Genomic DNA, 57,031 nt, shown 5'->3' on the forward strand with positions numbered 1-57,031 from the left:
ACGAGGCGGCGGTTCGGTGCGGGACGGCGGTTCGGTACGAGACGGCGGTTCGGTACGAGGCGGCGGTTCGGTGCGGGACGGCGGTTCGGTACGAGACGGCGGTTCGGTACGAGGCGGCGGTTCGGTGCGGGACGGCGGTTCGGTACGAGGCGGCGGTTCGGTGCGGGACGGCGGTTCGGTGCGGGGCGGCCTGGCGGGCCGGTCCGCCGCGGCCGGCGCGGATCGTCACCCCGCTCCCGGAATACGCTCCTTCACCAGCGTGTACAGCGCCACGGACACCGCCATCACACCGGCCGCCGTGAACACGCCCGGCGCCCAGCTCCCGGTGGCGTCGCGCAGGACTCCGCTGACCACCGGACTGGCCACCGCTCCGGCCTCCGCGACGAGGTTGAACAGCCCGAACAGCGCACCGCGGTTCTCCGCGCCGGACAGGTCGCCCAGGAGGCTGTGGACGATGGGCTGGAGCGCGTTGAAGAACAGGCCGGAGAAGAACAGGATCAGACCGAGCAGCAGGAGGGAGGGCCTGCCGTCCAGCAGGCTGAGCCCGAAGGCGGTCGCGAGGACCGTGTGCACGACCGCGCAGGTGACGGCGAGCGGCTTGCGGCCCTTGCCCGCGCGTACGCGGCGGTCGGCGATCCAGCCGCCCACGGGGAAGCCGATGATGCCGGCGCCGGCGTTGAAAGCGGCCGTCAGGGCCGCCGCGCCCAGGCTGCTGTGGGCGCTCTCCTTGACGATCTGGACCGACCAGAAGGAGAAGAACCACAGGTTCCACATGACCGCCACGAACGCGACGCAGACCAGCCACACATTGCGGTTGAGCAGCGCCGCGGACCGTCCTTCGCGCACGATGCCGCGTACGACGACCGCGAGCATTCCCGCGAACAGGACCCCGGAGCCCACCGCGGTCAGCCAGTCGGGCCAGCCGAAGGCGTCGGCGCACAGGAAGAGCACCACGATGACCGCGGCCGTCGGCAGGGAGTAGCCGATCAGCCGCACCGTGGGCGGCCCGAGCCGCAGCGGGCGGTCCCCGCGGCCCCGGAAGAACACCCAGGTGGCGGCGGCGATCAGCAGCGAGACGACGCCGAAGACGTACAGCGGCATGCTCCAGGCCCGGCCGCCCAGGCCGAGCGAGCCGCCCCAGTCGATCAGGTGCGGGGTGGCGAGGACGCCGACGGTCAGTCCGATCGACAGCCCGGACAGGACGATGCCGAGCCCCGCCGTACGCCGGGCCGGCGGGGTGTGGGCGATCACCAGGACCCGGTCGTTGGAGTAGAAGACCCCCTCCCCCAGGCCGGTGAGGACCCGCGCCACGACGAAGGCGACGAGACCGCCCGCGAGCCCGGACACCAAGGTCATCAGCCCGGCCCACAGCAGGGACACCACCAGCATCTCGCGGTGGCCGTAGCGGTCGCCGAGACGGCCGCCCGCGTACTGGGTCAGCATGTAGCCGGTGAAGAACATGGAGCCGATCAGTCCGCCCAGCGTGGCGGGATGCGCCGCGTCCCCGATGAAGCCGGCCCTGCTGTCGATCATCCAGGAGACGACCGGTCCGGTGACCGTGCGGTCGGCGTAGCTGATCAGCCATCCGGCGAGCAGGAAGGCCCACAGGTGGGTGTGGCGCCCGGAGAAGACCGGAGGGGTGCCGCCCGAAAAGGACGCGGACCCGGACCCGGACCCGAGCCCGGGCCCGGGCTCGGCGACCCCGGGGGCTGCGGCTGCTTCCTTCATACGTCCCCCTCGACGTGAAGGCTCCCGGCGGGACCGGGCGCTGTGCGGATGACCTGGGCAAAGCCCCGTAGAAAGCGCTTGCCAACATGGCAGCGACATCCGGCCAAGTCAACCGTTGACTTTCCGCCGCACAGGCCCTACAGCGTGAGCGGCCGGCGAACCCCAGGGGACGGGCGGAAGCCCGTGGGACTCACGAAGTCCTCGTCGCCGTACGGTTCGCGGCGCGCTCCCCCGCCAGTACGCTCCTGTCGGCGGCGCCGCCCGGGTCGCCGCCCGCCCGCGCGCCGGTCCCGGCACACCCGGAGTCCGGCCCACCGCACCGCCCCCGCGAAGGCCGCATCACACTCTCATCCGGAGGACCGTGTGACACGCACCCACCGCTCGCTCGCCCGCCGCGTCCTGACCGCCGCCGCGCTCACCGCCACGCTCACGCTGGGTTCCGCCTGGCCCGGGGCCGCCGCACCTCGGCAGGCGGCGCCGCCCGTGCCGCTGCGGGTGGCCACGTACAACATCCACGCCGGGGCGGGCGAGGACGGCGTCTTCGACCTCGGCCGCACCGCGCGGGCGATCCGGGACCTGCACGCGGATGTGATCGGCCTTCAGGAGGTCGACGTGCACTGGGGCGCCCGGAGCGGATACGCCGACGAGGCGCGTGACCTCGCCCGGCGGCTGCACATGCGGGTGTTCTTCGCGCCGATCTACGATCTGCCCGCCGAGCCGCCGCAGACGCGGCGGCGGCAGTTCGGTGTCGCGGTGCTGAGCCGCTACCCGGTGGTGAGCGCGGAGAACCACGAGATCACCCGGCTGTCCACCCAGTCGACCGACCCGGTGCCGCAACCCGCGCCGGGCTTCGCCGAGGTCGCGGTACGGGCCCGGGGCACCGTGGTGCACGTGTACACGACCCATCTGGACTACCGCGCCGATCCGTCGGTTCGCCGCGCCCAGGTCGACGACATGCTGGCCGTGCTGGACGCGGAGCGCGGACCGAAGGTCCTCGTCGGCGACTTCAACGCCGAACCCGGCGCGCCCGAGCTGGCGAGGCTGTGGGGGCCGCTGGCCGACGCCGCGCCCGACGGCGGCGGGACCTATCCGGCGGCCGCACCGGTGCGCCGCATCGACGTCGTGGCGCTCTCCCGCGGGATCGCGGTCACCGGGGTCCGGGAGGCCGTCACGACGGCCTCGGACCACCGGCCCGTCGTCGCCGATCTCACCGTGCGGCGACCGCGCTCCTGACCGGCCGCGCCCCGCCCCCGCCCCCGCCCCCGCGTCTCAGGAAGGGGAGCTGGAGTCGAGGTGGGCGAAGACGACCACGTTGGACTCGTAGTCCTGGCTGGTGCGGTTGAAGTTGCCGCCGCAGGTGATCAGGCGCAACTCCGGCGTCGGGGTGTCCGCGTAGACCTCGTCGTCGGGGAAGTTCGCCTTGCTGAAGGTGTCCACGGCGTCGACCTCGAAGTGTGCGACGATGCCGTCCTCGCGGGTGATGTCCACGCTGTCGCCGGTGCTGAGCGACTCCAGCCCGGCGAAGACGGCGGGCCCCGTCGTGGTGTCGACGTGGCCGGCCACGATCGACGCTCCGCGCTCGCCGGGCGAGGCTCCGTCCTGGAACCACCCGACGAGGTTGGTGTCGTCGGCCGGCGGCGGGCTCAGGTGTCCGGTCGGGTCCAGGGACAGCTTGGTGAACGGCGCGTCCACGGAGATCTCCGGGATGGAGATCCGTTCGGGGGCCGATCGGGGCAGCGCTCCGTCGTCGGCCTCGGTGGACGTGGACGGCGCGGGCTGCGCGCTACGGGTCGCCCGGGGGGCCGCCGCCGTGGGGCGGCCCGCCTGCCGGGGGCTGGTCACCGGGGCGGTGCCCAGGGATTGGTGGATGAGCACCAGTCCGAGGCCGACCGCAGCCGCGGGCCACAGCAGGCGCAGCCGGCCGCGGCGAGGCGCGTTCCCGGTCCCGGACCGTTCCGTCTGCGGCGGACGCTGGAAAGCCATGGACGGTGCCTTTCGTCAAGAGGTGGTGCGGACCCCGCTCGGCGGGGTGGGGCGCCGCCGCCGCGGCCCGCGCGTTCCTCCCGGGGAGGGACGCTAGGCCGCGGCAGCGCACCGACGGTGGACTGGGGCCGGTTCAGGCCACGGACGTGCCCGACACCTTGCGGCGTCGCAGCATGTAGGCACCCGCTCCGACGCCGCCGAGCACGAGAGCGGCTCCCAGCCCCATGGTGTCCTTGGACTGGGCCAGACCGCCGCCACCGGCGTGGACACCACCGTGCGGCTTGTCCCCACCACGGTCACCACCACGGTCACCACCGCGGTCACCGCCACGGTCCTCGCCGCCACGGTCACCACCACGGTCTTCGCCACCGCGGTCGCCGCCGCGGTCCTCGCCACCACGGTCGCCCTTCGACGAGCGGTCACCGTTGTCACCGCGGTCGCCGGAGTCGCCGCTGTCGCCCACGCTCGCCAGGGCCAGCGCACCGCCACCGGCGTGGACACCACCGTGCGGCTTGTCCCCACCACGGTCACCACCACGGTCACCACCGCGGTCGCCACCGCGGTCACCGCCGCGGTCCTCGCCACCGCGGTCGCCGCCGCGGTCCTCGCCACCGCGGTCGCCCTTCGACGAGCGGTCACCGTTGTCACCGCGGTCGCCGGAGTCGCCGCTGTCGCCCATGCTCGCCAGGGCCAGCGCACCGCCACCGGCGTGGACACCACCGTGCGGCTTGTCCCCACCACGGTCACCACCACGGTCACCACCGCGGTCACCGCCACGGTCGCCGCCGCGGTCCTCGCCACCACGGTCACCACCACGGTCCTCGCCACCACGGTCGCCCTTCGACGAGCGGTCACCGTCGCTGCCCTGGTCGTCGGAGTCGTCTCCGGTGAGCGTGCCCTGGACGACGGTGGCCTGCGCGGGGGCGAGCGCGTGCATGCTCACGGCACCGGCGCCGGGAGCGGAGAAGGCAGCGGCGGAGGCGATCGCCGCTGTTACGAACAGAGTGCGGGAAATACGCATGGTGATCCTTCCGTCACGACTGCGAGAGCCGGCACGATGCCCGCTCTTCGGGATCGCAGGTGCGACGTGATCACTGTCAGCGGGATAGGCGGTACGCACCATCGGAGCGCTGCATTCGGACTAGTGACGCCCCTTCGGCACACCCGTGCGAGGGAACCCACGGCGCGCCGAGGTGAGACCGGATCACCTGACGGTCTCCCACCACGGCGGCCGGCGGGTCACGGTTTGCGGGCGAGACCCCCGTGCTCGCCGATCGGCTGCGGGGCGGGATCGGAGGGTTCGGGCCGCCAGAAAGTGACCGGGACGATCCCGGGATCCACGAGTTCCAGGCCGTCGAAGTACGCCGTGATCTGCTCGACGGTGCGCAGGATGTACGGAACGGCACCGCTCTCGTTGTAGGAGTCCTGGGCCTGTTCGAAGACCGGGTCGATGCCCCGCGAACCGTCGTTGACGGACAGGTAGCTGCCGGAGGGGAGGGCGTCCATCAGCCGGGTGACGAGGGAGCGCGCCTGCTCGTGGTCGGGGACGTGTCCCAGGATGTTGCTGAGGATCAGGGCGGTGGGACGGGTGAGGTCGAGGGTCTGGGCCGCGGCCGTCAGGATGCGGTCCGTGTCCAGCACGTCGGCGTCGATGTAGGCGGTCGCCCCCTCCGCCGTGGAGTACAGGAGGGCACGGGCGTGCGCCAGGATCATCGGGTCGTTGTCGACGTAGACGATCCGTGCCTCGGGGGCGATCCGCTGGGCGACCTGGTGGGTGTTGTCGGCCGTGGGCAGGCCGGTGCCCACGTCGAGGAACTGCCGGATGCCCGCCTCGGCGACCAGGTGGGTGATGTTGCGGCGCAGGAACGCGCGGCTGCTGCGGGCGATGGTGACGATGCCGGGGAAGACGGCGGTGTAGGCGTCGCCGGCCTCCTCGTCGACGGGGTAGTTGTCCTTGCCACCCAGCCAGTAGTTCCAGATCCGGGCCGAGTGCGGCACCGAGGTGTCGATCCTCGGATGCGCCGCGGGCCCGGGGGTGTTCGCGGGGTGGGTCATGGATACCGTCCGTCCCTGTCCGGTCGAGCATGGAGTGTCCGCTGCACAAGATACGTGCCAACCTCCGCGCTGCGCACACCAGTTCACCGGCGCGTCGGCGCCGCTCCGCCGGTCGCTCCGCCGGTCGCTCCGCCGGTCGCTCCGCCGGTCGCTCCGGCGCTCCCGCCGCCGGTCGCTCCTTCCGTTGCCCGGCGGCCCGCGGGGAGAGGAGGGCGGCCGCTGGGCGAGTGTGCCGCGTACCCTTCTCGGGTGTCAGCCTCCCGTCTGCGCCGCGTCGCCGTCCTGGTGCTCGACGGCGCGAAACCGCTCGACGTCGGGATCCCCGCCCAGGTGTTCACGACGCGCGCGAGCATGCCGTACGAGGTACGTGTGTGCGGCGCGGCCCCCGGCCTGGTGACCGGTGGTGACGGGCTGTCGTACCACGTCGCCCACGGGCTGGAGGCGCTCGCGTGGGCCGACGTCGTCTTCCTCCCCGGCCACCGGTTCCCGGACCGCGACGCCCCGCCCCCGGCGGTCGTCGACGCGCTCGTCGCCGCCCATCGCCGGGGCACCCGGCTGGCCGCCATCTCCACGGGTGCCTTCACGCTCGCCGCCACGGGCCTGCTCGACGGCAGGCGGGCCACCACGCACTGGCACTACACGCGGGCGCTCGCGGCGAAGCACCCGCTCGTCCGGGTCGACGAGAACGTCCTGTTCGTCGACGAGGGCTGCGTCCTGACGTCGGCCGGGGCCGCCTCCGGCATCGACCTGTGCCTGCACATGCTGCGCGGCGACCTCGGGGTGGCCGCGTCGAACCACGCGGCCCGGAGGCTGGTCGCGGCGCCGTACCGCAGCGGCGGCCAGGCGCAGTACGTGCCGCGCAGCGTGCCCGAGCCGCTCGGCGAGCGGTTCGCCGCCACCCGCGAGTGGGCGCTGCACCGGCTGGGCGAACCACTCACCCTGGACGCGCTCGCCCGGCACGCGGCGGTGTCGCCCCGCACCTTCTCCCGCCGCTTCGCCGAGGACACGGGGTACACGCCGATGCAGTGGGTCATGCGCGCCCGTGTCGACCTGGCCCGGGAGCTGCTGGAGCGGTCGGGGCTGAGTGTCGAGCAGATCGCCGCCGACGTGGGTCTCGGCACCGGCGCGAACCTGCGGCTGCACTTCCAGCGGGTCCTCGGCACCACACCGAGCGAGTACCGGCGCACCTTCGCCCGGGGCGAGTGAACGGAAGGGGCGGGCACACCTCCGCCCGGGCGACGACCGTCCGTCGGCTGACCGGCTGACCGGCTGACCCGACCGACCGACCGGCTGACGGACTGACCGGCTCACCGGCTCACCGGCTCACCGGCTCACCGGCTCACTGGCTCACTGGCTCACTGGCTCACTGGCTCACTGGCACGATCCTTGCGAACCGTGGCGCTCGCGCCGCTGTCCCGGCCGGGCGCCACCGGCGAACCTGGTGGCGAACGGAAGGAACGCCACTCATGACTCGCATCGCCGTCAACGGATTCGGCCGCATCGGACGCAACGTGCTGCGCGCGCTGCTCGAACGCGACAGCGCCCTGGAGGTCGTCGCCGTCAACGACCTCACCGAACCCGCCACGCTCGCCCGCCTGCTCGCCTACGACACGACGGCCGGCCGGCTCGGCCGCCCGGTGTCGGTGGACGGGGACACCCTCGTCGTCGACGGCCGCCGCATCAAGGTGCTCGCCGAGCGGGAACCGTCGCGGCTGCCGTGGGCGGAGCTGGGCGTCGACGTCGCACTGGAGGCGACCGGCCGGTTCACCTCGGCCGGGGCGGCCCGCGCCCACCTCGACGCCGGAGCGCGCAGGGTGCTCGTCAGCGCGCCGTCGGACGGCGCCGACGTCACGCTCGCCTTCGGCGTGAACACCGGCGCGTACGACCCGCAGGCGCACACGATCGTCTCGAACGCCTCCTGCACGACCAACGCGCTGGCGCCGCTGGCGTCCGTGCTCGACGAACTCGCCGGTGTCGAGCACGGTTTCATGACGACGGTGCACGCCTACACGCAGGAGCAGAACCTCCAGGACGGCCCGCACCGTGACCCCCGCCGGGCCCGCGCCGCCGCCGTCAACATCGTGCCGACCACGACGGGCGCGGCGAAGGCGATCGGGCTGGTGCTGCCGAACCTCGACGGGAAGCTGTCGGGCGACTCGATCCGCGTGCCGGTCCCGGTGGGCTCGATCGTCGAGCTGAACACGACCGTCACCCGCGACGTGAGCCGTGACGAGGTGCTGGCGGCGTACCGTGCCGCCGCCCGGGGGCCGCTCGCCGGGATCCTGGAGTACTCGCAGGACCCGCTCGTGTCGTCCGACATCACGGGCAACCCGGCCTCGGCGGTGTTCGACTCGGCCCTCACCCGCGTCGACGGACGGCACGTCAAGGTCGTCGCCTGGTACGACAACGAGTGGGGCTTCTCCAACCGGGTGATCGACACGCTGGAACTGCTCGGCGGCCACTGAGCGCGGGCAGGCGCACCGGCAACGGCCCGGCCCCGCAGCGCGCGGGACCGGGCCGTGAGCCACGCCCGCCCTCCGTCGGGGGCGGGGCGCGGGTGCCGGGCTCAGAGGTTGATCATGTGCCCCGCGATGCCTTCGACGGCCTCCTTCATCGCCTCCGACAGCGTCGGGTGGGCGAAGACGTTGCGGGCGACCTCGTCGGCGGTCAGGTCCCACATCTGGGCGAGCGTCAGCGCGGGCAGCAGTTCGGTCACTTCGGGGCCGATCATGTGGGCGCCCACGATCTCGTTGTGCCGGGCGTCCGCCACGATCTTGACGAAGCCGACACCCTCGCCCATGCCGCGGGCCTTGCCGTTGGCGGAGAAGGGGAACTGCGCGACCTTGACGTCGTAGCCCAGCTCCCTGGCCTGCGCCTCCGAGTAGCCGAACGACGCGATCTGGGGCTGGCAGAAGGTCGCCCGCGGGATCATCGCGAAGTCGATCTCCTGCGTCTCGGCCCCGGCGATCGTCTCGGCGGCCACCACGCCCATGGCCTCGGCGGTGTGCGCGAGCATGAGCTTGCCGGTCACGTCGCCGATGGCGTAGACGCCCTGCACGTTGGTGCGTCCGCGGGCGTCGACCGCGATCGCGCCGCGCTCGGTGAGCTGGACGCCGGTCGCCTCGAGCCCGTAGCCCTCGACCCTGGGCGCGAAGCCGAACGCGGCGAGCATCCGGTCGGCCTCCAGCACGCGTGCTTCGCCGCCGGCGGCGGGGCTGACGGTGACGCGGACGCCCGAGCCGGTGTCCTCGACGGAGTCGACCTTCGTGGAGAGCAGGACGTCGACGCCCAGCTTGCGGTAGTGCTTCAGCAGTTCCTTGGAGACGTCGGCGTCCTCGGTGGGCACCATGCGGTCGAGGAACTCCACGATGGTCACCTCGACGCCGAAGTTCCGCAGCACGTAGGCGAACTCGACGCCGATCGCGCCGGAGCCGCCGATGATGACGGAGCGCGGCAGATCCTCGTCCAGGATCTGCTCCTCGTAGGTGACGACGTTGGCGCTGCGGCTCATGCCGGGCAACATCCTGACCTGCGCGCCGGTGGCGATGACGAGGTTGTCGCAGCTGTACGACGCCGTGGCGCCGTCGGCGCCCCTGACGTCCACCGACTTCGGGCCGGTGAGGGTACCCCACCCGTCGATCTCGGTGATCTTGTTCTTCTTCATCAGGTAGTGCACGCCCTTGGCGCTGGCCTCGGCCACGGAGCGGCTGCGCCGGTGGGTGACGCCGAAGTCCATGGTGGCGTCACCGCTGATGCCGAAGGTCTTCTTCTCCTGGGTGAGGATGTGGGCGATCTCGGCGTTCCGGAGCAGGGCCTTGGACGGGATGCAGCCCACGTTCAGGCAGACACCGCCCCAGTACTTCTCTTCGACGACCGCCACTGACTTGCCGAGCTGGGCTGCGCGAATGGCGGCGACGTATCCGCCGGGGCCTGCGCCGAGGACGAGGACATCAAAGTGCGTCATGCCGTCAGCGTAGTACCCCGGTAGGGCCGCCTGATCTTACGCCGGGCGTCCGCCCCGGCCGGTGCCCGGCCGCGGGGCGTCGCCGAGGGCGAGGGCCACCTGAGAGGCCGCCAGGGGCCCGGCTCACAGGGCGTGTTCCGGCAGGAGCGCCGCGCGGACACCGCCGGCTCCGAAGGCGTAGGTCTGCCACGAGGTGAGGAACGCGCCGAAGCCGTCGTCGTCGAGGAGATGCACGGACGTCTTCATCGGACCGGCCGTCAACGCGAAGCAGATGGCCGTGGCCGGGCGGAGGCAGGCGGCGCGGAGCCTGCCGGGCCGTCTGGGCGCCCCCGCGGCGGCCAGGGGGACGACGACGGACAGCTGTGTGGGCGCGACCCGCCTCCGGGAGGACACGGCAATACGGCAGCCGCTCCACCGAATTGGGCAATTGCAATGGCATCGGCCGTTTCTGATACAAGGCAGATCCCGCGCCTCCGATTTGCCTTTTCTTTGCATGGGGACATGGTTTCCCGACCTCACAGGACGGTGATGATCGCAGCAGTGCGCGACACGTCGGAAACGATGACCTCGGAGGCCGCGGGGTGACGTCGGGAAGTCTGGACCGGGTCGCGGGAGGCTCACCACGAGCAGACCGCACGGTTCGCCCCTTCGACCCCGAATCGGTGCTCGCGCCCTTGGTGCGGGAGCGCAACGCTGCTGGCCAGGTGTGGCGGATCGCCCGCGACGACCTGTGGTGCCGGGTGTCGCCCGCCGACGGGGACCTGCCGGACCAGGGCTGGAAACTCCATGTCTCCGCCACTCCGCTGTCCGCCGCGGAAATTCTGGAGAAAGTCGCCGTGGTCCTGCTGCGGCATGGCCTCGATTTCAAGGTGGCGGCTTCCGCGGAGCGCGTGCGGGAATTGGTTTCCCGGCAATACGACCGGGCTTCCGCAGGGAAATTCATCACCGTCTGTCCGCACAGTGCGGAGCGCCTTCCCGCCGTGGCGGCCGAGCTGCACACCGCGACGGCGGGGCTGCCGGGTCCCAGGATCCTGTCGGACCGCCCCTTCCGTCCGGGCAGCCTGGTGCACTACCGGTACGGAGGGTTCCGGCCGGTGCCGGTCCTCGGTGACAACGGTGTCTACCGGCCGACCCTGGTGAACGCCGAGGGCAGGCGCGTCCCCGACGTCCGGGACCCCTGGTACACGCCGCCCGCGGGGGTGACCGACCCCTTCGAGGCGGCCCGCACGGCCGCCGGGCAGACGGGTGCCGCCCCGTCCGCGCAGGCGCGGCGGTCCCCCGGGACCGTCGTCATCGGTGGCCGCTTCGTGGTGCGCGCCGCCCTGCGGCTCAGCACCAAGGGCGGTGTCTTCCGGGCGACGGACCGGCACACGGACGCTCCGGTCGTCGTCAAGCAGGGCAGGGCGCACGTCGACGCCACCGCGCTGGGCACCGACGTACGCGATCTGCTGCGCAACGAAGGAGAGATGCTCGACCGGCTCGCGCCGCTCGGCCTCACCCCCGCGAAGATCGCCTTCCTCACCGAGGACGACCACGTGTTCCTCGTGCAGGAGCAGCTGGACGGCGTCCCGCTCAGACTGTGGAACCTGCGGGCGCGGACGCGGGGCGGGGCGCCGTCGTCGCGGACGGTGCTGGATCTGGCCCGGCAGCTGACGGACGTGCTCGTCCGTGTCCACGCGCAGGGCGTGGTCCTGCGTGACCTGTCCCCTGACAACGTTTTCGTCGCCCCGGACGGCCGACTCCGCCTCTCGACCTCGAACTGGCCGCGTGCGCCGGCGCACCCGCCCCCGGCGGCGGCACCCTCGGCTACGGCGCACCGGAACAGCTGGCTCCCGGCCCCGGCCGCTGCACCCTGCCCGATCCGTCGGCCGACCTGTACTCGCTGGGTGCCGTGCTCTTCCTCCTGGCGACGGGGACGGAGCCGCTGCTGGCCGCCGAACTGCCGGCCGGGCGGCCGGCCCGGCGCCGCCTGGAGGGCCGCCTCGCCGCGCCGGCACCGCACAGCCCGGCCGTGCGCCGCCTCACGCCCCTCGTCCTCGGCCTGCTGCACGACGACCCGCGCCACCGCTGGCCCCTGGAGCGCGCGCGGGCCTTCCTCGCCGGCGACCGCGCGGTCGCCGGTGACCGCGCCGACCGCCCCGGCGGCGCCGCGGGGCCCGGCCGCGCCGCCGGGGCCGTACGCGCCCCGCACGGCCCGGCCGCCGTCCCCGGTGCGGACGCGGAGCGCCTGCTCCGCGACGGCCTGCGCCACCTCCTGGACACCCTGCTCCCCGACGACCCCGAACGGCTGTGGCCCGCCGACGGTTTCGCCGCCACCACCGACCCCTGCAACGTGTACTACGGATCGGCCGGCACGCTCGGGGTACTCACCCGGGCGGCGCGGACGCGGCCCGGGGACGGGCGGCTGCGCGAGGCGGTGCGCACCGTGGCCACCTGGACGCTGGAGCGTGCCGAGCGCGAACCGAGACTGCTGCCCGGCCTGTACTTCGGCCGCTCCGGCACCGCCTGGGCCCTGCTGGACGCCGGGCTGCTGCTCGCGGATCCCGCGCTCGTGGCCGCCGCCCGCCAGATGGCACGGCGGGTCCCGGTCACCGGTCCCGTCCCGGACGTCGTCCACGGGACGGCCGGGGCCGGGCTGGCCCAGGCGTACTTCCTCGCCCGCACCGGCGACGAACGCTTCCGGGACCGCATCGCGCGCTGCGCCGAGGGGATCCTCGCGGCAGCTCAGACGGACGAGCGGGCGCGTCCGCGCTGGACGGTGCCCTCCGAGGACGGACCCGCGGCCCGGCCCGTGGTCCACCACGGTTCGCGCACGGCGCGGCGGGCATCGGCACGTTCCTCGTCGAGGCTGCCCGGGCCACCTCGGACGCCCGGTGTCTGGCCACCGCGGTACGGGTCGGGGAGGCGTTGGCCGAGGCCGCCGTCGAGGACGGGGACGCGCTGCGCTGGACCGCGGGGCCTGACGACACCGTGCCCCTGACCAACTGGTGCAGCGGATCGTCCGGCGTCGGCACGTTCCTGCTGCGGCTGTGGCAGGTCACCGGCGACCCCGCTCACCTGCGGACGGCGCGCGGCGCGGCCGAGGCCGTGCACGCCGACCGCCGGCTGCTGCCGCCCGCCGACTGCCACGGCGTGGCGGGCAACGCGCACCTGCTGCTGGACCTCGCGCACGCCACGGGCGAGAGCAGTCACCACCAGCGCGCGCACGACGCCGTCGAGGCGGTCCTGAGCCGCACGGCGCTGCGCCACGGACTCCTCCTGCCCGCCGACGACACCCTGCGCGAGGTGAGCACCGGTCACCACACCGGGCTCGGCGGAGTCGTCGGCTTCCTGCTGCGGCTGCTGCACGGCGGCCCGCGCCCCTGGCTGCCGGACACCCCTCCGGCCGCCCCGTCGACCGCGGTGCGCGCGCCACAGCGCGGACCGTGTGACGTCCCGCTCCCGACCGGGGAGTCCGGGACCCTCACGAAAGGAGATCGGACATGACCGACGACCTCGACGAGCTGCAGCGCATGACCCCGGAGATCGCCGCGGAGGAGGACACCCCGTGCATCCCCCGGGCCGCGGCCCAGGTGCCCACCTTCACGACGGTCTGCTGAGCGGTCCCCGAGGGCGGCACTGACCTGGCGGCCCGTACCGGCCACAGCCGGACGCTGTGGGTAGCGTCCGGCCACGGCCGGCACGGGCCGCTGTGGCGTCCGCGGGTGGCGAGGGGCGACGGGACGGCCGGCCACGGCGGGGCGGACGGCGCCGGTCGCCGGCCCGCACGCCGGTCGTCGGCCCCGCACGCCGGGCCCCGGGGCTGGAACGGCCGCACACCGTTCGCCGGGCCCGCACGCCGGGCCCCCGGGCCCGGAGCGGCCCCACGCCTCCCCCGAGCCCGCACGCCCGGGGGCGGCCTCACACGCCGGGAGCGGCCCGCACGGTGATTCCGTTGCGCTCCAGCAGTGCCGCCGTGACGCCGTCCCCGGGCACCGCACTTCCGGTGAACGTGCCGTCGTACACCGTGCCCCGTCCGCACGACGGGCTGCGCGGCATCAGGAGCGCCTGCGTGCAGCCGCCGCGCAAGGCGGCCGCGAGCGCGCGCCCGGCCCCGGCCACGAACTGCTCCGTCACGTCCCGCCCGGTGTCCTCCACCACCCTCGCGGTGCCGTCGAGCACATCGTGCCCGTCGCCGCCCACCAGCTCCGCCGGCCGGCGCGGGGTCGTGAGCCCGCCCGCGACCTCGGGACAGAAGGGGACGACGGCACGGCCGGCCACCGCCTCCTGGGACGCCGGCGACGCCTTGTCCCGCCCGTCGAACCGGCAGGGCACCCCGCGCAGACACGCACTGACCAGAATCGCTTCCATGGCCGTCACCCTAGTGACCGCGGTGACACCGGTGCGGGGGAGTGCTCAGACGACGATGACCCGGCGCCCGCGCGCGTGCCCGGCCCGGCTGTCGCGGTGGGCGTCGGCGGCCTCGGCGAGCGTGTAGGTCTTCTCGACCGGGATGTGGAGCCGGCCCCGCGCGATGAGGTCGACGGCCTCGGTGAGCGCGTCCGGCATGCTGCCGGCCACTCCGGAGAACCGGACACCGAGGTCCGGCGCGCCGAGGTCGGCGATGGAGACCACCTTCCGCGGGTCCCCGGTCAGCTCCACGAGTTCGCGGATGACGCCCGAGCCGGCCAGGTCGAGCGCCGCGTCGACGCGGCCGAGCCGCCGCACCCGCTCGACCCAGCCGTCGCCGTAGGTCGTGGCGAGCGCGCCGAGGTCCCGCAGATAGTCCTGGTTGGCGGCGCCGGCCGTGCCGATCACCGTGATGCCGCGGTCGCGGGCGATCTGCAGCACGGCCGACCCCACTCCCCCGGACGCGCCGCTGACCAGCAGCGTCTGCCCGGGCCGCACACCGACCTGGCCGATGATGCGCAGCGCGGTCTCCACCACCGAGGGGTAACCGGCCGCCTCCTCGAACGTCAGGCCCTCGGGTACCGGGGCCCAGGCCCACAGCACGGCGGACTCGGCGTAGGTGCTCGACCCTTCGCCGAACACGCGGTCGCCGACCTCGACGCCTTCCACGCCCTCGCCGACCTCCTCGACCACGCCGGCGGCGTCCTGCCCGACCCCGGAGGGCAACTCGACCGGATGGGCGCCGAGGATCTGGCCTTCCCGGATCCGCCAGTCGACGGGGTTCACGCCCGCCGCCCGTACGGCGATGCGTATCCGGCCGGGGCCCGGGCGGGGCTCCTCGGCGTCGATGAGGTGCAGGACTTCGGGGCCGCCGAACTCGGCGAAGCTCACTTTCTTCATGCGACCGACCGTAGCACTAACCGTTAGGTTTCCAAAACGGTTAGTGTTTTGCAGCTGGTAGCATCAGCCCATGACCGTGCCGACCGGACGCCGTGAGCGCAAGAAGGCCGCGACGCGCCAGAAGATCGCGGACACCGCCCTGCGGCTCTTCCTGGAACGCGGGTACGACGCGGTGGGCATCCGTGACGTGGCCGCCGAGGCCGACGTGGCCGTCACCACGCTGTTCTCCCACTTCGCCTCGAAAGAGGCCCTGGTGTTCGAGCAGGACCCCGGCTTCGAGCAACGCCTCACCCAGGCGGTCACCGGCCGGGCGGCGGACGAACCGCTCGTCCCCGCGCTGCGCCGCGAGGTCCTGGCCCTGGTGCGGCACTGCACGGCGGACGGCGCCGCCCCCATCTGGCGCATGATCGACTCCTCGCCCTCCCTGCGGGAGTACGAGGAGTCGATGAGGCTGCGCCACGCGGACTCGCTGGGCAGGGCCGTCGCCGCCGATCTCGGCCTGCCCGAGGGCGCGACGGCCTGCCGGACGATCGCGCGGTTCGCGATCGACGCCTACGCCCTGGCCCGTGAGGCGGCCGACCCGGAGGCCGCGGTGGACGAGATCTTCCGGATGATCGAGGCGGCCTGGGAGGTCGGCCGCCCTTCCTGACGCGCCGCCGCCCGTGCTCAGCCCACCGGCGGCCCCGCTGCCCTCGCCGTACCGACCGGGGACACACGGTTCCGTGGAATAGTGGAAAGTGGGAGCCGGGCCCCCGGTCCCTGGCGAACGATCGCGGTCGGACCCCCGGCTCCGCGACGGCCGCAGGGTGGTGCCTATGCGCGATGACTCCGCTGCGAGCGGTGTTCCGGACGGGGAGGGCCCGCCCTCCCCGGACGACCGGCGGGGTCTTGAGGAGCTGGGCGTGTGCCTGGCGGGAGCGGTGTCCGCGCTCGGCGCGTACGGCGGCGGTGTGTACCTGCTCGATCCGGCCGGGGACGCCCTCGTGCTCGCCGTGTACACCGGGCTGCCACCGCAGTTCGCCGGTCCTTGGCGCCGGATCCGCCTGGACGCCCCGGTCGGTGTGGCCGAAGCGGCGCGCGAACGCAAGCTGGTGTGGGTGGCCGGCGCGCAGGAACTGGCCCGCCGCTACCCGCGCACGGCGCTGATCCTGCCGTACCGGCTGGCGTTCGCCTGTCTGCCCCTCCTCGCGGACCGGCAGGCGCACGGCGCGCTCTTCGTGAACTGGGCCGGCTCGCGCCCGCAGCGGCTGGACGCCGGCGAGCGCGACCGGCTGGAGGCCGCAGCCACCGCGCTCGGCCGCGTCCTCGCGCACGCCGTGGGCACCGGGCAGCCCATCCGGCCCGCGGCGGAGCCCCTGGTCCTGCCGGGCACCGCGCCCGCCCCGGGACAGCTCATGGAAGGCTCGGCGCTGGCCCGCCTGCCGGAGGGGGTGTGCGTGCTCGGCGTGGACGGCCGCGTCGCCCTCGCCACGCAGGCCGCCGCCGCGCTGCTGGACTCCCCCGCGGACGAGCTGACGGGGCAGGAGCTGTGGCGGGCGCTGCCCTGGCTGGACCACCCGGTCTACGAGGAGCGCTACCGCGCGGCGGCGATGAGCCGGCAGCCGACCGCGTTCACGGTGCTGCGCCCCCCGGACCGCTGGCTTTGCTTCCAGTTGTACCCGGACGCCTCCGGCATCACGGTGCGCATCACCGACTCCGCCCCCGAGCCCCACCCGCCCCGTCAGCCCGGCCGGGCGGGACCGCAGGCACCCGCGCGCCTGGAGGGCGTGTACCACGTGCTGCACCTGGTCGGCGCCCTCGCCAACGCCACGGGGGTACGGGACGTGGTGCGTCTCGTCGCCGACGAGATGCTGCCCGTCTTCGGCGCCGCCCGCGCGGTGCTCCTGGCCCTGGAGGGGGACGGCCGGCTGCGGGTGATCGGCGCGCACGGCTACCCGCCGGACGTGCTGGGGAGCATCGACCGCCCCCCTGCGGGCGCCGAGACCCCCGGCACCCGGGCCCTGGCGACGGGGGCGCCGCTCTTCCTGGAGAGCCGCCGGGAGATGGCCCGTCTCTACCCGCGGCACGCCGCGCTCGGCCACGGCTCCGCCTGGGCGGTCCTGCCGCTGCTCGTCCCCGAGCACGACGTCGGCGCGTGCGTCCTGTCCTACGACCGGCCCCGCCGCTTCGTCCCCGAGGAACGCGCCACGCTCACCGCCCTGGCCGGGCTCATCGCCCAGGCGCTGGCGCGGGCGCGCCGCTACGACAACGCCAGCGGCCTCGCCCGCGACCTCCAGGACGCCCTCCTGCCCCGGCGGCTGCCGCACATCCACGGCCTGGAGGCCGCCGTCCGGTACCTGCCCGCGGCCGAGGGCATGAGCGTGGGCGGTGACTTCTACGACCTGATCCCCCTCGGCCACCACCGGGCCGCCGCCGTCATCGGCGACATCCAGGGACACAACGGGCCTGCCGCCGCCCTCATGGGCCAGATCCGCACCGCGGTCCGCGCCCACGCCTCCAGCGGCGCCGATCCCCGCCGGGTCCTCGGCCTCACCAACCGCCTGCTCACCGCGCTCGACACCGACCTCCTGGCCAGCGCGGTCTACCTCCGTCTCGACCCGCGCCGCCACCGCCTCCTCCTCGCCCGCGCCGGGCACCCCCACCCGCTGCTGCGCCACCCCGACGGCCGGGTCGAGGTGCTGGACCTGCCGGGCGGGCTCCTGCTCGGCATCGACCCGCGGGCCGCCTACCCGCACGTGCGGCTGTGCCTGCCCGAGGGGGCCGTCCTCGCCCTCTACACCGACGGCCTCACCGAACTGCCAGGTACCGATCCCGACCGGGCCCTCGCCCGCCTCGTGGACCGTTTCACCGCCGCCGGACCGCCGGACACCCCGCTCGAGGAGATCGCCGGCACGCTGACGGTGGGCCACCCCGCCGGGGCCGACGACACCACCCTCCTCCTGCTCCGGGCCACGCACCGGGCCCTCGGCCCGCAGCCCCGGGCGGCGGAGGACCACCGGCGCGCCGCGCGGGAGCGGCCGGACGCCGCGGTCGACGGCTGAGGGTCCGCCGCGCACGCCCGGGGACGTGCGGGTGTGCGCCTCACGGTGACCGGTGGCCACGTCTGCACCGCGGAGCCTGAGCGGGCCGCGGCACTTCTTCCGCGCCGGGACCGCTCCCGGAGCGGAAGCTCTATGTTGACGCCATGTATGCGACACGGCTGTCCGGCCATGTGCGTGCCCCTCGTGCGGCGGTGTACGCGGCGCTCGTCGACCCGGAGGCGATCGCGCGATGGCGGGTGCCCGCCGGCATGAGCGGTCACGTGCACGAGTTCGATGCCCGCGAGGGCGGGCGGTTCCGCGTCTCGCTCACCTACGACACGCCCGCGGGCGACGGGAAGTCGGCGCCGCGCACCGACACCTACCACGGCCGCTTCGCCCGGCTCGTACCGGACGAGCGGGTGGTCGAGGTGCTGGAGTTCGAGACCGAGGACCCCGCGCTGCGCGGCCCGATGACGATGACCACCACGCTCACCGACGCGGACGGCGGCACCGACGTCCTGATCGTGCACGAGGGCATCCCCGACGCCGTGCCCGCCCCCGACAACGAGAGGGGCACCCGCATGGCGCTGGCGAACCTCGCCCGGCTCGTCGAGGGGGCACAGCCTCCCGAGCGGGCCCGGCGGTAGCGCGCGGCGGCACGCGTCACCGGATGCCAGGCACCCCCTGCCCCGCACGGGCGGCCTCGCGCCGGCGGCCTGGCCCGCGCGGCCTGGTGCGCGCTTCTTGTGCGGGCTGCCGTGTGCGGGCCGCCATGCGCGGGTTGCCTGGTCCTGCGGCGACCAGGAGCGCGGGGGCACTGGCCGGGCCGGAGCCCCGGCGGCACGGTGAGGGGGGTGGAAGCCGTGGAGGCGTCCACCGCCCCACCCCCCCCATGTACAGGAGCCGTCATGAGCAAGCTCGCACTGGTCACCGGGGCTACCTCGGGCATCGGCAGGACGTTCGCCCGGCGTCTGGCGGGCGACGGTCACGACGTGATCGCCGTCGGCCGGCGCGCCGACCGCCTGGAGGAACTGGCCGCCGAGTTCCCCGGTGTCCAGGTCCGTCGCGTGGTCGCCGACCTGTCCACCGACGACGGCGTGGACACGGTCGCGGCCCTGTGCGCCGACGAGCCGTTGTCGATGCTCGTCAACAACGCCGGTGTGGCCCACTACATGCCGCTCGCGGACCTGCCCGCCGGCAAGGCGCGCGAACTGGTGCACGTCAAGGTGGTGGCCCCGACGATGCTGACGCGCGCCGCGGTCCCGGGGATGCTCGCCCGTAAGGCGGGCGCGGTCGTGAACGTGGCCGGCATGATCGCGTTCAGCGGTCCCGCCCCGGCGGCACAGATGCCGCGCCGTGCGGTCTACGCCGGGGCCCTCGCCCACCTGGTCACGATGTCCCAGGTGCTGCACGCCGAGCTGAGCGGCACGGGGGTGCGGGTCCAGGTCCTGTGCCCCGGCGTGGTGGCGACGGAGTTCCACGAGCGGCAGGGCATGGATCTCGGCGCGGTGCCCCGGATGTCCGCCGAGGACGTGGTCACCGCGGGTCTGCGCGGTCTGGAACTCGGCGAGGTGGTCTGCGCCCCCGGCGTCGAGGACGGTCGGCTGCTGCGTACGGTGTTCGAAGCCGAACTCGCCGCGTTCGGCGCGCAGAGCCCCCGGCTCGCCGAACGCTACCGGCCCAGCTGAGCCGCGCGTCTCGCGCGGGGCGGACCGGCGGGCGGGGCGGGGGCCGCCCTGACGGCCGGGCCGGCCGGTGACGAGCGCTGTGCGCGAGCGAGGCCGGGGGCCGGGAGAGCGTCGTCTCAGCCGGCCGTCGGCAGGCGGACCTCGAAGCGGCAGCCGCCCGGCACGTTACGGACCGTGGCCCGTCCCCGGTGGGCCTCCACGATGCCGCGGACGATGGCCAGGCCCAGGCCCGCGCCGGCCGGCGGGGTGCGGGCGTCGGTGCCGCGCCAGCCGGTGTCGAAGACGCGGGGCAGGTCCTCCGGCGGGATGCCGCCGCAGCCGTCGGTCACCGACAGGACGACGCTGTCCGCCTCCCGCCGGGCCGCGACGGCCACGGTGCCGTCCGCGGGTGTCCGGCGGATGGCGTTGACGAGCAGGTTGGCCAGGACACGGGACATCTCGCGGCCGTCGACCTCCACCGGCACCGGCTCGACCCCCTCCCCCACCAGCCGTACCCGGTGCTCCCTGGCCAGCGCGCCGGCGCCCGCGATGGCGTCGCCGACGAGGTCGTAGACGGAGATGCGGGTCCGGGTCAGGGCGAGGACGCCGGCCTGGATGCGGGAGAGTTCGAAGAGGTCGCCGACCATGCCGCTCATGCGCTCGACCTCGGCGCGGATGCGGGCGTGGTAGACGCGGGGATCGTCGGCCACGCCGTCCTCCAGGGCCTCGGCCATCGCCTGCAGACCGGCCAGCGGGGTGCGCAGGTCGTGGGAGATCCAGGCGACCAGTTCCCGGCGGGAGGCCTCCAGCGCGCGCTCCCGCTCCCGGGAGGCGGCCAGGCGGGCGCTCGTGGCGGACAACTCGCGGCTGAGTTCGGCCAGTTCGGCCACGGGCGGCTCGGCGGGCGGGGTGAAGCCGCCGCCGTCGCCGAGGGCGCGGGCGGCCTCGGCCAGGGCGCGGCTGCCCTTGACGACGCCCCGGCCGAGGACGAGCGCCACCGCCAGCGAGACGACCGCCGCCATGGCACACACCACGGTGACGACCCACAGGTCGTGGTCGGACAGGAGCATCGCCGAGGACACCAGCAGGGTCCCCGCGAACATCGCCGTCACGGTGACGGCCGCGACCACGGCCAGCGACAGCGCGACCGAGCGGTGGCGCAGCATTCTCAGGACCACCGCGCCCGCCAGTCCGGCCGCCGCCGCGCCGATGGCCGCGTACAGGGCGATCAGCAGCATGTCACCGGCCATCAGGTGCTCCTTCCCCGTCCGCGGCGGGCGCCGCCGGGGGGTCGAAGCGGTAGCCCACGCCCCACACCGTGCTGATCAGCCGGGGGCGGGCCGGGTCGTCCTCGATCTTCTCGCGCAGCCGCCGCACGTGGACGGTGACGGTCGACAGGTCTCCGAACTCCCAGCCCCACACCTGACGCATGAGTTCTTCCCGGCCCGCCGCGCGGCCGGGATGGCGCAGGAAGTACTCCAGGAGGTCGAACTCCCTCGCGGTGAGGGAGAGTTCGCGTCCGTCGCGGGTGGCGCGCCGCGCGGTGCGGTCCAGTGCGAGCGGGCCGGCGCCCAGCCCGTCCCCGGCCGGTCCGGGGCCCGCCGCCGCTGTCCCGGCGCGGCGCAGGACGGATGCCACGCGCAGGACCAGCTCGCGCGGGCTGAAGGGTTTGGTGACGTAGTCGTCGGCGCCGACCTCCAGGCCGAGGATCCGGTCCTCCTCGTCGCCCCGCGCGGTCAGCATGATCACGGGGAGCGGGCCGTGCCGGCGCAGGCGGCGGCAGACCTCCAGCCCGTCCATGCCGGGCAGCATGAGGTCGAGGACCACGAGGTCGGGCGGGTGGGTGGCGGCCCGTGCCACGGCGGCGGGGCCGTCGGCGGCCACGTCGACCGCGAAGCCGGCCCGGTCGAGGTACCCGGCGACGACCTCGGACACGGTCGGGTCGTCGTCCACGACGAGTACGCGTCTCACACCAGCGAGTCTCGCACCGGCGGCGCGGTCGGGGAGCGGGCGGGACACGGGCGGGGCGGGACGTCAGCGATCCGTAAGATCACGCCCCGGAGGCCCTCGGGTTGCTCCGCCGCGGGTCGGATCCGCGCGGCCCCATCCTCGACCACATCCTCGGCCTCGGCCTCGGCCCGGGAGGAGTCGCTGTTGTGGTGCACGGCCACCCGGGCGCCCTCGGCCCCCAGGGGCGCGCCGATGAGCCCGCCGAGGTTGCGGGACGCGCCGCCCACGAAGGCGACCTCGCCGTCGAGCGTCGTGTCCGGGGTGTCGACCGTGAGACTGCCTCCTCTCGTGCACGTCGCACAGAGCACGGCGCACCGTCCCTCCGGGTACCGCACCGTGGGCCACCGGGAACGCGGACGCCGCCCGCGCCCCGGGGAGCGCCCGGTCCCGCGTCCCGCGTGGTCGGAGTGGGCCGGGGGTGCGACGCTGGGGGGGACAGCTGTCCGAGGGGGCCAGAAGTCGACCGGGGAGCGCCGATGGGACGGGACGTCCCGGCGACGGTCTTCACCCGCGAGGACCGCCGCCGGTACCGCGGCAAGATGCAGGACTGTCTCGACGCGTTCGCGCAGATGCTGCGCGAGTCACGGTTCGAGTCCGGGCGTCCCCAGGTGGGGCTGGAGATCGAGCTGAACCTCGTCGACGACCGGGCGGAGCCGACGATGCGCAACGTCGACGTGCTGGAGGCGATCGCGGATCCCGCCTGGGCCACCGAACTGGGCCGGTTCAACCTGGAGACCAACATCCCGCCCCGGGCGCTGACGGCGGGCGGCCCCGACGCGTGGGAGTCCGAGATCCGGGCCGCGCTCAATCACGCGGACCGGCGTGCCAGGTCGGTCGGCGCGCACCTGATCATGGTCGGCATCCTGCCCACGCTGCGGCAGGAGGACGTGGGCCAGGCGGCGCTCTCGGAGAACCCGCGCTACCGGTTGCTCAACGACCAGGTCTTCGCGGCGCGGGGCGAGGATCTGCACATCGAGGTGGACGGCGTCGACCGGCTGCGCACGTACGCGGACACGATCACCCCGGAGGCCGCCTGCACCAGCACCCAGTTCCATCTCCAGGTCTCACCGGAGGAGTTCGCCGGCTACTGGAACGCGGCGCAGGCGGTCGCGGGGGTCCAGGTCGCGCTCGCGGCGAACTCGCCGTTCCTGTTCGGCAGGGAACTGTGGCACGAGACCCGGATCCCGCTGTTCGAGCAGGCCACCGACACCCGCCCGCAGGAGATCAAGGTGCAGGGGGTGCGGCCGCGGGTCTGGTTCGGGGAGCGGTGGATCAACAGCGTCTTCGACCTCTTCGAGGAGAACCTCCGCTACTTCCCGGCGCTGCTGCCGCTCTGCGACGAACAGGACCCCGCCGAGACGCTGGACCGCGGCGACATCCCCGAACTGGCCGAACTGACCCTGCACAACGGCACCATCTACCGCTGGAACCGTCCGGTCTACGCCGTCGCCCAGGACAAGCCGCACCTGCGGGTGGAGAACCGTGTGCTGCCCGCGGGCCCGACCGTCGCCGACACCCTCGCCAACGGGGCGTTCTACTACGGGATCACCCGGGCCCTGGTGGAGGAGGACCGGCCGGTGTGGTCGCGGATGTCCTTCTCGGCCGCCGAGGACAACCTCCACACGGCGGCACGGCACGGTATCGAAGCCCGGCTGTACTGGCCCGGGACGGGCGAGGTCCCGGTGCCCGAACTCGTCCTGCGGCGACTGCTGCCGATGGCCCACGAGGGACTGGAACTCTCCGGGATGGACGAGGCCTGGCGGGAGCCACTGCTCGGCATCATCGAGCAGCGGTGCGTGACCGGCCGCAACGGTGCGGTGTGGCAGAAGGAGATGTTCCACCGCCTCGACGCCGCCGGCCGCGCCGGCCGTCATGAGTCGCTGCGCCGGATGACGCAGTTGTACATCGACTACATGCACCTCAACGCTCCGGCGCACACCTGGCCGGTGGACTGACCCGAACGGCACGGGCCGCCCCCGGCTCGGGGCCGTGGGCCGGTCGGCTGCTCAGGTCCCCTCCCGAAGGCTCGCCTCCCTCGCCCGGTCCACCTCGGCCATGTGCTCCTCGGCCCAGGTCCGGACCGCGGCGAGCACGCTCTCCAGGGACAGGCCGAGCGGCGTGAGCCGGTAGTGCACGCCGGGCGGGACGGACGGCTCGACCCGGCGCGCGACCAGACCGTCGCACGCCAGGTTGCGCAGGGTGACCGACAGCATCTTCTGCGAGACCCCCGGCATCCGGCGTTGCAGCTCGCCGAAGCGCACCTCGCCGGGGTGCTCCCGCGCCAGCACCTTGACCGCCATCGACGTCCACTTCGTCCCGATACGGTCGAGCAGGGCGCGGGTCGGGCACTGCGGGTCGAACAGGTCGCCGCGCCCGGGGGCGGGGGCGGGGACGTCCGTGGCCTGGGAGGTCACCTGGAACTCACCACCTGAGGGAGAAGTGCGGTCTTGGCCGGTCCAGGTTAGTTCCCTACGGTTTCCTTGTCACCATCGGTTACTCAAGGGAGCACAACATGGGTGCGACGGAAACGACGAACGCGATCAACCCGGCGGACACGACGGATGCGACGAGCATCGCCGACGCCGCACGCACCGGCCCCGACGTCACAGGCACCACCGTCGACGCCACGGGCACCGTCGTCGACGTCGAGGTGCGCCGGGTCGCGGTGGGCGGTGTCGAGCTGAACGTGGCGCTCGCCGGGCGGGGGCCGGCCGTCCTGCTGCTGCACGGCTTCCCGCACACCTGGCGGCTGTGGACCGACGTCCTCGCCGAACTCGCCGGCCGGTACCGGGTCATCGCCCCGGACCTCCGCGGCTTCGGGGACAGCGACCGGCCGGCGGACGGATACGACGCGGGCACCCTGGCGGCCGACGCCGAGAGCCTGCTGGCGGCCCTCGGCGTGACCTCGGCGGCGGTGGTGGGCATCGACGCCGGCACCCCGCCCGCCTTCCTGCTGGCCATGCGCCGGCCCGGCCTGGTGCGGCGGGTCGTGCTGATGGAGTCGTTGCTGGGAAGCCTGCCCGGCGCCGGGGACTTCCTGGCCGGCGGCCCGCCCTGGTGGTTCGGCTTCCACGGTGAAGCGGGGCTCGCGGAGCGCGTCCTTTCCGGGAACGAGGCGCCGTACGTGGAGTGGTTCCTCGATCGCGGCACGCTCGGGCGCGGCGTGCGCAAGGACGTCCGCGACGCGATCGTCGCCGCCTACGCGAGGCCGGGGGCACTGCGCGGGGCGCTCGGCCCCTACCGGGCGCTGCCGGAGAGCGACCGGCAGATCCGCGCGGCCGCGGCCGCGGCCCGGCTGACGGTGCCCGCCCTCACGATCGGCGCCCACCCGGTGGGCCGCGCGCTCGAACACCAGCTGCGGCCCCACGCCGACCGGCTGACCGGGCACGTCCTGGAGGACTGCGGCCACATCATCCCGCTCGACCGTCCCGCCGCCCTGCTGGAGTTGCTGCTGCCCTTCCTCGCCGCCGACCGCTGAGCGTGCCGCCCCGCCCGGCCGCGCCGATCCTCAGCCGGTGCCGGGGCCGCCGGGCGCCGGCGCGGTGATCCGCTTCTCGAACCAGTGGTGGGCGTACGGCTCGTCGTTGAAGGCGGCCACCTCCTCGAAGCCGCAGGAGTGGTACAGCGACCGCGCGGCGATCAGCGCCTTGTTGGTGTCCAGGCGAAGCAGGTCGCAGCCGTGCCGGGCGGCCCGCGCCTCCAGTTCGGCCAGGAAGCGGCGGCCGAGGCCGAGCCCGCGGGCCTGCGGGGCGACCCACATGCGTTTGATCTCCGCCGGGGCGCCGGGCGGCAGCTTCAGGCCCGCGCAGCCCACGGGTTCGCCGTGCAGCCGGGCGACGAGGAACAGGCCCCGGGGCGGCAGGAGTTCGCCCGCGTCGGGCAGCAGGCTCCGCGCCGGGTCGAAGCCGGTGTCGAAGCGCTCCTGCAACTCGGTGAAGTAGGACCGCAGGCAGTACTGGGCGTCGGGATGGTCTGGGGCGACCGTGTCCAGCGTGACGGTCGCCGCGGTCAGCAGCCGCTCGACCTCGGCCATCGCGGTGACCAGCCGGGCGCGCTGGGCGTCGTTGAGCGGGGCGAGGAGCGAGCCGGCCAGGTCGTCGCTGCGGGCGTCGAGCAGGGCGCGCTCGGCACGGCCCCGGCCGGTGAGCCGGACAGTGCGCACCCGCCGGTCGCGGGGCTGCGGCTCCACGGTCACCAGCCCGTCGGCCTCCAGGGAGCGCAGGAGCCGGCTGACGTACCCGGAGTCGAGCCCCAGGCGCTCGCGCAGCCGTCGTACGTCCTGGCCCTGCTCGCCGATCTCCCAGAGCAGTCTGGCCTCGCCGACTGGGCGGTCGCGCCCCAGGTAGTGGTCGTGGAGCACGCCCACGCGTCCGGTCACCGTGCGGTTGAAGCGCCGCACCCGCTCGATCTGTCCCGCGTCCATCCTCTGACTCTAGTCAGAGGATGGACGCGGGGCCAGCGGGGTGGGTCCCGTCACTCGCCCGGAGCGAGGGTGCGCGCGACGACACCGGCCGCCTCGGCGACGAGGGCGTTGTCCACGGCCGCGTCCTTCGCGGACTTCGAGGTGAGGACCGTCAGCACGACGGGGGTGCCGCGGGTCGTCCAGGCGACGCCGATGTCGTTGGCGGACGCGTAGTCCCCGGTGCCCGTCTTGTCGGCGACGACCCAGCCCTCCGGCAGCCCCTTGCGGAAGCGTTCGGCGCTGGTGGTGTTGCCCTTCAGCCAGGTGATGAGCTGTTCACGGTCACCGCCGGTCAGCGCCCGCCCCAGGGTCAGCCGCTCCAGGCTCGCCGCGAGCGCCCCGGGCGTGGTCGTGTCACGCGGGTCGCCCGGCACCGCGGTGTTCAGATCGGTCTCCCAGCGGTCGAGGCCGGTCACCCGGTCGTCGAGGGAGCGGAAGAAGCGGGTGAGGCCGGCCGGTCCGCCCAGCTCGCGCAGCAGCAGGTTGCCCGCTGCGTTGTCGCTGTACTGGATCGCCGCCGCGCACAGCTCGCCCACGGTCATGCCGCTGTCGACGTGCTTCTCGGTGATCGGGGAGTTCGGCAGGATGTCCGCCGGGGGGTAGTGCACGACCTTGTCCAGGGGCGCGCAGCGGCCGTGGTCGCGCAGGACGGCCGCGGCGGCGAAGACCTTGAACGTCGAACACATCGCGAACCGCTCCCCCGCCCGGTAGGAGAGGGTCTGCCCGGTGCGGGCGTTGCGGGCCTGGACGCCGAGCCGGGCATCGTACATTCGTTCGAGTCTACCCAGTTCGTCCGCAGCGCGACGCGATCCGGCCGCCGCCCCGGCCGGTACGGCCTTCGCCGACGCGGGTGTCCCGGCCGCCGCCTTCGCCGGGGCGGCCGTCACGGCGGGGGCGAGCACGGCCGTGGAGAGGGCGAGGCCGGCCTTGAAGAGGCCGCGCCGCCGCAGGGGGCTGTCACTGGTCATGTACAGAGATCTCCCGTTCGTCCGTTTCGCTGTCGTCGCCGGCCGCCGGAGCCGCCGGAGCCGGAGCCGCCGACGGGGACCAGCGAATCAGCGGGAGGGCGCTCATGTCCAAGAGTGAACATTGATGGTCACATTACTTATTGATATGAAAGGGCCATGGATCTGCTCGCGCACCTGGAGGCCTACGTCGCGACCGTCGACGAGGCGAGCTTCTCCCGTGCCGCCGACCGGCTCGGGATCGCCCAGCCCCTCCTCAGCCGTCGCATCAAGACGCTGGAGGAGCACTTCGGCGGCCTCCTGTTCGACCGTTCGCGGCGCCAGGTGGCGACCACGGAGTTCGGGGTCCTGCTGCTGCCGTACGCCCAGGACGTGCTGGAGCGGACCGAGCGGCTGCGGCGGGCCGCGCGCTCGGCCCGGCAGTCGGCCGTGCGCATGGTGGGGATGCCCGCCGACTGCGGGCCCGCGGCCCTGGCGCGCGTGATCCGCGCGGGCGCCGAGCACGGCGTGACGCTCGGGGTGCAGGAACTGCCGCCGGAGCGGCGGGAGGCGGGTCTGGCCGACGGATCACTGGCGTACGCGCTGGTGCGGGTGGCCCCGGAGAACGCCCCGCTGCGGGTGCCGCTCGGTGTGGGCAGCGCGCCCGCACCGCAGCCGCGGGAAGCGTCGGAGGCACGGGACCCGGCGGCTGCACCGGCCGGAGCGCCGGGCAGCCGCGCGCCCGGTGCCCGCCCGGTCCACCTGGAGGACCTGCGGCCCCGCCGGGGGCGCGGCGCCGCGCCCCCGCGGACCGCGCTCCCGCTGCTCACCGTGGCGGAGGACCAGGTTCCGTTCGCGGCGGACCGGCTCGGCCGCGCCGTGGCACGGGCCGGACTGCCGGAAGGCCTGCTGCGCCCGGCGGGGCCGACGGCGACCGCGCTCGCGGAGACCCTGGCCGGGCGGGTGCGGCTGCTGTGCACCGAACCGTTCGCGCGGCTGCACGGCGTCGCCTGGGCGCCACTGCACGACGCCTCGCTGCACCGGGGGTACGCCCCGCACGCGAGCGAGCGGCAGCCGGTGGCGCGGCCGGTGCCCCGCTGGCTGGTGACCGTACTGGCCTCCGGGACCGGTGCCGCGGCGCCCGGACCGGCGGCGGCGCGGTCCGCGGGCGGGGACGGCGACACGGACGCGGTGGCGCGGCTGGCGGCGCACGGGTGAGCGCGGGCCCGCCGTACCGTCCGGCGCACTTCGTCGGTGACGGTGCGCTCCTCGATGTCGCCGAGGCGATCGCGGCGCACTGGGCGGCGCTCGGGATGCGCGGCTCCTTCCTCGCCCGTGACCTCGGCACGGGCGCGCAGCTCGGCTTCGACGCCCGGACGCCCGTGCCGCTCGCCTCGGTCGTCAAGGTCCCGTTCGCCCTGGTGGTGCTGGACCGGATCGCGGCCGGTGACCTCGACGCCGACCGGCCGGTGACGGTCGACCCGGCCACCAGCAGCGTCGGGCCCACGGGGCTGTCGGCGTTCCGGCACCCGGCCACCGTGGCCGTCGGCGACCTGCTGCACCTGATGCTGTCGGTCAGCGACAACGCCGCCGCGGACGCGCTCTTCGGCCTGGTCCCGGCGGCGGACGTCGACGCCCGGCTGCGTGCCTGGGACTGCGGCGACCTGCGGGTGCGGCACCGGATGAACCGGATGTACGAGTGCGCCGCCGGAGCGGCCGGGAACGACTTCTCCCTCGCCCTGGAGCTGGCCGTCCGGGACGAGCGCTCGGGCCGGCACACCCTGGAGATGCTGGATCCGGCGCGCGCCAACGCCGGGAGCGCCACAGCGCTCGTCGACCTGCTGCACCGCGTGTGGCACGACGAGATCTCCCGGCCCGCGGCGACCGCGGAGCTGCGCCGGCTGATGGGGGCGCAGCTCTTCACCCAGCGGCTCGCGAGCGAGCTGCGCGCCGACGCGCTGCGGGTGAGCGGCAAGACCGGCACGTTCTTGCACCTGCGGCACGAGATCGGTGTGGTGGAGGCCGACTCCGGGCACCGGGTGGCGATAGCCGCCCTCACCCGCTCCGACCGGCGGGCCGGACTGGCCCCGGACATCGACCTCGCCATCGGGACCGCCGCGCGCGACGCTTTCGAGGCGCTGCGGCACTGAGAGCGGGGGGTGCGGCACGGAGTGCGGGGGTGCGGCACCGAGAGCGGCGCCGGCGCCATGGGAGCGAGCGGGCCGGCGCCATGGGAGCGAGCGGGCCGGCGCCATGGGAGCGAGCGGGTCAGCTTCGATCAAAGACTCGCTTTGAGGTTCTCAAAGTACAAGTGTTAACGTTCCTGTCATGAAGACAGCAGCCGCGCACCGCGCCGACGCCTCCCCGGGCGTCCGCCGCGCCGTCACGGGCGTACCGCTCGTGGCGCGCCTGCACGTCGATCTCTGCCGCTGCATGTCCGCGGCCTGTCGCGCCTGAGCGCGAACTTCCCGATGCGGCGGCGCCGTTGACACTTCTTCACGGTCGCTGCTTCCTGTACGTACGTCCCCGCTCGTCCCGCCCCGCGCGTTCCTACTGGAGTGTGTCCGTGTCCGCGAACACCGCTGAACCCAAGCCCGCGAAGTCCGGCTTCCGGATACCCGTCCCCTTCTGGGCCCAGGTGCTGCTCGGCCTCGCCGTCGGCCTGGTACTCGGCTTCGTCGCCCGTACCTACGACGTGTCCTGGCTCGCCACCACCCTCGACAAGGTGGGCGGCATCTTCATCCAGCTGCTGAAGCTGGCCGTGGCCCCGCTGGTCTTCTTCGCGATCATGGTGTCCATCACCAACCTGCGCAAGGTCAACAACGCGGCCCGGCTGGCCGGCCGCACCCTGCTCTGGTTCATGATCACCTCGCTGATCGCGGTGGTGATCGGCCTCGTGATCGGCCTGGTCTCCAACCCCGGCTCCGGCTCGGACCTCACCGCGGCCGACGGCGCCAAGCCCGACCACGCGGGCAGCTGGCTCGACTTCCTGACCGGGATCATCCCGACCGACGTCGTCACCCCGTTCACCGAACTGAACGTCCTGCAGATCGTCTTCATGGCGGTCGTCGCCGGTGTCGCGGTCCTGAAGATCGGCCCGAAGGCCCAGCCGATCCTCACCCTGTCCGAGTCCATCCTCGAACTGCTGCAGAAGGCCCTGTGGTGGGTGATCCTGCTCGCCCCGATCGGCTCCGCGGGCCTCATCGGCCGCGCCATCGTGCAGTACGGCTGGAACCTGCTCGGCAACTACGCCACCTTCACCGTGGACATCTACGTCGGTTGCGCCCTGGTCCTGTTCGGCGTGTACCCGCTGCTGCTCGCCACCGTGGCCAAGCTCAACCCGCTGCAGTTCTTCAAGGGCGCCTGGCCGGCGATCCAGCTGGCGTTCGTCTCCCGCTCCTCGGTCGGCACCATGCCGGTCACCCAGCAGTCGGCGATCCGCCTCGGCGTCCCCAAGGACTACGCCTCCTTCGCCGTGCCGTTCGGCGCGACGACCAAGATGGACGGCTGCGCGGCGATCTACCCGGCCATCTCCGCGATCTTCGTGGCGCAGATCTTCGACGTGCACATGGGGGTCAAGGAGTACCTGCTCATCGCCTTCGTCTCGGTGATCGGCTCGGCGGCCACCGCCGGTCTGACCGGTGCGACGGTCATGCTGACACTCACCCTGTCCACCCTCGGCCTGCCGATGGAGGGCGTGGGCCTGCTGCTCGCGATCGACCCGATCCTGGACATGATGCGCACCGCGACCAACGTGGCGGGCCAGGCACTCATCCCGGTCCTCGTCGCCGCCCGCGAGAAGATCCTCGACCACACGAAGTACGACCACGCGACGGCCTCCCCGGTCGACGAGGTGGAGAGCGTCTACAGCGAGCCGCAGCAGCCCGCGCCGGTGGCCGGCTGACGCCCCGCCGCCGCCCCGCCGCCCCGCCGCCCGCCCCGGGCACCCGTCCCCTCGGCCCCGCCGGATCCTTCCGGCGGGGCCGAGGTCTTTCGGCGGGGCTGAGGTCTTTCGGCGGGGCTGAGGTCTTCCCGGCGGGCCGAGGCCTTTCGCGTCCGGCGGCGCCTTGCACCTGCGGGCCCCGCCCGGCAGGCACGCCTCAGCGGGCCTTGGCCCCGGCGGCTTCCTGCCGTCCCCACGGCTCCATGACGCCGACCAAGCGGTGCAGGCAGCGCAGCGCGAGACCGGCGGGTGAGTCGGGACCCTGCGTGCCGGCCTCGGTGCCCGCCCAGGTCTCCAGCGCGATACGGATCGCGTCGGTGGCGGCGGCCGCCGCCAGCCGCACCTCGAGTGACCTGGCGTCCTGCCCCACGAGCCGGGCGAGCACCGGGAGGAGCCGCTCCTCGGACTCCTGGTTGACGCGGTACCAGACCGCCCGCAGCGCCGGATCGTCCGCCGCGGCGCGCAGCAGCCCGCGGGTGCGCAGCAGCGCCTGCACCGCTTCGTCGTCCGGTGTGGCGAGAGCCTGGGAGACCGCGTTCTCAAGTGCCTGCGGGAGGGGGGTGCCGGGCTCGGCGGCCTCCAGCAGGGACCGCCAGCGGTCGGCGCCGTCGGCGAGCAGCGGGCTGACGGCGTCCTGCTTGGAGCGGAAGTACCGGTAGAAGGTGCGCAGCGCGACCCCCGCCCGCCGGGCGATCTCCTCGGCCGTCGTGCCGTCGGGGCCCCTCGTGGCGAAGAGTTCGGCCGCCGCGTGGGCGATGTCGAGCTGGGTGGCGGCCTTGCGGCGCTCTGTCAGGGTCGCGGACGGCTTCGTGCTCACCCGCCGAAGCCTACGCCTCCGAAGCGATGTCCGGCACGGTACGACGATGTGGCAAAACGTGTCATCGAGGCGTACCGTGACGGCATCGGGAGCGCCGGGCGCGAGAAGACCCGGCGCCGCATGGCCCCGTCGGCGACCGCCGGGGCCGGGTTGGAGACACGCACATGAACCGCTATGAAGGCCGTCGCGCACTGATCACCGGCGGCGGCTCGGGCATCGGCCAGGCCACCGTGCTGCGCATCCTGTCGGAGGGCGGCACCGTCGTGGCCGCCGACGTCAGCGAGCGGGGTCTGCGGGACACCGTCGCGAAGGCCGGTGCCGCGGCGGACCGGCTCACCCCGCTCGTGGTCGACATCGCCGACGAGACCTCGGTACGCGAGGGGGCCGCCTCGGCCCTCACCGCGCTCGGCGGCTTGGACGTCCTGGTCAACGCGGCCGGGATCCTGCGCTCCTCGCACACCCACGAGACGAGCCTGGAGGCCTTCACCCGCGTCCTCCAGGTCAACCTGGTCGGCACCTTCCTGGTGATCCGCGAGTGCATACCGGCGCTGCTGGAGGGGCGGGACGCGGCGGTCGTCAACTTCAGCTCGACCTCCGCGATGTTCGCGCACCCCTACATGGCGGCGTACGCGGCGAGCAAGGGCGGCATCCAGTCCATGACGCACGCGCTGGCCGCCGAGTACGCGGGGCGCGGCATCCGGTTCACGGCCGTGCAGCCGGGTTCCATCTCCTCCGGCATGACGGACGGCAGCGGCGCCAGCGGGCAGAGCGCGGGCCCGGGGCTGCCCGAGGACGCCGACATGAGCCTGTTCGTGAAGCTCGCCCCGGCGCTCGGCCAGGGCTTCGCGGGCCCCGAGACGGTGGCGTCCGTGGTCGCGATGCTCGCCAGCGAGGACGGCCGGTTCATCACCGGCACCGAGGTCCGCATCGACGGCGGCACCCACTTCTGACGGGCCGCCGGCCGTCCGCGCGGGCGCCCGCCCGCCAGGATCACACCCCAAGGAGCACATCATGCACGACCTCACCGGCAGGACCGTCGTCGTCACCGGCGCGGCCCGCGGCCTGGGCGCCGAGGCGGCACGTCAGGCGGTCGCCGCCGGCGCCCGCGTCGTCATCACCGACGTACTGGAGAGCGAGGGCGAGGCCACCGCCGCCGAACTCGGCCCGCACGCCCGCTTCCTGCGGCACGACGTCACCTCGGAGCAGGACTGGCGCGCGGTCGCCGACTTCGCCGTCGCGGAGTTCGGCGGCCTGCACGGACTCGTCAACAACGCCGGCATCTCGACCGGGCAGCTGCTGGAGTCCGAGTCCGTCGAGCACTTCCGCAAGGTGCTCGACATCAACCTCACCGGTGTCTTCATCGGCATGCGGAGCGTGATCCCCGCGATGAAGGAGGCCGGCGGCGGTTCCATCGTCAACGTCTCCTCGGCGGCGGGCCTGATGGGTCTCGCCCTGACCGCCGGTTACGGCGCCTCCAAGTGGGGCGTGCGGGGGCTGACGAAGATCGGCGCGGTGGAACTGGGCACCGCCCGGATCCGGGTCAACTCGGTGCACCCCGGGATGACGTACACCCCGATGACCGCGTCCGTCGGTATCGAGCGCGGCGAGGGCAAGTACCCGAACACCCCCATGGGACGGGTCGGTGAGCCGCACGAGATCGCGAGCGCCGTCGTGTACCTGCTCTCGGACGCCGCGTCGTACGTCACGGGCGCCGAACTCGCCGTGGACGGCGGCTGGACCACCGGGCCGACGGTGAAGTACGTCATGGGCCAGTGAGCGCGCACCGGACCGGCCCGCACCGACCGGCCCTCCCGCTGTGCGGAACGGCGGACGCGGGCACGGGCCGCCCGTAGGGTGAACCGTCACTTGTGTCCGCTCCGAGGGGAACTGATGGTGCGCAATACAAGGATCGTCCGCTACGCCGCCGCCTGCGCGTCGGCCCTGATGCTCTGCGCCGGACTCGCCCCGGCGGCCTTCGCCGACGGCGGCCCGGCCGGTCCGAACCCCGTCGCGGCCGGGCTCGACGCCTACTGGACACCGGCCAGGATGGCGGCGGCCCTGCCCGGCGACACCGCCAAGGGCGCCGGGGCCGGGCCGGCCGCCTCCGCCGCCCCGCCCGCGGTGGACGGGCCCCGGCCCGGCGAGTACATCCCGCCCAGCAGAAGCTTCACCGGCATACCGCAGGCGGGCACCTTCTTCTGGACGGACGCCGGCGGCACCGGACGCACCTGCAGCGGCTCCGTGGTGCGCAGCCCCGGCCGCTCGCTCGTGCTCAGCGCCGGGCACTGCCTGAAGGGTTACGCCGGCACGTCGCCGAAGCGGCACCTGGCCTTCGTGCCGCAGTACCACGACGGGCTGAAGCCGTTCGGTGTCTTCCCGGTCCGCGTCGGAGGGGTCTACGTCCCGCAGCAGTACTACGACCTGGGCTCCCGTGCCGGGGCCGAGTACGACGTGGCCCTCGCCGTCACCGAGCCGGACCAGGACGGGACACCGCTCCAGGACGCCGTCGGCGGAATCCGGCTGCTCACCGGTACCGGGTACGTCCACGCGCCCGTACGGATGATCGGCTACCCGGCGGGCGCCGCCGAGCCGCTGGAGTGCTGGAGCTGGACCACGCCGTGGGCCAGTGACGACCCGGCGGAGCCCGGGACGTTCCCGCGCATCGCCTGCGACGCCTTCGTCGGCGGGACGAGCGGCGGGCCGATGCTGGTGCCGTGGTTCGGCGGCTGGGCGGTGGTCGGGGTGATCGGCGGCTACCACACCGGCGGCAACACCTCGCAGGTCTCCTACAGCGCCTACTTCGGGACCGCCGTGAGCGCGCTCTACCGGGCCGCGGTCACCGGCGCCCCGCCGGCCGGCCCGGCGTCCTGAGCCGCTCCCGCGTCCGGGAGGCCGTCAGCCTCCCGGGCGCGGGGCGCCGAGGTCCGCGGTGAGCCGGCGTTTGAGGACCTTGCCGCTGGGGCCCAGCGGGAGCGCGCCGGCGAACTCGACGCGCCTCGGGTACTTGTAGGCGGCGATCCGCTCCCTGCTCCAGGCGATGATCTCCTCGGCCAGACGGCCGTCCGGGGCGCGCCCCGGGCGCGGCACCACCACGGCGCACACCTCCTGGCCCAGGCGGGCGTCCGGGACGCCGACCACCGCGCACTGGGCCACCGCCGGGTGGGTGGCGAGCAGTTCCTCCACCTCCCGCGGGTAGACGTTGTAACCGCCGCGCACGATCAGGTCCTTCGTACGGTCGACGACGGTCAGACGGCCGTCCGCGTCCAGGACGCCCAGGTCGCCGGTGCGCAGCCAGCCGTCGACCAGCGCGGCCCCGGTCGCCCCGGGGTCGTCGAGGTAGCCCGCCATGACGTTGTGGCCGCGGACCACGATCTCGCCCCTCTGCCCCGCCGGAAGCACCTCGACGCGGTCCGCCGTGCCGGGCCGGGCGATCCGCACCTCGACCCCCCTGATCGGGTGCCCCACGGTGCCGGGCCGCCGGGGCAGGCCCGGCTGGTTGTAGGCGACGCACGGGGAGGCCTCGGTCAGGCCGTAGCCCTCGTAGACCGGGCAGCCGAAGGCGGCTTCGAAGTCCGCCAGGACCTGGACGGGCAGGGCCGAGCCGCCGGAGTACGCCCGGTCGGGGCGGGGCCGCGCCGGGCTGTCGCGTACGGCCTGGAGCAGCGCGACGTACATCGTCGGCACCCCCATGAGCACGGTGCACCGCTCGGCGGTCATCAGCGCGAGCGCTCCTTCCGCGCTGAAGCGCCGCATCAGCACGAGGGTCGCCCCGGCGCGGAAGCACGTGCCCATGGCACAGACCTGTCCGAAGGTGTGGAAGAGCGGCAGGGCGCCGAGCACCACGTCCTCGGGGCGCATGGCGAACGGTGCGAGCATCGTCGTGTCGATGTTCATCACCAGGTTGAAGTGGCTGATCATGACGCCCTTGGGGCGGCCCGTGGTGCCCGAGGTGTAGAGGACGACCGCGATGTCGCCCGGGGCGCGCGGCACGGCGGCGTCCAGCGGCGGCGTGCCGGCGGCGAGCACGTCCAGGGCCAAAGGGCCCGCGGGGGCCGGGCCGGGGGCCGCCACGGTCAGCAGCGGGACCCGCGCCGCCGTCGCCGCCTGTTCGCCCTCGGCCAGCAGGGCACCCTCGCAGACCAGGGCCCGTGCGCCCGAGTGCCGCAGGATGTAGGTGATCTCCGCCGTCTTCAGCAGGGCGTTCACCGGGACCACGGTGGCGCCGGCGGCGAGCGCCCCGTAATAGGCCTTCGGGAACTCGGCGGTGTTGGACAGCAGCAGCGCCAGGCGGTCGCCGGGGCCGACGCCCTGCCGGCGCAGCGCCGCCGCGTACCGCAGGGCGTCCTGCCACAGTGCGCCGTAGGGGACGCGCGCGCCGTCGGCCACCAGAGCGGTGGCGTCGGGGCGCAGCCGCGCGGTGTCCGCGAGGACGTGGGCCGCCGACAGGGTCGCACCGCCCGTCATCGCCGCCCGTCCGTCGCGGCGGGGCTCCGCGGACAGCTGACCGTCCCGGTGGGGCGGCAAGGGAATTGAGGAAGCCGGGAAAAAGAATCTTCACCTGCGCCGGCGGCTTCACATTCGGTCATCTGCACTCCGCTTCGAGCGATTTCGAGAGCGTGCAACGCGCACTGTGCAAGCACCGCAGCGCATCCTACGATGGCCCGCGCCGGTTGGGAAGCGACAGGGAGTGGGCCCCGACATGTCCGAGTACATGGATTTCTTCGCTCGTCTCGCCGAGGAAACGGCCGAACGGAAAAGGGAGTTCCTCCAGCTCGGCCGTGTCGCCGGCCGATTCCCCGCCGCGGACACCGCGCACCATGGCGAAATCGCCGTCTGGTGCAGCAACGACTACTTGGGTATGGGGCAGCACCCGAAGGTTCTCGCCGCGATGAAGGACGCCGTCGACGAATACGGTGCGGGTTCCGGGGGTTCGCGCAACATAGGCGGCACGAACCACTGCCACGTGGCCCTGGAGGAGGAACTCGCCGCGCTGCACGGAAAGGAGGACGCGGTGCTGTTCACCTCCGGTTATTCGGCCAACGAGGGGGCGCTGTCGGTGCTCGCGGGACGCATCGACGACTGCGCCGTCTTCTCCGACCAGTTGAACCACGCGTCGATCATCGACGGGTTGCGGCACAGCGGCGCCGAGAAATTCATCTACCGCCACAACGACTGCGCGCACCTGGAGGAACTGCTGGCCTCCGTGGACGCCGGTCGGCCGAAACTCGTCGTCACGGAGTCGGTGCATTCGATGCGCGGGGACATCGCCCCGCTGGCCCGGATCGCCGACCTCGCCCGGCGGTACGACGCGGTGACCTTCCTGGACGAGGTGCACGCCGTCGGCATGTACGGCCCCCAGGGCGCGGGCATCGCCGCGCGGGAGGGCATCGCCTCCTCCTTCACACTGGTGATGGGCACGCTCGCCAAGGGGTTCGGCATGACGGGCGGCTACGTGGCCGGGCCCACGGTGCTCATGGACGCGGTCCGCGCCTTCGCGCGCTCGTTCATCTTCACCACCGCGCTGCCTCCCGCGGTCGCCGCGGGCGCCCTCGCCGCGGTGCGCCACCTGCGGGGCTCCGAACAGGAGAGGGAGCGGCTGGCCGTCAACGCCCGTCTGCTGCACGGGTTGTTGCGCGAGCGTGGCATCCCGTTCCTGTCCGACCGGACCCACATCGTGTCCGTGCTGGTGGGCGAGGACCGCCTGTGCAAGCGGATGTCCGCCCGGCTGCTGGAGCGGTACGGCATCTACGTGCAGGCCGTGAACGCGCCCAGTGTCCCGGCCGGTGAGGAGATCCTGCGGGTCGCGCCGTCCGCGGTGCACGAACCCGCCGCCGTGCGGGAGTTCGCCGCCGCCCTGGACGCCGTCTGGTCCGAGCTGGAGGCGCCGCGCGGGAGCCTGCCGCGCGAGGTCGCCCGGCTGCGGTGAAGCAGCACCGTCCCGGCCCCGGCTGACGGACGGCACCACCGGCCGCATGCGGTCGCTCACCCCTCACCGGTGGGTGCGCTCACACCGGCGGGTCTTCTCTCACCGACGGATGTCCCCGCTCCGGTCGGTGCTCTCTTCCGGGATGTCCTCTCACCGGTCGGTGCTCTCTTCCGGGCTGCCCTCTCACCGGTCGGTGCCGCTGTCGCCCCCCGTCCAGATCCGCCGCATCTCCCGCGACGCGGCGAGCACCTCCTCCAGGGTTCCGGCCGCGTCCACCCGCCCGTCCTTGAGGACGACCACCCGGGCCGCCGCGCGCAGCAGCGCGGGCCGGTGCGTCACCGCGAGGACGGTGGCGCGCCGGGCCAGCAGCCGTTGCCACAGCAGGCGTTCGGTGTCGGGGTCGAGGGCACTGGAGACGTCGTCGAGGATCAGGAGCTCGGGGCGCCGGGCCAGCATCCGGGCGACGGCGACCCGTTGCAGCTGGCCGCCGGACAGCCGCAGCCCGCGCGGCCCCACGACGGTGTCCGCGCCGTCCCGCATGGCGGCCAGGTCGGGGCCGAGCACCGCCGTGTGCACGGCACCGGTGAGGACGGCGGCGTCGTCGTCCGCGCCGATCAGCACGTTCTCGCGGACCGAGCCGCTGAACAGCCGGGGCGCCTGCGGGGTGTACCCGCAGCGCGGGGCGACGAGGAAGGCGCAGGGGTCGCGCACCGGTTCGCCGTTCCACAGCACGCTGCCGTGCTCGCACGGCACGAGTCCCAGCACGGCCCGCAGCAGCGTGGTCTTGCCCGCGCCGACACCGCCGGTCACCACGGTCACGCCGTGGCGTACGACGCTCAGGTCGACGTCGTGGACGCCGTGTCCGGTGCCGGCGTACCGGGCGGTCAGTCCGCGTACGGTCAGCTCCCGCAGCGGGGGGCCGCCGCCCGGTCGGTCGCCCGGGCCGTCCGGGCCGTCGGGTCCGGCGTCGTCGGGCGGCTCGGGTCCGGCGCCGTCGGGCGGCTCGGGCGGGTGGGCGCCGAGGAACCCGGCGATCCGGGCGAGCGCCACGGAGACCCTCTGCAGGCGGACGGAGAGGATGCCGATCGAGGCCAGGGCTTCGGCCAGGATCTGCAGGTAGAACATGAACAGGGCCAGGTCGCCGACGCTGAAAGCGCCGTGGCGGGCCCGCCCGGAGGTGAGCAGCAGCACCACGCCGACGCCGACCGGTGCCGCGTTGGCGATCACCGTGCGCTGCACCCCGGCGAAGAGTTCCTCGCGCACGGCGGCCCGGGCGCGCGCGTCGTCGAGCCGGGCGATGTGCGCGCTCACGTGGTCCTCGGCGGCCGCGGCCTGGACGGCGCGGACGTTGCCGACCGCCTCCCGCAGCGCGCCGGCCACCCGGGCCGAGGCGGTGCGCGTGGTGCGCCGGTAGCGCAGGAACCGGCCGTGCACGGCGCCCGTGACCGCCGTGATCAGGACGAGCAGGACCAGCAGCGCGCTGGTGACGACGGCGTCGATGCGCATCATGAGCGTGACGGAGGCGATGACGAACAGCCAGTGCGCGAGGTTGGTGGGGGCCCAGGCGACGAAGAAGCCGGTCTCGTCGACGTCCTCGCCGACCGCGCGCAGCGTCTCCCCGGGCGTGCTCACCGTGGTTCCCGGCCGGCGCAGCGCGGTGCCCAGCAGCGCGTGGCGCAACCGGGCGGTGGTGCGGTACTGCACCCGCGGCTCCAGCCGGTTGATCATCACGCCGAACTGCAGGCACAGCCGTGCCGTCTCGACCGCGGCGACCCAGGCGATGAGCAGCCAGACCCCGTCGCCGCGGTCGAAGCCGTCGAACAGGCGCTGGAAGAGCAGTCCGACGGCGAGGGTCCCGGCCCGCAGCAGCACCCACAGGGCGGTCAGCGTCCAGTAGGCCGTGGCCGAACCGCGCAGGGCCGTCGTGAGCCGTCCGACGGTGGCCCGTGCTCCGTCGGCCGGGCCCGCGCCGCCGGTGTCCTGTGCGCCGGGTGCCGGTGGAGTGGTCTTCACGTGGTCCCCCGGCCGGTGTGCAGCAGTCCGTGGAAGCGGGAGGTCGGGTCGGCGGCCAGGGTGGTGCGGTGCCCGTCCTCGACGACCGCGCCCTCGTCGAGGACGAGGATGCGGTCGACGTGGCTCAGGGCGTGCGGCCGGTGCTGGACGACGACGGCCGTGCGGTCCGCGAGGAGGCGTTCCAGCGCGGGCAGCAGGAGCGCTTCGGTGTGCGGGTCGAGCCGCGCCGTGGGCTCGTCCATGAGCACCAGTGCGGGGTCGCGCAGGAACACCCGGGCGAGGGCGAGCAGTTGTTCCTCCCCGGCGGACATGCCGCGCCCGCCGGCGCCGAGCACGGTGTCGAGTCCGTCGGGCAGGGCGCGGCGCCAGTCGGTGAGCCCGGCCTCGTCCAGCGCGGCGCACAGCCGGTCGTCGTCGACGGCGGGGTCGTAGAAGGTCAGGTTCTCCCGGAGGGTGGCGTGGAAGACCTGGACCTCCTGGGTGACCAGGGCGACCCGGCGGCGCAGCGACCCGGGGTCGAGGGCGCGCACGTCCTGTCCGCCGACCCGCGCGGTGCCGTGCTCGGGGTGGTGGAGTGCGAACAGCAGCCGCAGGACGGTGGACTTGCCGCTTCCGGTGCGGCCGACGACGCCGAGCCGTTCCCCGGGCTCCAGCCGGAAGGACACCTCCCGCAGCACGGGCTCGCCGGGCTCGTAGGAGAAGGTCACGCGGTCGAGGGCGGCGGTGAGCGGTCCTGGGGGCAGGCGGCGTCCGGTGCCGGGGCGTGCGGTGTCCTGGGTGGGCAGCAGCTCCCGCAGCCGCCGTACGCAGACCGCCGCTTCCTCCAGGTCCTGGAAGCGGGTCGTGATCGCGAGCAGGGGGCGGCGCAGCAGCATGGCGTAGGAGAGGGCGGCGAACGCCGTGCCGGTGGTGAGGCGGCCCTGGGAGTGCAGCCACACGCTGACGGCGAGGGCGAGGACGACGCTCGCGGTGGACAGGCCCTGCACGGTGGCGGGCCAGCGCACCGAGACGCGCGCCGCCCGGCGGGCCCGCCGGTACAGCTCGTCCTGGCGCGCCGTCAGGGCGGCGAGGGTCGCGTCGCGGGCGCCGTTGACGCGCAGGTCCTCGGCGGCGGCCAGCCGCTCCTCCAGGAAGCCGAGCAGGTCGGCGGAGGCCTGGCGGCGGGCGGCGACGAAGGGCATGGCGCGGCCGGCCAGGCGCCGCAGCAGGACGAGGGTGCCCGCGGCGAGCGGGGCGAAGACCAGGGCGAGGCGCCAGTCGAGCAGGAAGAGGGCGGCGAGGATGCCGACGGCCAGCAGGGCCTGCGCGGCGACTTCGAGGAGCAGTGCGGACATCACGGCGGCGAGGCGGGTGACGTCGCCGTCGATGCGGTCGACGAGTTCGCCTGGCGGGTGGCTCTGGTAGAAGCGTGCGCAGCGGCGCAGGCTGTGGTCGACCAGGTCGGCCCTGAGCCGGTTGGTGCCGCGCCAGGCGAGCCTGGAGGCGACGGCGTCGGTGGTGATGGTCGCCGCGAGCAGGCCGAGGGCGGCGGCCAGGTACCACAGGGCGACGCCGAGCAGGGCGGCGGAGGGCCGCTGCGAGAGCGTGTCGTCGACGAACCGGCGCAGCAGGTAGGGGGCGGCGAGCTGGAGTGCGATGCCGAGCGGCACGAGCACCGCCAGCAGTGCGACGGCCGGCCGTTCGCCGCGCAGATAGCGGATCAGCAGGGACAGCTGCCGTAACGGACTGGCCGTCAACGCGTTCCTCCCCCTTCGCCGGGCGGCGGAAAGCCCCAGGATAAAGTCCGGCCCGCTCGGGGGGAATCGTGCGGGACCCGGGGAAATGCGGACCGTTGCTGCGGTTTCGGCGCGCTGCTAGACTCCACGGGTCTTCTGGGCCGATTGATCGCGTTCGACAGCGGAGTGGGCCGACTGTTTTCGGCCACAATTCCTTGGCCCTGTTTTCTTCCGGGTGCGTCCGAGGGACCGTGGTCCCGGCCGTCCGGCGCCCGGGGCCGGCACCAGCACAGAGCACCGCCTTGAACATTCGGGTTCGTTCGACGCAAGGGGGATTCTCATGTCGGGTGACGCGCGGGACGAGGACGGCGCGGCCGGGAAAGAGCCCGGCGGGTCCACCGGGAAATCATCCGCTCAGACCGGGAAAGTGGTGGTCACGGGGGCGGCCGGTTTCATCGGGTCGCACCTCGTGGAATCCCTCAGGCGCGGCGGCGCGCACGTCGTGGGGATTGATCGTAAAGCGTCCTGGACGGAGCGTGAGATCCAGCCGTCCGCGACGATGGGATCATTACGCGCCATCCGCGGTGACCTCGCCTTCTCGGATCTTGCGGAATGTCTGGAAGACGCCTCCGTGGTCTTCCACTTGGCCGCGTTACCGGGCGTCCGGCCGTCCTGGACGCAATTCCCCGAGTATCTGCACTGCAACGTGCTGGCCACCCAGCGCCTGATGGACGCGTGTGTGCGCGCCGGGGTCCCCCGCGTGGTCATGGCCTCGTCGTCGAGCGTGTACGGCGGCGCGGAGGGACGGATGAGCGAGGACGACCTGCCGCGGCCCCTGTCGCCCTACGGCGTCACCAAACTGGCCGCGGAACGGCTGGCGCTCGCCTTCGCCGCCCGCCGGGACGCCGCGCTCACGGTCAGCGCCCTGCGTTTCTTCACCGTGTACGGCCCGGGGCAGCGCCCCGACATGTTCATCTCCCGGGTCATCGGCGCCGCCCTGCAGGGCAGGCCCATCGAGGTGTACGGCGACGGCACGCAGGTACGCGACTTCGTGCACGTCTTCGACATCGTGCGCGCGCTGACCCTCGCGGCCGGCGCCCCGGGGCGGGGCAGCACCGTCCTGAACGTGGGCACGGGCAGCGCCTCCTCGGTCAACGAAATCCTCGCCCTCACCGGCGAGCTGACCGGCGTGCGGCCCGACGTGCGGTACGGGGCGGCGCGCATCGGCGACGTGCGCTGCACCACCGCGGACGTGTCCCGGGCCGAGCGGCGGCTCGGGTTCACCGCGCGCACGCCGCTGCGGGCCGGGCTCGCCACCCAGGTCGAGTGGGCCAGGCGGACGCTGACGGCGTCGCCGCACGCCCCGACGACCGACGGCGGACGCATCGGGATGACGCCCACCGACCGGGCGTAGCCGGCATGTGCGGCTTCGTGGGATTCAGCGACGCGGACGGCGGCCGGGCGCCGGCCCCGGACACCGCCCGGCGGATGCTCGCCGCCGTGGCGCACCGCGGGCCCGACGGGTCCAGCTGGTGCCACCACCGGGGCGTGACCTTCGCGCACTGCGCGCTGACCTTCGTCGACCCTGACCGGGCCCGCCAGCCGCTGCGTTCCGCCGGCGGGGCGACCGTGCTGGTCCTCAACGGGGAGATCTACAACCACGCCGAGCTGCGCCGCGAACTGCGCGCCGAGGGCGTGCGGTTGCGCACCGGCAGCGACACCGAGGTGCTCGTCGAGCTGTACGAGCGCCGCGGCATGGCGGTGCTGGAGCGGCTGCGCGGCATGTACGCGTTCGCGCTGCACGACGCGCGCACGGCGACCACCGTGCTGGCCCGCGACCCGATGGGCAAGAAGCCGCTGTACTACACCCGCGTCCCGGACGGTCTCGCCTTCGCCTCCGAACTGACCGCGCTGCTGCGCCACCCCGGCACCCCGCGCACCCCCGACCCGGCGGCGCTGGCCCGCTACCTGACGCTCCAGGCGTTCTGCGCGCCCGGCTCGGCGGTGGCCGGCGTGCACAAGGTGCGCCCCGGCCACTACGTGACGTTCAGCGGCGGCGCGCTCACCGAGGTGGAGTTCTGGCGGCCCCGGCTGGATCCCGGGCCACGGGTGCCCCTGCGGCAGGCCGCCGCCCGGTTCGAGGAGCTGTTCCGCGCGGCCGTGGCCCGCCGGGTCCGCAGCACCGAACGGCGCCTGGGCGTGCTGCTCAGCGGCGGGCTGGACTCCAGCGCGGTGGCCGCCGTGGCCCAGCAGCTCTCCCCGGGCCGGCCGGTGCCGACCTTCAGCGCGGGCTTCGCCGACCGGGACTTCGACGAGAGCGGGCACGCCCGCGCGGTCGCCCGCCACCTGGGCACCGAGCACCACACGGTCCGCATCACGGGCCGCGACCTCGCCGACGTGGTGGAGGCCGAGTACGCCGCGGCCGACGAGCCGCTGGCCGACCCGTCGCTGCTGCCGACCCGCATCGTCTGCCGGGCCGCCCGGCAGCAGGTGCGCGGGGTGCTCAGCGGGGACGGCGCCGACGAACTGCTCCTGGGCTACCGGTACTTCCAGGCCGAGCGGGCCATCGAGACGCTGCTGCGGCTGATGCCGACGCACCGGCTGGAGTCGCTGCTGCGCGCACTCGTGCGGGCGCTGCCCGCACGTTCGGGCAACCTGCCCCTCTCCGCGGCGCTGCGGCTGCTGGCCCGGGGCCTGCGGGCGGCGCCCGAGCACCGCTTCTACCTCTCCACGGCCCCCTTCCAGCCGGGCGAACTGACCGCCCTGCTCCATCCGGACGCCCGCGCCGCCGCCCTGTCCGGGCCCGGCCCGTTCGCGGAGATCTCCCGGCTGCTCGACGGGCAGGACGGCCTCACCGGCGTGCAGCGCAGCCAGCTCGCCGTCTTCGCGCACTTCCTGCGCGACGTCATCCTCACCAAGACCGACCGCGGCGGCATGCGCGGCGCCCTGGAGGTGCGCTCGCCCTTCCTCGACCTGGACCTGGTCGAGTACGTCAACTCCCTGCCCACGGCGCTGAAACTGCGCCGCCTGACCGGCAAGCACCTGCTGCGCCGGGTGGCGGCGGACTGGTTGCCGAAGGACATCGTCCACCGCACCAAACTGGGCTTCCGCGCCCCGCTGGCGGCCCTGCTGCGCGAGGAGCTGCGCCCGCTGCTCCTGGACACCCTCGCGCCGTCCGCGCTGCGCCGCGACGGGCTGTTCGACGCGCAGGCCGTGCGCCGGCTGACCGACGACCACCTCCGCGGCGGGCACGACACCTCGCGCAAGCTGTGGGCCCTGCTGGCCTACCAGCTCTGGTACCGCAACCTGACCTCCTCCTCCCCCGCTCACCTCGCCCTCCCCGAGGAGACCCACCGTGCTCCCTGACCGCCCGACCATCCAGGTGCTGTCCCCCCGGACGTGGGGGGAGTTCGGCAACTACCTCGCCGCGACCCGCTTCTCCCGCGCGCTGCGCACCTCCGTCGAGGCGGAGGTCACGCTGCTGGAGGCGGAACCGATCCTGCCCTGGCTGGGCGAGGCCGGCGCCGAGATCCGCACCATCTCCCTGACCAGCCCGGACGCGGCGACCCGCACCAGGCGCTACATGGGTCTCATGGGCCGGCTCCAGGAGCGGTTCCCGGCCGGTTTCGAGGCCGCCCCCACGCCCGCGCAGCGCGCCGCGCTCGCCCCGCTCGCCGCGCACCTGTCCACGACAGCGCCGGACGTCGTGGTCGGCACCAAGGGTTTCGTGGCACGGCTGTGCGTGGCCGCCGTACGGCTGGCCGGGGTCCGCACCCGGGTGGTCAGCCACGTCACCAACCCGGGCCTGCTCCAACTCCCCCTGCACCGCAGCCCGTACCCGGACCTCACCCTCGTCGGCTTCGACTGGGCCCGCGACCACCTGCTGGCCGAGTGCGGCGGCGATCCCGCGCGGGTGCGGGTGGTCGGCCCGCTGGTCGCCCAGCACGATCTGCGCTCCTTCATGACCAGCGGGTCCGCCCAGCCCGCCGAGGAGGCGCAGGGCCCCTGGGGAGGCGACGACGACCCCGGCCGGCCGCGCCTGATCGTGTTCTGCAACCGGGGCGGCGACGTCTACCTGGACCTGGTGCGGCACATCGCGGACACCCACCCGGACACCGACCTGGTCTTCGTCGGGTACGACGACCCGGAGCTGGCCCAGCGCGCCGCCGCCGGGGCCGCCCGCCTCGCGCACTGGCGCTTCCACAGCCGCCTGACCCAGGCCCAGTACTTCGAGTACATCGACCGCGCCGCCCGCGCCCCGCACGGCCTGCTCCTCTCCAAGGCGGGGCCCAACACCACGCTGGAGGCGGCGTACTTCGGCATCCCGGTGCTGATGCTGGAGTCGGGGCTGCCGATGGAGCGGTGGGTGCCGGGGCTGATCCACGAGCACGGTCTGGGCCGGGCCTGCGCCGGCCCGGAGGAACTGCTGCGCACCGTCGACGACTGGCTCACCCGTCCCGCGACGATCGAGACGCACAAGAAGGCCGCCGTCTCCTTCGCGGAGTCCGTGCTCGACCAGGACGCGGTCACCGCCCGCATCGGGGCCGCGGTCCGGCCCCTGCTGGAGGCCAGGTGAGGCCCCGGCTGCGGCTGGTCGCGGGCCCCGACGGCGTCCGTGCCGAGGGCGACGAGGAGGTGCGGCTCGGGCACGTGCTGCGCGGCGACCCGCTCGCCGACGGGCCGCCGCCCGAGGGCGTCTTCGCCGCCTGGAGCTGGGACGGCGAACGCCTGCGCGCCCGCAACGACCGGTACGGCATGCACCCGCTGTACTACCGCGCCGACGGCGCCCGCCTCGCCCTCTCCCCCGACCCGCTCGCCCTGCTCGGCCCCGGCGAGAGCGCCGCGCTCGACCACGACGCGCTGGCCGTCTTCGTCCGCCTCGGCTTCTTCCTGGGCGAGGACACGCCCTTCGCCGCCGTCCGCGCGCTGCCCCCCGCCGCCACCCTGACCTGGTCGCGCGCGGGCCTGCGTCTGCGGTCGGCGGCGCCCGCCCCGGCCGGGCCCGCCGCCATGAGCCGGGCGGAGGCCGTGGACGGGTTCGTCGACCTCTTCCGCGCCGCCGTGGCCCGGCGGCTGCCCCACCGGCCCTACGCCCTCCCGCTGAGCGGCGGCCGCGACTCCCGGCACATCCTGCTGGAACTGTGCCGCCAGGGTGCCGCTCCCCGGCTGTGCGTGAGCGGCGCCAAGTTCCCGCCCGACCCCGGCGCCGACGCCGAGGTCGCCGCCGCGCTCGCCGCACGGCTCGGCCTGGCCCACCGCACCCTGCCCCGGCCGCGCTCGCAGTTCCGGGCCGAACTCGCCGCGAACCCGGCCCAGGGCATGGGCACCCTCGACGGCGCCTGGACGCTGCCGCTGCAGGCGTGGCTGCGTCGCCACGGCGGCCTGTCCTACGACGGGCTCGGCGGGGGCGAGCTGGCGCAGAACCCGAGCATCGACCTCATCCGGCGCACCCCCTACGACCCGGCCGCGCTGCCCCGGCTGGCCGACCGGCTGCTGACGGCCGGACGCACCGGCGCACACGTCGAGCACCTGCTCGGGCCGCGCACCGCACGGCTGTGGAGCCGGGAGCGCGCCCGCGACCGGCTCGTGACCGAACTCGCCCGGCACGCGCCGGCCGCCCTCCCGCTCGGCTCGTTCTTCTTCCACAACCGCACCCGGCGCTCCATCGCCCTGGCCCCCTTCGCGCTGGGCGGCGACCGGCTCGTGGTCCACACGCCGTACCTCGACCACGCGCTGGTCGACCACCTGTCCTCGGTGCCCTCCCGTCACCTCCTGGACGGCACGCTGCACGACGAGGCGCTGCGCCGCGCCTACCCGGCCCACGCCCACCTCGGTTTCGCCGCCGCCGTGCCGCAGCGGCACGGCGCCGTCCTGGTCGCGCACCGGCTGGCGTATCTCGTGCGGCTGCTGACCCACGCGGCGTGCGCCGAACCGCACTGGTGGCGCGGCGGCGACCGGGTCCTGCCGCGGCTGCTGGCCGCGGGCCGCGGGCCCGGCGCCGCCAGACGGGTCAGCCGCCTGCAGCCGCTCGCCCTGTACCTGCTCCAGCTGGAGTCCCTCGCAAGCGGACGCACTTCCTGAGCGGCCTCACCGGCCCCCGGCACCGGCCGGTCGGGCACGACCCCCGAAGGAGGGGACAGCATGCGGAAGACACTGCCCGTCATCAGCACCGGTCCGGCGACGGGGTCGGGCGGCTGCTCGACCGTCGCCGCGGCACCGGCCAGGCCGGGACTGCCCCGGTGGCGCCGGCGCACCCTGCGCATCGCCCTGGTCCGCCACCACGACCTGTGCCTGAACACCCGCCAGATCACGCAGATCCAGAAACGCGCCGGGGTCCTGCCGCACCTCGGGCTCGGCTACATCCACACCGCGCTGAAGACGGCCGGATTCCACAACGTCATCCAGATCGACACCCCCGCCCTGGGCCTGGACGCCGAGGGGTTGCGCCGCCTGCTCGCCGACTTCGGACCCGACCTGGTCGGCGTCAGCACCACCACCCCCGGACTGCCCGGCGCCGTCGAAGCCTGCGAGGTGGCCAAGAGCACCGGCGCCAAGGTGATCCTCGGCGGCCCGCACACCGAGGTCTACGCCCACGAGAACCTGCACCACGAGTGCATCGACTACGTCGGTGTCGGAGAGGGCATCACGATCATGCCGGAGCTGGCGGAGGCCCTGGAGCAGGGCGCGAAGCCCGAGGGCATCCGCGGCCTGGTCTCCCGCGACCACGACGGCGGCGCGGCGCCCATGGTGAACCTGGAGGAGGTCGGCTGGCCCGAGCGCGGCGGCCTGCCCATGGACCGCTACTACTCGATCATGGCGCCCCGGCCGTTCGCCACGATGATCTCCAGCCGCGGCTGCCCCTTCAAGTGCAGCTTCTGCTTCAAACAGGCCGTCGACAAGAAGTCGATGTACCGCAGCCCCGAGGACGTCGTCGGCGAGATGACCGAACTGAAGGACCGCTGGGGGGTGAAGGAGATCATGTTCTACGACGACGTGTTCACCCTGCACCGCGGTCGGGTCCGGGAGATCTGCGCGCTGATCGGCGAGCGGGGCCTGAAGGTGCGCTGGGAGGCGCCCACCCGGGTCGACCTGGTGCCCGAGCCGCTGCTGAAGGCGATGGCCGGGGCGGGCTGCGTACGGCTGCGGTTCGGCATCGAGCACGGCGATCCCGAGATCCTGCGCCGGATGCGCAAGGAGAGCGACATCGAGAAGATCGAGAAGGCCGTCACCTCGGCGCACGAGGCCGGCATCAAGGGCTTCGGCTACTTCATCGTGGGCTGGCTCGACGAGAGCCGGGAGCAGTTCCGGCGCACCGTCGACCTGGCCTGCCGGATACCGCTGGACTACGCGAGCTTCTACACGGCGACCCCGCTGCCCGGGACACCGCTGCACACCGAGTCGGTGGAGGCCGGACGGATCCCCGCCGACTACTGGGACCGGTTCGTGCGGGGCGAGTTCGACAGCCGGATCGGCTATCTCGTCCCGGACGCCCAGCACCGGGCCCAGGCCGCCTACCGGGCGTTCTTCCTGCGCCGCGGCATGGTCAAGCCGCTGCTGAGCCACATGGCCGCGACCGGCCAGTGGCGCAACACGCTGGACGGCCTGCGCAGCCTCGCCCGTTCGACCTCCAACACCGACCGTGACTTCTGAGGCGGCCCGCCCGGACACCCGGCCGCGTCCGGGCCCGCCCCCGAGACTCAACGAGCCCCTGCCCGCCCGCGCCCGGGCCCGCCGCGACGAGCCGTGGTGGCTGCGCCACCTGCGCCGCGGCATGGCCCGCGGCTACCGGCCGCCCGCGTCCTGGACCGTCCCCGTGCGGCACGTCCTGCCGCGGACGGGGGGAACGGCCGGCACCCCGGACGGGACGGACGGGACGGGGGAGACGGACGGGACGGACGGGACCGGGGCGGGCGCTCGGGGCGCCGCCGCGGTGCTGAGCGCCGGTGTGCGGCCCGCGCTGGCGCTGGTCGCCCCGACCTGTGTCTCGCGCGGGACGCTCCAGGAGCAGGAGGACCGGCTCGACGCCCTCCTCGACCAGCTCGCCGCGACAAAGGCGGCGCACCCCGAGACGCCGGTCGCGCTCTTCCTCGGCATGCAGTGGGCCGACGCCGGGGAGGAACGCGAGGCGCTGCGGCGGCTGCGGGAGCTGGTGGCGCGGGCCCGGGCCCGGCAGCCGCGGCTGCCGGTGTGCGGTCTGTCACTGCCCGGCCCGGGCAAGCCCCGCACCCTGAACGCCGCCATCGAGGTGGCCGAACTCCTCGGCTGCGTGGGCGTGGCCTGGGTCGACGACGACGTGACACCCGCCGACGGGTGCCTGGCCCGGATGGTCCGCGACTTCCTGGCGGCCGGCTGCCGGGGCGCGGTGGGCGCCACGAAGGTCCCGCACACCAAGCAGTACGCCACCTCGCGGCTGCTGGCCCGGGCCAAGGCCGTCGCGGCGCCCGCGGTGAACTACCCGCACGGCTGCTGCATCCTGGTGGCCACGGACGTCGTGTCCGGCGGCATGCCGGGCCGGTACGTCTCCGACGACGGGTACGTCTGCTTCCGCCTCCTCGATGCGCGCCTGCCCGACCCGCTGGCCCACCTGCGGCTCGTGCCGGACGCCCGCTGCCACTACTTCGTCGCCGGTCCCGCGGGCGAGACCCGCCGCAGGATCCGCCGGCTGCTGCTCAACCACCTCGTCGACCTCGCCGACTGGCCGCTGCCCGCGGCCCGTTACTACTTCCGGCACGTCCTCTTCTCCGGCCTGTGGCCGCTGACCGGCTTCGACGGCTCCCGGGGCGTGCGCCACGGCGCCCGGAAGGCGGCGATCAAATGGCTGTACTTCGCCTGGTTCGCGAGCGTGGGCGCCGAGCTGTACCTGCGCGGGCTGGCCGGCCGGCCGCTGCGCCGCATCGAGTGGGCCCCTTACTCGGCGGTCCGCACCCCCTCCCCTGCTGACCAGGAGCGCCGATGAAGGTACTGTCCCTGCACTCCGCCGGTCACGACACCGGCGTCGGCTACTTCGAGGACGGCCGGCTCGCGTTCGCCGTCGAGACCGAACGGCTCACCCGCGTCAAGCACGACCACCGCAGCGACATCGCCCTGCGGCACGTGCTGTCCCAGCCGGGGGTGGACGCCGACGGGATCGACCTGGTGGCGGTGAGCACCCCGGTGCGCAGCGCGCTGCTGAAGATCCCCGACCTGGACGAGGCGATGCGGCGCATCGGGGCGGGCGCGCCGCACCACCGCACGGTGTGCGACCTGCTCGGGCGGCGGGTGGAGTGCGTCGTCGTCACCCACGAGGTGTCGCACGCCGCGCTGGCCGCGCACTACGCCGGCCACGAGGACGGCACCCTGGTCCTGGTCAACGAGGGCCGCGGCCAGCTCACCCGCAGTTCCCTGTTCCGGGTCGAGGGCGCCGCGCTGACCTGGGTCGCCAAGGATCCGCTGCCCTGGTACGGCAACGGCTTCGGCTGGACGGCGATCGGCCACCTGCTGGGGTTCGGCAAGAGCCCGAGCGTGGCCGGCAAGGTGATGGCGCTGGGCGGCTACGGCCGTCCGGATCCCGCCGTCCGGGAGCAGTTGGAGGCCGTCGACCCCCGGGTGATGCACGACCTGGGCCTGGCCGAGGAGGTGCGGGCCCGGCTCGCCGAACGTCCCGAGTTCGCCCCGGAGTTCGAGACGGCGGCCCATGTCGTGGCCACCTTCCAGGAGTTGTTCACGCAGGCCGTGCACGCGGTCCTGGACCGGTACGCCACCCGTACCGGCGCGGGAGTCGGGCCGCTCGCCCTGGGCGGCGGCTGCGCCCTGAACATCGTCGCCAACTCGGCGCTGCGCGGGGCCTTCGGCCGGGACATCGCCATCCCGCCCGCCTGCGGCGACGCGGGCCATCTCGCGGGTGCCGGCGTCTACGCCCTGACGTACGTCCTCGGGCAGCCGCCGGCCCCGATCGACGTCTACGGCAACGGCGCCGGCGAGGCCCCGGCCGACGTCCTGGCCGCCCTCGAGCAGGCGGGACTGACGGCCCGGCCGTACGACGCGGCCGAGGTGGTCCGGGTGCTGGCCGACGGCGGTGTGGTGGCCTACGTGGAGGGCGCCGCCGAACTGGGGCCGCGCGCCCTCGGACACCGCTCCCTGCTGGGCAGCCCGGCCGTGCCCGGCATGCGCAAGCGGATGAGCGAGGAGCTCAAGCGGCGCGAGTGGTACCGGCCGCTGGGGGCGGTGATGCGCGAGGAGCGCTTCGCCGAGCTGTACCCGGGCGACCACCCCTCGCCGTACATGCTCTTCGAGTACCTGCTGCCCGAGGGCACCGCGCCCGAGGCCCGGCACGTCAACGGCACCTGCCGCATCCAGACCCTGGACCCCGGCCGGCACCGCCTGCACGGGCTGCTCGCCGACTTCGAGGCGGCCACCGGCGTGCCGGCCCTGATCAACACCTCTCTGAACGGTCCCGGCCGGGCCATCGCGCACACGGCGCGCCACGTCCTGGAGGACTTCGCGGACAGCGACGTCGACCTGTACGTCTTCGACGACGTGACGGCCCACCGGAAGGGGACCCGGTAGGCCGTCGCCGTGCGCCCTCGCGCGCGGGGGCCGGTCAGGGCGCCGCGTGCAGGGGGAGCAGCCGGTCCAGGACGTCGGCGGTGTACAGCTGTGTCACCGGCTCCAGACCGAGGGCGGCCGGCTGCTCCCGCACCGCGTCCAGGGCGTCGGCCCGCAGCCGCCGCAGCAGAGCGGCGACGTCCTCGGCGGGTACGGCGCCGGTGCGCACCAAGTGGCCGAGGTTGCCCGCGCGTTCGCCGTGGCGGTCGTAGTCGGTGAGGTCGTCGGCGATGGTGATGATCGTCCCGAACGCCTCGGCGAAGCGGCGCGCGGGCCCCACGGATCCGCTGGCCCGGCCGCAGAGGGCGGCCAGTGCGCCGTAGCAGCCCAGGAAGGCCGCTCCGTAGGTGCTGGCGCCGTCCCGCCACTCGTCGAGGGTGCGGGCGCGGTGGCTCTTGACGCGGATCTGACCGGTGCAGACGGTGGTGAAGTCGTCCTCCAGGACGTCGGTGACGTCCCGGGCGTCCTCCGCGAGCGCGCACATCTCCCGCAGGGCCGTCAGGTGCAGGTGCAGGCAGAGGCAGGCCAGTTCGACGCGGTCGAGTCCGGTGTCGTCGTCCATGAGGTCGTCGAGGAGTTTCATGGCGACGATGTCCAGGGCGAGGGCGCGGGCGACCCGGGCGCGCAGCGGCGGGTCGGTGATCCACTCGGTCAGGAAGTGCGGCACACGCAGGTAGAGCCGCAACGCCGCGGTGTGCTCCACGAGTCGGGCCGATCCGCCGTTGAGGGCGACGAAGCCGGCCACGTGGTCCCGGTTGGCGGCCTCGGTGGCGAGCATCGCGGCGGTGTACGTCTCGGGCAGGGCCCCGGTCACCGTGCCGCCCCCGCCATCTCGGTCAGGGTCGAGCGCCAGTCCAGGTGTTCCAGCGCCCCGGCGAAGCCCACGTAGTCGGCGCCGGCCTCCAGGTAGGCGTCGACGTGGTCGCGGCGGCGCACGTTGCCGCTGACGAAGAGGATCTGGCCGGGGTCGAGCCGGTCCCGGAAGTGGCGCACGACCTCGGCCGGCACCCGGGCGTAGCGCGAGTACAGGTAGACCATGTGGAAGCCGAAGCTGCGGGTGACCGCGATGTGCCGGTCGATCTGCTCGGTGCCGGCGGTGGCGACCGGCACGGTGCCGAGCAGGTCTCCCGTCTTGTGGTCCTCGCCGAAGGTGAGGGCGACGGTGAGCAGCAGTTCGGGCCAGCGCTCGCGGTCCGCACGGGCGGGCAGCGCGGCGACGGTCTCCAGGTAGCTCTTCCAGACGTAGTAGTCGTCGCGGGAGCCGAGCAGCGCGGGCAGCATCACGGCGTCGGCGCCGCGGGCCAGCGGGAACCCGGCGCCCTTGCGGGGCGGGAAGTGCAGCAGGACCGGGAGGTTGCTGACCTCCTTGATCGCCGCGATGTAGGGGTTCATACGGGTCTCGAAGGACTCGTAGTCGGTGCTGGCGAGGATGATGGCCGGGAAGCCGAGGTCGTCGAGGACCTTCGCCTTCTCCACGGCCTCCTCCTGCGGCACCTTGAACGGGTCGATGATGTGGACCGGTCCGCGGGCGTGACCGCGCAGCCGGGTGAGGACGTCCCCCGGGCCGAGCAGTGCCGGCTGCGTGCGGGCGGTGTCGTTCGGGACCGGGTGTGGTGTCGGGCGCACCGGCCTTACCCCCTTGTCGTCCGGTCGTGCGTCTGTCGTGCGTCTGTCGTACGTCCTGGGCGTGCGGCCTCGTACGCCCAGGACGCCTGGCGCACGTGCCGTCGTACGTGCTGTCCTACGTGCTTTCGTGGTGGGTCCGTGTCGTCACGCGTGGGGCGCGTGGTCCGCCCGTGCGGCCGCCGACGGCGCGAGCACGGCCGCGGCTCTGGCCAGTGCGGCGACGACGGACGCGGTGGTGTAGAGGGCGTTGCCGTCCAGGACCAGCGAGCCGAGCGCGGCCTTGCCGCGCCGCCCGCGCTCCCAGTGCGGCCTGGCGTCCGGGTCCCGTTCCAGGGGCCCGGGCACACGGCACCAGGCGGAGGGCCGCCAACTTCCGTCCGCCCGCTGGGAGTCGGTGAGGTAGGCCACCGCCCGGCGGGCGGCGTCGGCGCTCGGGTCGGCGGCCGCGGCCACGGCGGCGCGCAGCGCGAAGGCGGTGGCGAAGGCCGACCCGGCGGGTTCCTGGGCGGTGCGCACGGCGCCGTCCGGGCCGATCCGCGCCGCGGCCCACCGGGCGCCGTGGCGTGCGGACGGGCTCGGCGGGTCCGTACGGTCCGCGCTGAGCGCTTCGACCGCCAGCGCGGTGGGGTACTCGCGGTCGGGCCACCAGTAGGCGGGCCACGCCCCGTCGGGGCGCTGGATGCGGCGGAGCCGGTCCAGCAGCCGTTCGCGGACCGGCAGGCGGCGCAGTCCGGCTGCCGCCGCGGTCACGCAGGGGTGGCTCGCGTACCAGGCGTCCCAGCGGGGTGCCACCCGCTCCAGGAAGGGCTGGGCGATCTGGGGCAGGTAGCTGGAGATGCCGTCGTCGGGCTGGAGGTGGGCCGCGACGAAGCGGTACCCCTCGTCAGCGCGGGGGCCGGTGTCCTCGCCGAGCGCTTCGGCCAGGCGCAGGACCCAGGAGGTGATGTCGGCGTCGCCGGGTACGCGCGGGCAGTAACCCCAGCCGTCCGAGGGGCCGCGGGAGCGGCGCAGCAACTGCCAGGAGCCGGCCGCCGCCGCGCGCCCCGGTCCGTCGGGCAATTCCGCGAGGCAGGCTCCGACGAAGGCGGTGGCCCAGAATTGCCCGGGGCCGCGGACTTCGTAGTCGTTCCACCAGCCGTTCTCGTCGCGCGCCGACCGGAGGAATTCCGTTGCCGCGCCCAGGGCTTGCCGGACCGATTCATCGAGGGGTAATCGCTGTGCACCGTTCACGTACTCTCCATTCCGGGGAGAGGCGACGAGCCGGGCCACCGTGCCGCCGTGCGCGCGCTGCGGCGGCAGACGATTTCCCGATCCTACACGCGTTCGTTTCGGCGAGGTAGGGCGGAATTCCCCCGGACGGAAGCGGACCGGCGGCGCCGGGCCGGGAGCCGGCCGGTGATGCGGGACCGGGAGCGGCCCGGCCCCACACCGCGGGGTGAACACGCCTGGGTGGGCGGTGGTTTCACACGAACCGCATGTGGGCGCGCCGGCGCAGCCGGACCGACATCACCGTGCCGCTGGCGACCGCCAGCAGCGCCGCCACCACGACGGCGTGCGTCACTCCGGAGGTGAGGGAGCCGCTTCGGGCGCCGTCCACGGCGTACGTGATGATCTCCCTGGTGGACCAGAAGGGCAGCACCTTCGCGGAACTCTTCGCCGGGTCGATCACCATCTGGGCGCCGATGACGCAGATCAGCAGCAGCGTGCCCTCCAGATCCCGGGGCACGGCCAGGCCGAGCAGCAGGCCGAGGGGGACCGCGACAAGGGTCGTCAGGACCAGTTCCGCGGCCACGGCCTGCGGGTGCGCCACCTTCTGGTCGACGGTGACGACGACGGCGTAGAGCGCGGAGACGAGCAGTCCGGCGACGACGAGCGCGAGGGTGCGGCCCAGGTACAGGTGCCGGGGACGGAAGCCGGACAGGGCGAGGCGGGGCGCGGCCTGACGACCGGTCACGGCGGAGAACAGGGCCGCCGTGCTGACGGCGAAGCCCACGCCCAGGCTGGCGAACCGTATGGCCTGGCCCGCCTGGTCGTGCCGGCCGAGGTAGAACACGAGCGGCACGAGCAGCAGCAGGCCCAGTACGCCTCGGCGGCGCAGCAGTTCACGCAGGGTCATCTCCGCCATGCGCAGGGTGCGGATCACCGGCCGGCCCCCCGTTTCCTGGGGCTGAGGTCCAGTACGGTGTCCACCTGGTCGAGCTGGTTGAGCATGTGGGTGACGACGACGACCGCCTTGCCCTCCTCCCGCCAACGCCACACGTTCTGCCAGAAGTCGACGTAGGAGCCGCGGTCGAAGCCCTGGTAGGGCTCGTCGAGCAGCAGCACCTCGGGGTCGGCGAGGGCGGACAGGACGACGTTCAGCTTCTGCCGGGTGCCGCCGGACAGGTCCTTGGCCAGGGTGCCGCGGGCGACGGACCAGTCGAGCCGCGCGGCGAGTTCGCGGCCGCGCCGGTCGGCGTCCGGGCGGCTCATGCCGCGTCCCGCACCGAACAGGGTGAAGTGCTCGCGCGGCTTGAGGAAGTCCATGACCCCGGCGTCCTGCGGGCAGTAGCCGAGCTTTCCGGCGACGGTGACCCGCCCCTTGTCCGGGGAGAGCAGACCGGCGCAGATCTTCAGCAGCGTGGACTTGCCCGCCCCGTTGCTGCCGACGATCGCCGCGACCTCGCCGGCGCGCACGACGAGATCGACGCCGTCCAGGACGCGGCGGCGGCCGTAGCTCTTCACGATGGCGTGCGCGTTCAGGAGCACCTCGCGTCCGGCGGATGCGGGCGCGCCCCCTAACCGCTGATCCGTGCTCGCGGAGTACCTCATGCGTGTCACCCTCCTGCCGTCGCCCGCGGCGCGTGGCGCGGAACACCGGCCTGTGTCTGTGCGGTCGGGCCGGTCCGCGGCCGGCCGGGGCCGGGCCGCCGGGCACCGGGCGGCCAGTCTGCCGCACCTCGTGCCGTCAGGGTGCCACAGGGGTGCGCCGGGGCCCGGCGGCTCACGCTCCGCGCGGCGCCCGGGAGTCCGGTCCGGCGTTTTTCGGCCGATTCCGGGGCCCGTGGCCCCCGCCACCGGGCTCCTTCCCGGCCACCGGGCGGAATTCGGCCGCTGCCGGAAGCCGTCTCCGGACGGCTGTCCGGCGAATTCACCGAACGGTCACGGCCGCAACCCCGGTATTTCGGCCAAGCCGTCTCCCTGTCGGCGGGAGAGGCGGCCCGCTCTTGTGATCAGCAGGCGGCGCTGGTTAGCGTACGCCCGTCGAAATCTCTGAATCCGCCGCATTCTCCGCCGGAGGCGGCA

At 74.2% G+C, this 57,031-nt stretch carries 48 protein-coding genes and 1 pseudogene; 26 read left to right on the forward strand and 23 right to left on the reverse strand.

What is annotated here, in order from left to right:
• Positions 1-225: 225 nt before the first annotated feature.
• Complete coding sequence (locus AB0G56_RS00175) at positions 226-1,728, reverse strand: MFS transporter (protein ID WP_360961150.1); 1,503 nt, start codon at positions 1,726-1,728, stop codon at positions 226-228.
• Positions 1,729-2,091: 363 nt separating this feature from the next.
• Between AB0G56_RS00175 and AB0G56_RS00180 the strand changes: the two genes are divergently transcribed.
• Positions 2,092-2,961, forward strand: a complete 870-nt coding sequence (locus tag AB0G56_RS00180) for an endonuclease/exonuclease/phosphatase family protein (RefSeq protein WP_360961153.1) — start codon at positions 2,092-2,094, stop codon at positions 2,959-2,961.
• Between the two features lie 36 nt (positions 2,962-2,997).
• Here the strand turns inward: AB0G56_RS00180 and AB0G56_RS00185 are convergent, their stop codons facing one another.
• The 3 genes from AB0G56_RS00185 to AB0G56_RS00195 all read right to left on the reverse strand — a co-directional run bounded on the left by AB0G56_RS00185 (position 2,998) and on the right by AB0G56_RS00195 (position 5,766).
• Positions 2,998-3,711 carry a class F sortase gene (locus tag AB0G56_RS00185; RefSeq protein WP_360961156.1) on the reverse strand — a complete coding sequence of 238 codons (714 nt, stop codon included), beginning with the start codon at positions 3,709-3,711 and terminating at the stop codon, positions 2,998-3,000.
• Positions 3,712-3,844: 133 nt separating this feature from the next.
• Positions 3,845-4,732, reverse strand: a complete 888-nt coding sequence (locus AB0G56_RS00190; RefSeq protein WP_360961159.1) for a hypothetical protein — start codon at positions 4,730-4,732, stop codon at positions 3,845-3,847.
• A 218-nt stretch (positions 4,733-4,950) separates the two neighbouring features.
• The gene (locus AB0G56_RS00195; protein ID WP_360961162.1) at positions 4,951-5,766 is read right to left on the reverse strand and encodes an SAM-dependent methyltransferase; all 816 of its coding nucleotides are present in this window, start codon (positions 5,764-5,766) and stop codon (positions 4,951-4,953) included.
• A 249-nt stretch (positions 5,767-6,015) separates the two neighbouring features.
• On the opposite strand from AB0G56_RS00195, the gene AB0G56_RS00200 reads away from it, so the two are divergent.
• Together AB0G56_RS00200 and gap are read left to right on the forward strand one after the other, a co-directional pair.
• Complete coding sequence (locus AB0G56_RS00200) at positions 6,016-6,972, forward strand: helix-turn-helix domain-containing protein (protein WP_360961165.1); 957 nt, start codon at positions 6,016-6,018, stop codon at positions 6,970-6,972.
• Positions 6,973-7,232: 260 nt separating this feature from the next.
• On the forward strand, positions 7,233-8,231 hold the full coding sequence (gene gap, locus AB0G56_RS00205) for a type I glyceraldehyde-3-phosphate dehydrogenase (protein WP_360961168.1): 999 nt from the start codon (positions 7,233-7,235) through the stop codon (positions 8,229-8,231).
• A gap of 101 nt (positions 8,232-8,332) precedes the next feature.
• Here the strand turns inward: gap and lpdA are convergent, their stop codons facing one another.
• Complete coding sequence (gene lpdA, locus AB0G56_RS00210; RefSeq protein WP_360961171.1) at positions 8,333-9,730, reverse strand: dihydrolipoyl dehydrogenase; 1,398 nt, start codon at positions 9,728-9,730, stop codon at positions 8,333-8,335.
• Between the two features lie 123 nt (positions 9,731-9,853).
• Positions 9,854-10,123, reverse strand: coding sequence for a hypothetical protein (locus AB0G56_RS00215; RefSeq protein ID WP_360961173.1), 270 nt, complete (start codon positions 10,121-10,123; stop codon positions 9,854-9,856).
• 1,939 nt (positions 10,124-12,062) lie between these two features.
• Between AB0G56_RS00215 and AB0G56_RS00220 the strand changes: the two are divergent.
• Positions 12,063-12,434, forward strand: a pseudogene (locus tag AB0G56_RS00220) (serine/threonine protein kinase); the annotation flags it as partial.
• A 122-nt stretch (positions 12,435-12,556) separates the two neighbouring features.
• Positions 12,557-13,216, forward strand: a complete 660-nt coding sequence (locus AB0G56_RS00225; RefSeq protein ID WP_360962196.1) for a lanthionine synthetase LanC family protein — start codon at positions 12,557-12,559, stop codon at positions 13,214-13,216.
• 414 nt (positions 13,217-13,630) lie between these two features.
• Here AB0G56_RS00225 and AB0G56_RS00230 read toward each other — a convergent pair whose 3' ends face one another.
• Positions 13,631-14,080: a DUF523 domain-containing protein gene (locus AB0G56_RS00230; protein ID WP_360961176.1), complete on the reverse strand. Its 450-nt coding sequence runs from the start codon at positions 14,078-14,080 to the stop codon at positions 13,631-13,633.
• A gap of 45 nt (positions 14,081-14,125) precedes the next feature.
• Positions 14,126-15,019, reverse strand: coding sequence for an NADP-dependent oxidoreductase (locus AB0G56_RS00235; protein ID WP_360961179.1), 894 nt, complete (start codon positions 15,017-15,019; stop codon positions 14,126-14,128).
• A 70-nt stretch (positions 15,020-15,089) separates the two neighbouring features.
• Between AB0G56_RS00235 and AB0G56_RS00240 the strand changes: the two genes are divergently transcribed.
• The 4 genes from AB0G56_RS00240 (at position 15,090) to AB0G56_RS00255 (ending at position 19,727) form a co-directional block, all read left to right on the forward strand.
• Entirely contained in the window at positions 15,090-15,668 is a 579-nt protein-coding gene (locus tag AB0G56_RS00240; protein WP_360961182.1) for a helix-turn-helix domain-containing protein, read from the forward strand.
• Between the two features lie 166 nt (positions 15,669-15,834).
• Positions 15,835-18,060, forward strand: coding sequence for a GAF domain-containing SpoIIE family protein phosphatase (locus AB0G56_RS00245; RefSeq protein ID WP_360961185.1), 2,226 nt, complete (start codon positions 15,835-15,837; stop codon positions 18,058-18,060).
• Positions 18,061-18,203: 143 nt separating this feature from the next.
• Positions 18,204-18,686 (forward strand): SRPBCC family protein, encoded by a 483-nt coding sequence (locus AB0G56_RS00250; protein ID WP_360961188.1) that lies wholly within the window; start codon positions 18,204-18,206, stop codon positions 18,684-18,686.
• A 261-nt stretch (positions 18,687-18,947) separates the two neighbouring features.
• Entirely contained in the window at positions 18,948-19,727 is a 780-nt protein-coding gene (locus tag AB0G56_RS00255; protein WP_360961190.1) for an SDR family NAD(P)-dependent oxidoreductase, read from the forward strand.
• A 116-nt stretch (positions 19,728-19,843) separates the two neighbouring features.
• On the opposite strand, the gene AB0G56_RS00260 is transcribed toward AB0G56_RS00255, so the two are convergent.
• From AB0G56_RS00260 to AB0G56_RS00270, 3 genes are read right to left on the reverse strand one after another with little or no spacing between them, the layout of a single operon-like run.
• Positions 19,844-20,956, reverse strand: coding sequence for a HAMP domain-containing sensor histidine kinase (locus tag AB0G56_RS00260; RefSeq protein WP_360961193.1), 1,113 nt, complete (start codon positions 20,954-20,956; stop codon positions 19,844-19,846).
• Complete coding sequence (locus AB0G56_RS00265) at positions 20,946-21,677, reverse strand: response regulator transcription factor (protein ID WP_360961196.1); 732 nt, start codon at positions 21,675-21,677, stop codon at positions 20,946-20,948. Before AB0G56_RS00265 ends, AB0G56_RS00260 begins: the two co-directional genes overlap by 11 nt.
• Positions 21,674-22,024 (reverse strand): hypothetical protein, encoded by a 351-nt coding sequence (locus AB0G56_RS00270; RefSeq protein ID WP_360961198.1) that lies wholly within the window; start codon positions 22,022-22,024, stop codon positions 21,674-21,676. The genes AB0G56_RS00265 and AB0G56_RS00270 overlap by 4 nt, the downstream gene beginning before the upstream one ends.
• A 168-nt stretch (positions 22,025-22,192) precedes the next feature.
• Between AB0G56_RS00270 and AB0G56_RS00275 the strand changes: the two genes are divergently transcribed.
• Positions 22,193-23,671 (forward strand): glutamate-cysteine ligase family protein, encoded by a 1,479-nt coding sequence (locus AB0G56_RS00275; protein ID WP_360961201.1) that lies wholly within the window; start codon positions 22,193-22,195, stop codon positions 23,669-23,671.
• 51 nt (positions 23,672-23,722) lie between these two features.
• Here AB0G56_RS00275 and AB0G56_RS00280 read toward each other — a convergent pair whose 3' ends face one another.
• Positions 23,723-24,130, reverse strand: coding sequence for a helix-turn-helix domain-containing protein (locus AB0G56_RS00280; RefSeq protein ID WP_360961204.1), 408 nt, complete (start codon positions 24,128-24,130; stop codon positions 23,723-23,725).
• Positions 24,131-24,228: 98 nt separating this feature from the next.
• Here AB0G56_RS00280 and AB0G56_RS00285 point away from each other — a divergent pair, with 98 nt between their 5' ends.
• A complete protein-coding gene (locus AB0G56_RS00285; RefSeq protein WP_360961207.1) occupies positions 24,229-25,194 on the forward strand; it encodes an alpha/beta hydrolase in 966 nt (321 codons plus the stop codon).
• A 30-nt stretch (positions 25,195-25,224) separates the two neighbouring features.
• Here AB0G56_RS00285 and AB0G56_RS00290 read toward each other — a convergent pair whose 3' ends face one another.
• Both AB0G56_RS00290 and bla read right to left on the reverse strand, forming a co-directional pair.
• Entirely contained in the window at positions 25,225-26,139 is a 915-nt protein-coding gene (locus tag AB0G56_RS00290) for a helix-turn-helix domain-containing GNAT family N-acetyltransferase (protein WP_360961210.1), read from the reverse strand.
• 50 nt (positions 26,140-26,189) lie between these two features.
• Positions 26,190-27,146, reverse strand: coding sequence for a class A beta-lactamase (gene bla, locus AB0G56_RS00295; protein WP_360961211.1), 957 nt, complete (start codon positions 27,144-27,146; stop codon positions 26,190-26,192).
• Positions 27,147-27,302: 156 nt separating this feature from the next.
• Between bla and AB0G56_RS00300 the strand changes: the two genes are divergently transcribed.
• The 4 genes from AB0G56_RS00300 (at position 27,303) to AB0G56_RS00315 (ending at position 31,026) form a co-directional block, all read left to right on the forward strand.
• Entirely contained in the window at positions 27,303-28,340 is a 1,038-nt protein-coding gene (locus tag AB0G56_RS00300) for a LysR family transcriptional regulator (protein WP_360961213.1), read from the forward strand.
• A complete protein-coding gene (locus AB0G56_RS00305; RefSeq protein ID WP_360961216.1) occupies positions 28,337-29,272 on the forward strand; it encodes a serine hydrolase in 936 nt (311 codons plus the stop codon). The genes AB0G56_RS00300 and AB0G56_RS00305 overlap by 4 nt, the downstream gene beginning before the upstream one ends.
• 178 nt (positions 29,273-29,450) lie before the next feature.
• Positions 29,451-29,579 (forward strand): hypothetical protein, encoded by a 129-nt coding sequence (locus AB0G56_RS00310; protein ID WP_360961219.1) that lies wholly within the window; start codon positions 29,451-29,453, stop codon positions 29,577-29,579.
• 109 nt (positions 29,580-29,688) lie between these two features.
• Positions 29,689-31,026 carry a dicarboxylate/amino acid:cation symporter gene (locus AB0G56_RS00315; RefSeq protein ID WP_360961222.1) on the forward strand — a complete coding sequence of 446 codons (1,338 nt, stop codon included), beginning with the start codon at positions 29,689-29,691 and terminating at the stop codon, positions 31,024-31,026.
• 196 nt (positions 31,027-31,222) lie between these two features.
• On the opposite strand, the gene AB0G56_RS00320 is transcribed toward AB0G56_RS00315, so the two are convergent.
• Positions 31,223-31,882: a TetR family transcriptional regulator gene (locus tag AB0G56_RS00320; RefSeq protein WP_360961225.1), complete on the reverse strand. Its 660-nt coding sequence runs from the start codon at positions 31,880-31,882 to the stop codon at positions 31,223-31,225.
• 164 nt (positions 31,883-32,046) lie between these two features.
• Here AB0G56_RS00320 and AB0G56_RS00325 point away from each other — a divergent pair, with 164 nt between their 5' ends.
• From AB0G56_RS00325 to AB0G56_RS00335, 3 genes are all read left to right on the forward strand, one after another.
• Entirely contained in the window at positions 32,047-32,832 is a 786-nt protein-coding gene (locus tag AB0G56_RS00325) for an SDR family NAD(P)-dependent oxidoreductase (RefSeq protein WP_360961227.1), read from the forward strand.
• Positions 32,833-32,893: 61 nt separating this feature from the next.
• The gene (locus AB0G56_RS00330) at positions 32,894-33,658 is read left to right on the forward strand and encodes a glucose 1-dehydrogenase (protein WP_360961230.1); all 765 of its coding nucleotides are present in this window, start codon (positions 32,894-32,896) and stop codon (positions 33,656-33,658) included.
• Positions 33,659-33,772: 114 nt separating this feature from the next.
• Complete coding sequence (locus AB0G56_RS00335) at positions 33,773-34,753, forward strand: hypothetical protein (protein ID WP_360961233.1); 981 nt, start codon at positions 33,773-33,775, stop codon at positions 34,751-34,753.
• Between the two features lie 24 nt (positions 34,754-34,777).
• On the opposite strand, the gene AB0G56_RS00340 is transcribed toward AB0G56_RS00335, so the two are convergent.
• Entirely contained in the window at positions 34,778-36,346 is a 1,569-nt protein-coding gene (locus AB0G56_RS00340; protein WP_360961236.1) for a long-chain fatty acid--CoA ligase, read from the reverse strand.
• A gap of 235 nt (positions 36,347-36,581) precedes the next feature.
• Between AB0G56_RS00340 and hemA the strand changes: the two genes are divergently transcribed.
• Positions 36,582-37,808: a 5-aminolevulinate synthase gene (gene hemA / locus AB0G56_RS00345; RefSeq protein ID WP_360961239.1), complete on the forward strand. Its 1,227-nt coding sequence runs from the start codon at positions 36,582-36,584 to the stop codon at positions 37,806-37,808.
• Between the two features lie 183 nt (positions 37,809-37,991).
• On the opposite strand, the gene AB0G56_RS00350 is transcribed toward hemA, so the two are convergent.
• Both AB0G56_RS00350 and AB0G56_RS00355 read right to left on the reverse strand, forming a co-directional pair.
• A complete protein-coding gene (locus AB0G56_RS00350; RefSeq protein ID WP_360961242.1) occupies positions 37,992-39,821 on the reverse strand; it encodes an ABC transporter ATP-binding protein in 1,830 nt (609 codons plus the stop codon).
• A complete protein-coding gene (locus AB0G56_RS00355; RefSeq protein ID WP_360961244.1) occupies positions 39,818-41,557 on the reverse strand; it encodes an ABC transporter ATP-binding protein in 1,740 nt (579 codons plus the stop codon). The genes AB0G56_RS00350 and AB0G56_RS00355 overlap by 4 nt, the downstream gene beginning before the upstream one ends.
• 409 nt (positions 41,558-41,966) lie before the next feature.
• Here AB0G56_RS00355 and AB0G56_RS00360 point away from each other — a divergent pair, with 409 nt between their 5' ends.
• Genes AB0G56_RS00360 through AB0G56_RS00390 form a run of 7 tightly spaced genes read left to right on the forward strand, consistent with a single transcriptional unit; the run spans position 41,967 to position 52,081 of the window.
• On the forward strand, positions 41,967-42,950 hold the full coding sequence (locus AB0G56_RS00360) for an NAD-dependent epimerase/dehydratase family protein (protein ID WP_360962198.1): 984 nt from the start codon (positions 41,967-41,969) through the stop codon (positions 42,948-42,950).
• A 5-nt stretch (positions 42,951-42,955) separates the two neighbouring features.
• Positions 42,956-44,902 (forward strand): asparagine synthase (glutamine-hydrolyzing), encoded by a 1,947-nt coding sequence (asnB, locus tag AB0G56_RS00365; RefSeq protein ID WP_360961246.1) that lies wholly within the window; start codon positions 42,956-42,958, stop codon positions 44,900-44,902.
• Positions 44,892-46,112, forward strand: coding sequence for a Moenomycin biosynthesis protein MoeGT1 (locus AB0G56_RS00370; RefSeq protein ID WP_360961249.1), 1,221 nt, complete (start codon positions 44,892-44,894; stop codon positions 46,110-46,112). Before asnB ends, AB0G56_RS00370 begins: the two co-directional genes overlap by 11 nt.
• Positions 46,109-47,617: an asparagine synthase-related protein gene (locus tag AB0G56_RS00375; protein WP_360961251.1), complete on the forward strand. Its 1,509-nt coding sequence runs from the start codon at positions 46,109-46,111 to the stop codon at positions 47,615-47,617. Before AB0G56_RS00370 ends, AB0G56_RS00375 begins: the two co-directional genes overlap by 4 nt.
• A gap of 60 nt (positions 47,618-47,677) precedes the next feature.
• Positions 47,678-49,186 carry a radical SAM protein gene (locus AB0G56_RS00380; protein ID WP_360961254.1) on the forward strand — a complete coding sequence of 503 codons (1,509 nt, stop codon included), beginning with the start codon at positions 47,678-47,680 and terminating at the stop codon, positions 49,184-49,186.
• On the forward strand, positions 49,176-50,492 hold the full coding sequence (locus AB0G56_RS00385) for a hypothetical protein (protein ID WP_360961257.1): 1,317 nt from the start codon (positions 49,176-49,178) through the stop codon (positions 50,490-50,492). Before AB0G56_RS00380 ends, AB0G56_RS00385 begins: the two co-directional genes overlap by 11 nt.
• Entirely contained in the window at positions 50,489-52,081 is a 1,593-nt protein-coding gene (locus AB0G56_RS00390) for a carbamoyltransferase C-terminal domain-containing protein (RefSeq protein ID WP_360961260.1), read from the forward strand. The genes AB0G56_RS00385 and AB0G56_RS00390 overlap by 4 nt, the downstream gene beginning before the upstream one ends.
• Positions 52,082-52,115: 34 nt before the next feature.
• Here AB0G56_RS00390 and AB0G56_RS00395 read toward each other — a convergent pair whose 3' ends face one another.
• The 5 genes from AB0G56_RS00395 to AB0G56_RS00415 form a co-directional block, all read right to left on the reverse strand.
• Positions 52,116-52,934, reverse strand: coding sequence for a Moenomycin biosynthesis protein MoeN5 (locus tag AB0G56_RS00395; protein ID WP_360961262.1), 819 nt, complete (start codon positions 52,932-52,934; stop codon positions 52,116-52,118).
• Entirely contained in the window at positions 52,931-53,746 is an 816-nt protein-coding gene (locus AB0G56_RS00400) for a geranylgeranylglyceryl/heptaprenylglyceryl phosphate synthase (RefSeq protein WP_360961265.1), read from the reverse strand. The genes AB0G56_RS00395 and AB0G56_RS00400 overlap by 4 nt, the downstream gene beginning before the upstream one ends.
• A gap of 144 nt (positions 53,747-53,890) precedes the next feature.
• The gene (locus tag AB0G56_RS00405; RefSeq protein ID WP_360961268.1) at positions 53,891-54,976 is read right to left on the reverse strand and encodes a hypothetical protein; all 1,086 of its coding nucleotides are present in this window, start codon (positions 54,974-54,976) and stop codon (positions 53,891-53,893) included.
• Between the two features lie 232 nt (positions 54,977-55,208).
• Positions 55,209-55,889: a hypothetical protein gene (locus tag AB0G56_RS00410; RefSeq protein WP_360961271.1), complete on the reverse strand. Its 681-nt coding sequence runs from the start codon at positions 55,887-55,889 to the stop codon at positions 55,209-55,211.
• The gene (locus AB0G56_RS00415; protein WP_360961274.1) at positions 55,886-56,557 is read right to left on the reverse strand and encodes an ABC transporter ATP-binding protein; all 672 of its coding nucleotides are present in this window, start codon (positions 56,555-56,557) and stop codon (positions 55,886-55,888) included. Before AB0G56_RS00415 ends, AB0G56_RS00410 begins: the two co-directional genes overlap by 4 nt.
• Positions 56,558-57,031: the final 474 nt, after the last annotated feature.

This window comes from Streptomyces sp. NPDC021356 (assembly GCF_040641015.1).
Taxonomy (GTDB): domain Bacteria; phylum Actinomycetota; class Actinomycetes; order Streptomycetales; family Streptomycetaceae; genus Streptomyces.

What these genes read in the sequence shown, in the direction of transcription:
- asnB (WP_360961246.1), top strand. Translation starts at nt 42,956, where the DNA reads ATGTGCGGCTTCGTGGGATTCAGCGACGCGGACGGCGGCCGGGCGCCG.
- hemA (WP_360961239.1), top strand. Translation starts at nt 36,582, where the DNA reads ATGTCCGAGTACATGGATTTCTTCGCTCGTCTCGCCGAGGAAACGGCC.
- AB0G56_RS00300 (WP_360961213.1), top strand. Translation starts at nt 27,303, where the DNA reads ATGGATCTGCTCGCGCACCTGGAGGCCTACGTCGCGACCGTCGACGAG.
- AB0G56_RS00175 (WP_360961150.1), bottom strand. Translation starts at nt 1,728, where the DNA reads ATGAAGGAAGCAGCCGCAGCCCCCGGGGTCGCCGAGCCCGGGCCCGGG.
- AB0G56_RS00250 (WP_360961188.1), top strand. Translation starts at nt 18,204, where the DNA reads ATGTATGCGACACGGCTGTCCGGCCATGTGCGTGCCCCTCGTGCGGCG.
- AB0G56_RS00340 (WP_360961236.1), bottom strand. Translation starts at nt 36,346, where the DNA reads ATGACGGGCGGTGCGACCCTGTCGGCGGCCCACGTCCTCGCGGACACC.
- AB0G56_RS00275 (WP_360961201.1), top strand. Translation starts at nt 22,193, where the DNA reads ATGGGACGGGACGTCCCGGCGACGGTCTTCACCCGCGAGGACCGCCGC.
- AB0G56_RS00185 (WP_360961156.1), bottom strand. Translation starts at nt 3,711, where the DNA reads ATGGCTTTCCAGCGTCCGCCGCAGACGGAACGGTCCGGGACCGGGAAC.
- AB0G56_RS00195 (WP_360961162.1), bottom strand. Translation starts at nt 5,766, where the DNA reads ATGACCCACCCCGCGAACACCCCCGGGCCCGCGGCGCATCCGAGGATC.
- AB0G56_RS00390 (WP_360961260.1), top strand. Translation starts at nt 50,489, where the DNA reads ATGAAGGTACTGTCCCTGCACTCCGCCGGTCACGACACCGGCGTCGGC.
- gap (WP_360961168.1), top strand. Translation starts at nt 7,233, where the DNA reads ATGACTCGCATCGCCGTCAACGGATTCGGCCGCATCGGACGCAACGTG.
- AB0G56_RS00330 (WP_360961230.1), top strand. Translation starts at nt 32,894, where the DNA reads ATGCACGACCTCACCGGCAGGACCGTCGTCGTCACCGGCGCGGCCCGC.
- AB0G56_RS00230 (WP_360961176.1), bottom strand. Translation starts at nt 14,080, where the DNA reads ATGGAAGCGATTCTGGTCAGTGCGTGTCTGCGCGGGGTGCCCTGCCGG.
- AB0G56_RS00335 (WP_360961233.1), top strand. Translation starts at nt 33,773, where the DNA reads ATGGTGCGCAATACAAGGATCGTCCGCTACGCCGCCGCCTGCGCGTCG.
- AB0G56_RS00380 (WP_360961254.1), top strand. Translation starts at nt 47,678, where the DNA reads ATGCGGAAGACACTGCCCGTCATCAGCACCGGTCCGGCGACGGGGTCG.
- bla (WP_360961211.1), bottom strand. Translation starts at nt 27,146, where the DNA reads ATGACCAGTGACAGCCCCCTGCGGCGGCGCGGCCTCTTCAAGGCCGGC.
- AB0G56_RS00415 (WP_360961274.1), bottom strand. Translation starts at nt 56,557, where the DNA reads ATGAGGTACTCCGCGAGCACGGATCAGCGGTTAGGGGGCGCGCCCGCA.
- AB0G56_RS00325 (WP_360961227.1), top strand. Translation starts at nt 32,047, where the DNA reads ATGAACCGCTATGAAGGCCGTCGCGCACTGATCACCGGCGGCGGCTCG.
- lpdA (WP_360961171.1), bottom strand. Translation starts at nt 9,730, where the DNA reads ATGACGCACTTTGATGTCCTCGTCCTCGGCGCAGGCCCCGGCGGATAC.
- AB0G56_RS00190 (WP_360961159.1), bottom strand. Translation starts at nt 4,732, where the DNA reads ATGCGTATTTCCCGCACTCTGTTCGTAACAGCGGCGATCGCCTCCGCC.
- AB0G56_RS00285 (WP_360961207.1), top strand. Translation starts at nt 24,229, where the DNA reads ATGGGTGCGACGGAAACGACGAACGCGATCAACCCGGCGGACACGACG.
- AB0G56_RS00255 (WP_360961190.1), top strand. Translation starts at nt 18,948, where the DNA reads ATGAGCAAGCTCGCACTGGTCACCGGGGCTACCTCGGGCATCGGCAGG.
- AB0G56_RS00245 (WP_360961185.1), top strand. Translation starts at nt 15,835, where the DNA reads ATGCGCGATGACTCCGCTGCGAGCGGTGTTCCGGACGGGGAGGGCCCG.
- AB0G56_RS00290 (WP_360961210.1), bottom strand. Translation starts at nt 26,139, where the DNA reads ATGGACGCGGGACAGATCGAGCGGGTGCGGCGCTTCAACCGCACGGTG.
- AB0G56_RS00260 (WP_360961193.1), bottom strand. Translation starts at nt 20,956, where the DNA reads ATGGCCGGTGACATGCTGCTGATCGCCCTGTACGCGGCCATCGGCGCG.
- AB0G56_RS00240 (WP_360961182.1), top strand. Translation starts at nt 15,090, where the DNA reads ATGACCGTGCCGACCGGACGCCGTGAGCGCAAGAAGGCCGCGACGCGC.
- AB0G56_RS00310 (WP_360961219.1), top strand. Translation starts at nt 29,451, where the DNA reads ATGAAGACAGCAGCCGCGCACCGCGCCGACGCCTCCCCGGGCGTCCGC.
- AB0G56_RS00235 (WP_360961179.1), bottom strand. Translation starts at nt 15,019, where the DNA reads ATGAAGAAAGTGAGCTTCGCCGAGTTCGGCGGCCCCGAAGTCCTGCAC.